Below are 57,671 nucleotides of genomic sequence, written 5' to 3'. Positions count from 1 at the left end.
CACCATCCGCTGCCCCGAGACGGCCAGAAACTCACGATCGGGATCACTCGACGGCGGCAAGGGTAGATCCAGATTCCATGCGGCCGCGAGGGCGAGTGAAGCAGACCGAATGCCTGAGTCGGTCGTTCGTTGAAGCGGATCACGCCAAACCTCCGTGACCGACGACCGTTGTTGCGGACTGACTTGGTCGACCGGAATCAGTTTCAACGCCATCAGGCAACTGCGGACTCTCATCGCGTCTTGCGGGGCTTGGTCATCTCGCGAGTTTTGAATTTGGTCAAACAACCATTCCGGCGGCAACATGAATTCGCCGAATCCTGCGATGACGGCACCCCGTGTCTCTTCGCCCCAATGGCCGGCGAGTGCGTCTTTCACATTCTGGTCTTGCTGCAGTCGCAACTGCGCCAGTGCCAGATTGCAGCGGACCCGGGCGGAGGCAACCTGGGCATCGATCTCCGGCAGCGCGCGCCACCAGACCGACTGAAATCGAAATGTCCGATCGTCGTCAAAGGCGGCCGCATCGAGTGAAACGGGAAAGTAACCCTCGGCCATCAGCTTTCCCGCCGCACGCAGGTGATCGAGTCGACCCTGGTGTTCCAGCAGCTTCGCCTGCACGGGAAGATCATGCCACCAGACCGGAGTGACCGTCCCATCGCGTCGACCGTCGGTGGCCAAGCTGGATCCCGCCACAAGCACTGGCGAAGATCGATTCCATTGGATGATCTGGCGGCACTGGTCGGCCGACTGGTTCCAGGCGTCGGCGTATCGAATCTCGCGAGTCGTTTGCCAGCGAATGGACGTGAATTGCTCGGGCAAATCCGACTGCTGGACCGACAGATTGAAACGCGGCAGTGACAGGCCCCTTTGCAGCATCGGCTGCCATCCGTCGGTCTGGTGATGGCTCCCCGGCACCTCCAGATACAGGTCAGCAGCGGTCACACCGTTGTTTTGCGGCCGACGAATCCAGCTGACGAAATATCGCAGGGTTTTATCCTCGTCGGCGTAGCCGCTGATGCTATCGGGAAGAAAGCCTTCGTCACGATGGTCGCGATTGAGCGCCCGCACCTGATCGGCCGAGAGATCCAACGCATACTTGGACTCCAACGAGTCTCTCGTGAACAGGACAAAGCAATAGCGCTGCGCGTCGTGACGATAGACGGCGAGATGTCCGATTCGATAGCCGCTGATGGCGAGTTCTGTGGCGAGTCCGGCCAGACGATCGCGAGGAACCTGGTGGGCCACGATCGCGTGCGGGCCGATGACCGATTGAAAGGAGTCCAACTGAACCAAGAGGGCGTCGTCGATTACCGGGTCGGGTGTCAAATCGACTCGATCGCGATCACCGACGATCCACCAGGGCGACCCCCAGGGACGTGTGACATCGACCACCGCAGTCTCGGCCTGATTGATCTGATCCCACTGCCGCCGCAGCGCATCGCGTGCCCGATCGGGATCCGCTTCCATCGTTTCCAACAGCAAGTTGAATTCGGAGGCGTGGGCGGAGCGGACCAGGTCGGCGAGCAAGTGGAAATCCGTTTTGGCGAACTGACGCACCAAATTGACGGCGGTCAACGAAGGCTGCTGCCGATCCGGGTCCGACAAATGTTTGGCAAGCCGCGGCAGCAACGTCTCGGCCAGCGGAGCAAACCCCAGCCCCCAGCTCTTCGACCAGACCGGATTTTCGGCCAGCAGCAACTGCACCAAAACCGCTTGATCGTCCGGATCATCAAAGCCACCGATGCTGCCGGGATCGTTGGCGATCAGACAGGCCGCGCGAAGCAATTCCCCGCGCGTCGCGGTCTGGTCCCGCCACAGCTCGACCGCCAACTCGTTGGTGGAGTTCATCAAGGGAACGATGCTCCGCGCGATCTGGACGACCTCGTCGACCGGCGCGGTCAGCGCGTGCCTGGTCAATGTTTCTGCCGCGACGACGTCCCGATCTGCATTGACCAGGGACGCGCGGACACGAACCGATAGCCTGGAGTCCGGGTCCGCAACGAGTGTCGACGCCTGGGCTCGAATCCACGCATCTTCGCGCAGCTCGGTGGCCAACGGGATCGCTTCGGAAAGCTCGGCGTCGACCAAGCGGGTCAGCGCCGCTTGACTGTCCCGCTGTCGAAGCTGGTTGACCACGAACGCATAGCCGCCCCAGCTGACGGCCAACAGCAATCCGACGGCCAGCGACCACGCCCCAAGCCGACCGAGATGGCGCTGGCGGGCGGCGTTCATCATCCGCAACTGTGGTCCGGTATAGGTCGAGGGCGGGACATGTCGACGAACGGCAAGGTATTCGCTGAGTGTCGGTAACGCTTGGGGCAGCGGACGAGCACGGTACAGCTCGGTGAATTCATCCAGCCGCAATCGCGCCTTCCCGGCTTTGGTGGTGCGGTTTCGCAATTCGACCCAGTGACGGATGGGCGCGATCAAAAAATCATGCGTCAGTTGATAGCCGGTCGTGCCGATCTGACTGGTCGACGATTCGCTGCTGAAACTGTCTTCTTCGGTCCGGTCGGTCGGAGTGATCAGATGCAGTTCGCCGTCCAGGACAGCGATCAATCGACGGAATGCGGCTTTGTCGCGGTAGCCGGTCGCTTCCATCAGTTCCTGCTCGCTCCGCACGGCGCCTTTGATGCTGGACCCCGATTCGGGCAACAGGGCGCGGAGCACGTGCTCGGCGCCTTCGGCGAACAACCGGATCCGACGCGGCGAACGCTCATTGTCGAAGGTCTCGTCCAAGAACCGGACCCCAATCCCGGTGCCGCCGTCTTTGAAGAGAGACGAACTGGTTTCCCAGTTGCGATGTTTGAGCATTTCGGTCAGCAGCGCCAACTGGACACAGATCACTCGGCCGTCGCTGGCCAGGTAACGGATCGCGGAATCCAGGAATTGATTTTGGCGTGGGCTGAAATGGGTCTGTGAATCAGGCAAACGCTCGTGCGCGGCGCCGAACAGCGCCAGCACATGACGGGCATGGCGGGTATCAAATAGATCCAACAACGTCGCGTTTTCGTTCTCGGCGATCGGCAGATCGATCGCTTGCATCAATCGTGAAATGCCGAGCCAAAAGTCGTCACGTACCATCAAGATGCATTGCACCTGCACGCCATCGCACTGTCGCAGCGCGGCGGTCAACGATTCACGTTCGATGTCGGGATGGGAGAACAGCCACTGTTCGAACTGATCGATGAAGATCACGACCTTGGGTTGATTGCCGCGGCGGAGAGCGGCAATCAAGTCCGCCAGATCCGTGACCGATCCAAAACGGTGATCGCCGAATTTCGATCGGATCGCACCGGCCAACACCGATTCGGTTGATTCGGGTGTCGCCTGCAGATAAATGCTGGTGCACGGATTGCCCAATCGCGACATGATGCCGGCCCGGACCAGCGACGTTTTCCCACACCCGCTGGGTCCATAGATCAGTCCGACCGGGACGGCTCTGGAAGCATCTGTCGAATCGATCCGCGACAACCAAAACCGGACAATGTCCGGCAAGCCGTCACGGTCATAGGGTCCGGGCAACAATTCCAAATAGTGCTCGGCATCTCGCAAATCAAACGGCCGAAGTCCTTTGGGCAGGGTGCGGCGTTGGCGGTGACTGTCTGCCTGAGCGGCATTAGGACCGAACGCCGACTGAGCCGACGTGGTGGATGTCGACGAATCGCCGTCCATCGTTTCGACAAAGTGCGCCAAGTCATCGACCAGCAGTTCACAACTGGCGTAGCGGTCGTGTACGGACTTCGAAAGCGACTTGAGACAGATCCGCGCGAGTTCCGCCGGCACCTCGGGCTGGATTTCTCGAGGGTCGACCGGGTCGTGATAGATGATCTCTTGGAACAGGCTGTCGCGGTCCTCGCCCTTGAACGGTTTGCTGTCGGTCAGCGATTGATACAACACCGTGCCGAGGGAAAAAATGTCCGAGCGTCCGTCGACCCGGTGGCCTTCCCCCCGCGCCTGTTCCGGACTCATGTAGGCCGGCGTTCCGACGTAGGCGCTGCGGCCTTCACGCTCGACGTCGCGCAGCGCTAAACCGAAATCGACGACATAGGGACAATCCTCTTCATCAATCAGGATGTTGCCCGGTTTGATGTCGCGATGGACGATGCCGCGGGAATGGGCGTAGGCGAGCGCGTCGGCGACGTAGCGAAGGACATCGGCGAGCTGTCGATAGGAAGGGCGTTTTCGCCGAATCCACTGGCCGAAGGGACAACCATGGATCAGTTTGGTGACCAAATAGCAGGCGACCTGTTGCGTCGCGGCGGCCCGGTACACGGGCACGATGTGGGGATGGTCCAAGCTGGCCATCGCACGGGCTTCACGCAGATACGCCGCGGCGAGATCAGATTGATTGACCAGACGTTGATGCGGGACCTTGAGCGCGACTTCACGTTGCAACAAGCCGTCATAGGCGCGATAGACCGTTCCGAAACCGCCCTTGCCCAGGAACCCCAAGACGGAAAACTCTTCGATCTTCGTCAGTTCCGCTTCGGACGCATTCTGCCGGGCCGAATCCAAGGAGTAGTCGCCGGTGGCGACCTGACCATCGAGTCTGGAAGGGGTTTGAGACGGGTGGGTCGGCTGGGTGATGTCGTCTTCGCTCATCGATGCGCCATGGGGTTGCCGTCTCAAGTGCTCTGGCCAGAGCGCTCGCGTCCCTCCGCGGCTGGTGCGGCGCAGGTCCGTCCGATTCACCCCCGGGTCATTCTAGTTGACCCGCCTTCACCCTGCGCGCATGTTCACTCAGGAAGCTTCAAGCGGTGCTTGTTTTGCTCGTAGAACTTGGTGATATCCAGCGACGCCCGACGTTCCTCTTCCATCAGCTGGATCCGGGCCTCCAGTCGCTCGATTCGCCGAGCCATCTGGGGAATCAAATCCTGGGTCTCGTCCGCCGGGGCGGGCTTGGGAACGGCGGGATAGCCGAGGTGCCGCTGCAGGGCGCTGAACAGGTACAGCGGATCTTTGCGTCGATTGGCCAGTGCGATCCGGCCTTCCTTTTCGCCGAACAGGAACGGGCCCTTGCCGTCGGACGGTTTGCCGGCCGCGTTGAGTTTGTTGCGGTAGTCCTCGCTGACCAGGAAAACGAGGTCGGCAAAGTCGATCAGACCGATTTGGGCGCGGAGGCCGAGGATCCACTTGCTCCAGCGGTCGTCATAGATCGGATCGCCGCTCATCGCCGTCAATCCGCGATCGTAGGAGAGTCGATTTCGGCACAGGACCTCAAATTGAAAGAAGAACATTCCGGCCGGGTTGGCTTTTTCGACCCGGTATTCCGCTTCGGCCTGCATGACTTTGAAGGCGGTGTTCATCATGAACCGGCCGGTGTCCGCTTCACTTTGGTCGACCAAATAGGTTTGGAACGGCGTGAAGTAATGGGCCAGTTGTCGCATCGCCGGCCCGAGCAAGCCGGAGTGTTTGACTTCGGTCAGCAGGTACTCCATCGCCATCGGCAACCGTGTGGTCGCCAAGACTTCGTGGCGCAGCTGTTCGAGCAAGTCCTGGATCGGAAACTTGCCCCCGGCCTGTTCGTGCAGCAATTCGAACAGGTGGGCCTGTTCGATGTACTCCTCACGATCGAGGATGTTTCCCCGCTCGGGCGGATTCTTCGCGCTTGGCGGTTTGAGAGGTGGCATGGCAATAGCGTACCAGCCGACGCGGTGTTTTAGGGAGGCGTTGGTGTTTCGCCTTTCGGCGATTCCTGGTCGCTGCGACGCAGCGATAGTGGACGGTCCCTCGAGGGTACGACGTCCTTTCTAGGTCGTCGGTGCGAGCCCTCCGGACGACGGTCCGGAAGGGCCATCGTACTCAAAAAGCCGGTCGTCCTAAGCTGGACGGTCCCTCGAGGGTACGACGTCCTTTCTAGGTCGTCGGTGCGAGCCCTCCGGACGACGGCCCGGAAGGGCGTCGTACTCGAAAAACAGGTCGTCCTAAGCTGGACGGCCACCTAGCCGTCGAACCGACCAACAACGATGCAGGCGTTGTGCCCACCGAATCCGAAGCTGTTGCTCATCGCCACTTTGACGGCGCGCGACTTGGCCTCGTTGGGCGTGTAGTCGAGGTCACAGTCCGGATCGGGCGTTTCCAGATTGATGGTCGGCGGGATGACTTCCGATTCGATGGTTTTGCAAAGAATCACGGCCTCGACCCCACCGCTGGCACCGAGCGAGTGCCCCAGTGCGGACTTGGTGCTGCTGACGCTGGTCTGATAGGCGGCCTCGCCGAAGACGCGTTTGATGGCGGTGGTTTCGGCTTTGTCGCCCAGCGGGGTACTGGTGCCGTGGGCGTTGATGTAGTCCACGTTTGCCGGATCGATCCGGGCGTCGGCGAGCGCGGCGGTCATCGCGGCGGCGGCACCGATCCCGTCGGCGTCGGGGGCGGTGATGTGGCCGGCGTCGCTGGTGGTTCCGTATCCGAGGACTTCGCCGTAGATCTTTGCCCCCCGCTTCTTGGCGTGTTCGAGTTCCTCAAAGACCAACACCCCGGCGCCTTCGCCGAGCACGAACCCGTCGCGATCGGCATCGAAGGGGCGACTGGCCTTGGTCGGTTCCTCGTTTCGCGTCGAGAGGGCCTTCATGTTTTGAAATGCGGCCAGGCCCATCCGGGTCAGCGCCGCTTCGCTGCCACCGGTGATGACCAGATCGGTTTCGTTGAGCCGGATGCTACGGAGCGCATCGCCCATCGCGTTGGTCGCACTGGCACAGGCGGTGGCGACGGCATAGTTGGGGCCTTTGAGCCCGTAGGTGATGGAGATATTTCCGCCGGCGGCATTGACCATCATCTTGGGGACGGTGAAGGGACTGACCCGCGAGGGCCCCTTGGTCAACATGCGTTCGATCTGGTTTTCGATTTCGATCAGCCCGCCGATGCCGCTGCCCAGGATGACACCGCAGCGGGTGCGGTCGACCGATTCGAAATCGATGCCGGAATCCCGGATCGCCTGATGACCGGCGTGGACGGCGAACTGGGTGAAGCGATCGAGTCGTTTTGCTTCGCGCGGATCGGTCACACCCTCGAGCGTGAAATTCCAGACTTCACCGGCGAAATGAACTTTGTACTCGGACGTGTCGAGCAATTCGATGTTGCCGACACCGCTTTCACCGGCGATCAGTCGATCCCACATCCTGGGGACTTCCAGAGCCAGCGGAGTGACGGCGCCGATGCCAGTGATAACCACACGGCGATCACCTCGGAAAATCGGTGGTTGTGACACGGTGTCTGATGAACCCTGGGTCATCGTGATGCCTTGGCGATGCGTTCAAGTGATCGAAGCTGCGAACATGACGAATCAGAGGTTCGAGAGGTCCGGATGAAAAAAATGCCGCCCACAATGATCGGCAAGCGGCTTTGAAAGCCGGATCACCACAAGACCATGAGGCGGCAATGCGATTGAATAAGGTGGTTCGAGCGAGGGACGAATCAGGCGTCTTCGCCTTTGGCATTCTCGATGAAGTCCACCGCCTCGCCGACCTTTTGGATCTTTTCGGCAGCTTCGTCAGGAATGCTAATGTTGAATTCCTCTTCGAGCTCCATCACCAGTTCGACGGTATCCAACGAATCGGCACCCAGGTCGTTGACGAAGGACGTTTCGCGGCTGATCTTGTCTTTTTCGACACCAAGTTGTTCAGCAACGATATCGACCACGCGCTCTTCGACGGTAGCCATAAGCAATCTCCAATGGTTTGATCTGCAAGGGAAGTTATCGAGGGAACGAAACGCCCCTCATCTGTAGGGAGGAACGAGACGGCAGGGGTGGGAGCCCGGAGACGCTTCGTTGATTCGCCGAAAAGATAGGGGAAACAAGCAAAAGGCGTCAATATGCCGGGATTCCCGACTGACCATCTCGCGAAGGTTTTCACTCGGCTTAAGGTTGCCGAAAGTCGCTGCGGGGGCCGCTACGGGGCCGGCAGGCTAGCTATCCGGTGATTCCCCCGTCGACGACGATCGTTTGGCCGGAAATGTACCCGGCGTCACGGGAGGCGAGGAAAAGCACGGCTGCGGCGACATCTTCGGGGTTTCCGATGCGTTTGGCGGGGATCGTTTTGATCACCTCGTCCAAAATTCCCGCCGGAATCGCGTCGGTCATGTCGCTGGCGATGAAGCCCGGGGCGACCGCGTTGACCGTCACACCGCGATTGACCAATTCTTTGCTCATCGTTCGGGTCATGCCGATCATCCCAGCCTTGCTGGCCGAATAGTTGGCTTGGCCTTGGTTGCCCATCAGCCCCGAAATGCTGGCCATGTTGATGATTCGGCCATATTTTTTCTTTCGCATGATCCCGGCGGCGGCCCGACAGCAGACGAAACAGCTGGTCAGATTGGTGGCGATCACGCTGTCCCATTCCTCGTCGCTCATCCCACGCATCGTCTTGTCGCGTGTGATCCCGGCGTTGTTGACCAGAATGTCCAGCCGGCCGTGCTCCTTGGCCACTCCTTCGATCGCCGCGGCGGTCGCCGCCCGGTCGGTCACGTCACAGGCCAGCGCGATGCCTGTGCCGCCGACGGCTTCGATGTCCGCGACGGTCGCCGCCAGTTTCTCCGCGTTGCGGGCCATGCAGGCGACCGTGGCGCCGTTCATCGCCAGCGCCACCGCGACGGCTTTACCCAATCCTTGTGACGCGCCGGTGACAATCGCGACTTGGCCGGATAGATCGGCTTTGAGTGTCAGTTCCATGTTTCTCGCTCGGGGAAAATCTTGGGGTCGGGAAGCCGGGGCAATCGGTCAGACGATGACTCTTTCCTGGCAATGCTCTAGACGGTTCTACTGGTCGCCAAAGCCATCGGTGGGGATTTTTCGCTGGATCCGCTTCAGCGTTCCTCGCAGCACGCGACCGGTGCCGGCTTCGAGAAAACCTTCCACGCCATCGGCAATCATGCGACGAATGCTCGCCTCCCACATCACCGGCTGGGTGACTTGGCGGCTGAGCAGATCGCGGATCTCATCGGCCGATTGATGCGGCGCCGCGTCGACGTTGCTGTACACGGGGATGCGGGTGTCGCAGAGCGGGATCTCTGCCAAGGCTTGTTGCAGCGACTCGACGGCCGGCGCCATCAGCGAGGTGTGAAACGCGCCGGCAACCGAGAGCGGCACGACCTTCATCGCCCCGGCCTCGACCGCAGCGGGTTGCAACCGCTCGATGGCCGTCAGGTGACCGGAGACGGCGATGTTGCCCGGGCACAGCAAATTCGCCGGCCGCAGGACCTCATCGTCTTGACGCACCTCGTCGCACAGCGCTTGCAGTTTTTCCAGTTCCATCCCGATGACGCTGGCCATCCCGCTTCGGACGGCGTCGGAAGCCGACTGCATCGCCTGGCCGCGGCGTTGGACCAATTTCAGCCCGTCGGCAAACTCCAGCCCACCGGCAAAGCAAACCGCGGTGTATTCGCCCAGGCTCAGCCCCGCGCAGGCGCTGATCCGCTGGACCCGCTCGGGATGCTCCGCCGCCAACACCCGGGCCGCGGCGACGCCGACGGTGAACAGGGCGGGCTGGCAAAATTCGGTCGCATCGAGTTTTTCAAGGGGGCCGTTTTGGCACAGATCGGCGAGATCGTAGCCGAGCACTTCACCCGCCTCGGCGAACGTCTCGTTGGCGATCGTGTAGGTTTCGCACAGCCATCGACCCATGCCGACGCCCTGTGCCCCCTGACCCGGAAACAGAATCCCGGCGGAATTTACGTCCATTGATAACAGCCGCTAAAAAAGAAAACCGCCGAGCAACCTCATGCCGGGGTCACAAACGACACCCGGCAACACGGCACGGCGGAATGCGTCGAAAAGAATCGTCCGATCACGCCTGACGATTACTCGTCAACCGGCTCGACCACGGTACGCCCTTGGTAATAGCCGCATTTGGGGCAAATCGTGTGCGTCGGCACCGAACTGCTGCACTGCGGGCAATAGGCGATTTGGCGTTTCTTGACGCGATCGTGGCTGCGGCGTTTGCCGGTTCGACTGTTGCTGTGTTTTCGCTTGGGGACAGCCATGGCTGTTTGGGGGGGTAAGTATGGTGTTGATTTCGAATCAAAATTGGCCCGGCATCGTAGAAATTTTGAGCCGGTTTCGTCAATCCATGATTAAAAAAAACCGCGACTCGAGGGCAAACTAGTGGCCGCGAGCCCGTTTTCAGGCTGTTTTTCATCCGTGGGTACGCTTTGCCATCGGTGGGTTCATTCAAATCGGGCACTGGGGGATTGTCCCTTAGGCTAGTGCTCAGTGCCATCTACTTGGCCATCGACTCGGCCACCATCATCCCCAGCCCGGCTTCGCTGGCGGCCAGATACGTGAACTGAATCCCGCCCAGCCCGGCGGCCTGGAACATGCCCTGGCACTCGCGCAAATCGCGGACCCGGCCCTGCGGGGTCGCCAGATGAATCGACAATCGCCCCAGCGATTCTTTCAACCCGGCCCGCCCGGGGCCGATGTAAAAGTCCGGCACCGCAATCCGGCCGCCCGGCTTCAGGGCTGCCGCCGCTTTTTCCAACAGGCTTGCGGCTTGATCATCCGAATAACCGGATAGCATCTGGGCCAACACGACGAGTTCAAACTGTTGCCGGCCCACGGTGGCCGCCAGCGGATCACTTTCAATGGTTTTAAAACGATCGCCCAGCCCGATCGATTCGGCGGTGCTGCGGGCCGACTGCAGCGCCGCCGGTTCATCAACGGCCACGATGACCGCGTCCGCGTCGCGGTGCGCCATCGCACAGCTCCACACGGCCGACCCGCAACCCAAGTCCAAGATCTTGGGGCCGGGGCAGGCATCTTGGCCGCCGATGTCCAGGATCTCCGCCGCCTGCATCGCCGCGGCGGTGTGAATCCACTGGGTCGCCGCGATTTGCGCGCGATAGTCCGCGCCGTCGACAGACGCCGCGCTCTCCGGGGCCTTGAGTCGACCGACCAGAGACTCCCAGCGGCGGTCGCCCAAATCGTCGTCGTACTGGCAGAGCAGATGCCCGGCTCGGGCCAGCGCAAAATCCTCCCCGTACTGCTCGACCAGCCCGATGGCCACCAGGGCGTCGAGCAACAGCGCGGTGGTCTCGCGCTGCAGCGACAGCGATTCGCAAAGCTCCTCCAGCGTGTGTTGCTTTTCACGCAACCGAGCGGTCAGCCCCGACTGTCGCGCGGAACGCATCAAATGAGCCGCCGCGTTGGTCTGCATCCAGTTCTGGTACTGCTCGATGGTGCGGTCGCCGGCGGCGCGGACGGCGGACTGGCTCGCGGTGACTTGTTCGGGGCTCGGGTTCATGGCGCGATTGATCGTGGGGGAGGCTGGAAGCTTACAAGCTTAGCCGATGGCAAGCTGGAAGCTTACCCCACGGTAGGCGATGGCAAGCTGGAAGCTTACCCCACTAGCGTGCGAACTGGAGGAGCTGGTCGATGTAGATGGTCGGCGTGACGCCGAAGCCGCCGACGAAGGCATCGTTGAACGATTGGTCGTCATCGAGCAATCGGAACGTGGCGTCCAACATCTTGCGGCGGCTGCGGTCCAACATCGACATCGCCAGTGCGGTCCCGAAGGAGTCGGCTTGCTCGGGCGTGAGCTTGTTGTCTAAGAATGCTTTGGCGTTTTTGACCGCCGACACCGCCTCGCCGGCCAACACCCGCAGTTTTTCTTTCTCGCTGCGACTCTTGGCGTTCTGCTGCATCGCGGTGGCCGAGCCGATGCCTTCGGCGAACCAGCGCGGGACATCACTGCCGCGGGAGGCCACCGCCAGGCTGACGATCGGCGCCAGAAGTCGAGACTCGATGGCTTCTTCGTCCTCGGTTTCCGAAGCCACGGTGGCGGCGTAGGCATCGATCCCGTCGTACTGCCAGTGGGCCGACCAATCGTTTGGCACGCTGCGTTGTTCGACCATCTTGGCAAACTCGCTGTAGTCATAGCGGCGTGGCAGCACGAAGATCGTTGCGCGGCCGTGGAAGTAATCTTCGGCGGCTGTCGATGACGCCGGTCGGGCGACCGACTTGGCGATTTTGAGGTGTTTTTCTGCCGCCCGGCCGACCACTTCCAGGGTCTGCTGCGAACCGGAGCCGACGACGCGGAAATGATCGGTTTGGTGTTCGGTCAGCGATGCGGTCGAATTGGCCAGTTTGAAGTTCCGGTCGGCCAGTTCGGCTCGTTTGGCTGAGATCTCGGCACTTGAGGCGCGCGAGGCCCAGGCGAGCTTGCTGATCACCTTGATCGGCTGCGATTGGTTGGCATCGAGCGTCGCGCCTTCATCGATCCATTTGGAAATCAACGCGATCGAATCGTCGCTCAGCGGTGGCCGCCCGCCGGCCGGCATCCGCTCGCCATCGGTCGCGGTCCCGCGCAGTTTCTTGACCAACAAGCTCGCTTCGCCGCGGCCCGGCGTGATGATCGCCCCGCTGTCACCGCCGCGCATCATTTGCACAAACGTATCCATTCTCAATCCGCCGCGGACCTGCATGGCTTCGATGTGACAACCGCCGCAATTGTCGACCAGCAGCGGCGCGATCTCCAATGCAAAGCTCACCGTTTCGTTGCCCGTCGCTTGGGTGATCACCGGCGGTTTGGTTTCCATCGCCGGGGCGGGCGTGCTGCCGGCGGCGAGCATTTGATTGGGATCGTTGCCATCAAATTTCGCGCCTTGGGCGATCCATGTTTTCAGCGTTCCCAGTTCAGCCGCGCTGACCTTGGCACCGCCGCGCGGCATGTCGCCGGTTTCGATCGTTTCGATCAGCCGGCTGCCGATGACGTCACCGGCAAACACGACGACGCCTTCGGGTGGTCCCTGCATCAACGCGGTGTAGCTGGACGTGCTAAATCCGCCGCGGCGTTCGCTGATGTGGCAACGGCCACATTTGCTGCTCAAGATCGGCGCCACGTCGTTGGTGAAGCTGACCAGCGTGCCGGAGGGCGGGGTGCCGGGCGTGTTGGGGTCGGATGAATCGGACGATGCCATCGGGGTCGATGCCGTCCCGGTCGGACGCGGCGGACGTCGGAACGGCGGCAGTGAGATCCCTTCCAATTCCAGCATCGCGTGGGCCCGCGAAATCTTGTCGATGTGGACGACGATCGCGTCGTAGAGCTCGGGGCTTCCCAGATCGACCGCACGATCGACCTGCTCGAGCGCCTTGCGAATCTCGTTGCCCGACGCGTCGTACTTGCCTTCGAAGTAAGCTTTGCCGGCCCGATTGATCGTCGCACCGATGGTCGAGACGATGGCTTTTTGGCGTCGATCCAATTCCACCGCCTGGGCCGTTCCGCCACCGATCACGCCGCCGGCAACCAGATCGACCAGGAACGCGGCAAGCAGCAGGACGCAACGCATGGCGATGGGGATGATTCGTTTCATCTTCATAGAAATTGTCGGCGGGGCGTCGCGTTCTTGCGACGGTTGCGGATCTCAGCTCGACGCGGCTTGCGCATCTACCCAGGCAAACGGAATTCGTGGCCGCGAGAGCCCAAAATTCTAGTGCAAAGCGTCGGAATAGCCGTTCGGGTGGCTCTGATGCCACTTCCAGGCGGTTTCAACGATCCGTTTGACGTCGTTGTACTGGGTTTTCCAACCCAGCAACTCGGCCGCCAACCTCGCATCGGCAACCAGCTCCGGCGGATCGCCTGCCCGCCGCGCTCCCATCACTTCGGGGATCGGATGGCCGGTGACCTCGCGGCAGGCTTGGATGATCTCGCGGACGCTGGTGCCCCGCCCGGTCCCCAGGTTGACACAGATGCCTTTGCCGGGCTGCAGTTTTTCCAACGCGGTCAGGTGAGCGGCGCCGAGGTCGTCGACATGAATGTAGTCGCGGACGCAGGTGCCGTCGGGTGTCGGGTAGTCGTCGCCGAACACGGTGATCGCCTCGCGTTGGCCGAGCGCCACTTGCAAGACGATCGGGATCAGATGCGATTCCGGGGTGTGGTCTTCGCCGATCGATCCGTCCGGTCGCGCGCCGGCGGCGTTGAAGTAGCGGAGTGCCGCATAGCCGAACCCGTACGCCGCGGCGTAATCGGCGAGCGCCTGTTCAAACACCAGCTTGGTAAACCCGTAGGGGTTGATGGGCTGCTGAAGCGTCGTTTCCGCGATGGGAATCGTGTCGGGCTCGCCGTAGGTCGCCGTCGTGCTGCTGAAGACGATTTTTTTGACGTCGGCTTCGCGCATCGCGTCGAGCAATTCGATCGCCGCGACGACGTTGTTGCGGTAGTAGAGTGCGGGATCATTGACCGACTCATTGACCAACGCAAAGGCGGCGAAGTGCATCACCGCGTCGATCTGTTTGTCTTTCAACACGCCGGTCAATTTCGCCCGGTCGGCCAATTCGCCTTCGACCAGCATGCCGTCCGGAACCGCCTGGCGGTGGCCCCGCGAGAGATTGTCGTAGACGGTGACCTGGTGGCCAGCTTCGGTGAGCAAACGAACGGCGTGCGAACCGATGTAACCGGCACCACCGACAACCAAAACATTCATGAAATCCACTTCAAGCATTTAGGGCAACGGATGTGGCGACGTGGTGTGCCGACCAAGAGATTACGGAAACCATACATCAATCTTCTCCCGAAACCGGATGAAATCAATCGGTGGCCAAACGACGAACCAAGTTGCAATTGATGCAGGAGTCGGGGCCGCCCGAGAAACCTTCGCACTCGGCCGACACCATCCGAGAGGAATTTTTGAACTATCTGCGTGGCGAGTGCCACCTGGCTGACAACACGATTGAAGCTTACGGGCGGGATCTCAACCGTTTCATCGGCTGGGTGGGAAAACGACGCCTGGATTCGATTCGCGTCGGCGACCTGACCCAGTTCATGGGCACCCTGTCCGAAGCGGGCCTCGCGCCGGCTTCGGTGTCCCGCGCGGTCGTCGCCATTCGCACCTTCTTCAAATATTTACAGTTGGAAGGGACGGTCAGCGAAAATCCGGCGGAGCTGCTGGCGGCCCAAAAAATGTGGCAGCGGATGCCGGGCGTGCTGTCGCAGCGGCAAGTCGACCAGTTTCTGCGCGCCCCACGCCGATCCGACGCGTTTTGGCTGCGCGACGTCGCGATGTTGGAAGTCTTGTACGCGACCGGATGCCGTGCCAGTGAAGTTTGTTCGCTGCGGGTCCGCGACCTTTCCTTGGACCAAAAACATCTCAAGTGCACCGGCAAAGGCGGCAAGCAACGCATGGTCCCGATCGGCAATCGGGCGATCGCGGCGATCGAACGTTATTGTGAACAGCTGCGTGGGGAACTGGCCGCGAAACCACCGCACCCGCCGGACGAACTATTTCTTTCCCGCAGCGGACGGGCACTCGATCGCATTCAACTTTGGCGTCTGGTCAAGCACTACGCCAAACGGGTCGGCATCGATTCGGGGATCAGCCCCCACTCGTTGCGTCACAGTTTTGCGACGCACTTACTGGCCGGCGGGGCGGACCTTCGACAAGTGCAAGAGATGCTCGGCCACGCCAGCATCCAGACGACGCAAATCTACACCCACGTCGAGCACTCCAGGCTGAAACGGGTGCACCAACAGTACCATCCACGGGCCTGAACGAGGCAACCCCGGTGCCATCCACTTTGACGCCAAGCGGGGTGTTTCTTGTTAGCGGTCGGGCGCGAGCCCTCCGGTCTTTCACGGTGTTTTTGAAGCGCGACCGGACGGCTTGCGGGCTGTCGATTGAGTCGGGATCTGCTGAGTCAATGGTGAGCCGCTGGCCGTAAGGCCTGGGGCAGCGTCGCAGTGCCCGGCCGCTTACGCGTCGCGGCTCACAAAAACGACAGCCCGCTCGCGCCGTTCCGCTAACACCGTCACTCGCCGTTCCAATCGGGGTCGGCGATCTTGCGGTGCATTTCGCCCAGGCGTGCCTGGACACCCAACAGTCGTTGCCAGGAACTCAACTTCAGGGTCACCGATTGACTGGACTCGTCGATCTTGGCCGTCTCCACCAGTTTGCACAGACGGTGTTGCAAGAAATCCAAGATCTCGCACAGTTGTGCTTTTTGCCCCGGGCTCAAGTTGTCCGGAATCGAGGGGATTTCTCGGACCGACGCGATGTCCATTTGGAAGGGCGATTTCTCCTGACTCAATTCGAGTGCGACGGAACTCTCCGACGAAGACATCTCGCGTGACATGGTCGGGTTTTCGCTGCCCAGTGCCGCCAACCGCGCCGCAATCTCTTCTTCGGAACCGACCAACATCAGGCTACGGCCGACGGAGATCAGGTCACCGCTGCGAAGGATTTTCAGCGGATATTCCACCCCGTTGACCTTGGTCCCGTTGGTGCTGTCCAAATCGGTCAGCACCAAACGGTCGTTGTCACGCTGGATCTTGAAGTGGCAACGGCTGACACGCTCGTCGTTGAGTTGGATGTCATTGACTTCTTCTCGCCCCACCGTGAACGGTGGAGTGAGATCGCCGAAGACTTTGCCGCGATCAGCGCCGTGAAGAACTTTCAACGTCACACCCGACATGGGCAGACCCCGAGATGAAAAGGATCGAGAAAGAGGATTGTTGTGCTGCATCAATATATCTGGTTGATTGACGTGCGTCTGCCAGAATTCTAGACCACCTGGGCGATCACGCATTTTAAATAATCACTTTCCGGGCAACCGACGGCCAGCGGGTGATCCGGGGCCGGCCCTCGATTTTCCAAAACGATCAGGTCCCGACGCTGGCGTCGCCCCACATCCACCAGCATGTTCAAGAACTCGCTGCGTGAAACACGACCGCTGCAGCTGCACGTGACCAGAATCCCGCCGGGGGGAAGCAGGTCAACGGCCAAACTGTTCAATCGCCGGTAGGCGCGCAAGGCCTGGTCGACCTGATGACGCGAGCCGGCAAATCGCGGGGGATCCAGAATCACGGCGTCAAATTGTTGCCCCTCATCGCCGAGCCGCTTGAGTGCGTCAAAGCAATCTTCCTGCAAGAACGACATCCGATCGGCGACCCCGTTTCGTTGTGCCGACTCGGTGGCCGCCGCGATCGCCGACGCACTCGAGTCAATTCCCAACACGTTTTCCGCACCCTGTCGCGCCGCCACCAAACCGAACCCGCCGGTGTAACAGCACACATCTAAGACGCGTTTTCCACGCAAATAGCCCGCCGCGGTTTCGTGATTAAGCCGCTGATCCAGGTAGCCGCCGGTTTTTTGGCCGCCGACCAGGTCGACCGTCAAATCGAGTCCGTTCTGGCGGTACTTGACCGGCTCGTTGAGGTCCGCCCCGGGGATCGCCAAGGTGCCCGACTCCGGATCCAGCCCCTCATACTTGGCGGTTTTTTCATCCACGCGGACCACGATCTGACGGCACCCGGTCACCTGCTGCAGGTGATCGAGAATCGTCTGGCGCCAGTTCATCAACGCCCCGGCGGTGAACTGGACACCGAGACAATCGGCGTATCGGTCGACGATCAGGCCGCTGATCAGATCGGATTCGCTGAAAATCAATCGCTCGGCTTCGTCCGGTTCCGCCGCCCGGGAAAGTCGCCGCCGAGCGATCGCCGCGTCGATCCGCCCGGTCCAAAGTGCATCGTCGATCGGCGTGGTGCTTTCGTATGTGTACAAACGCACCCGTAGTCGGCTGTGGGGATTGACCAAGCCGCGGCCCAGGAAATTGCCGTCCATGTCCACCAGCTCGACGATGTCACCGCGTTGCAGGTTGCCGCCGTCGCTGAACCGGTTGCCGTCACTGATCAACGCATGGGCATGGACCCAGGGATGCCGGGCGAGAAAAGGAAACTGTCGTCCCGGTTTGACACGGAGCTGTTGGGGGGTGGGTTGGGACACGGCAGGCCAGGGTGCGGGTCAAAGGTTTTGGTCAGAATCTTTGAAGAATGACCGATCGCTGCCTCGTTGCACAGGTTGGGGTGCAGCCAATCGCTTCTCCGGCCGATATATTGGTCGAAGAGCTGATTCTTGAGTGGTTCCCGTTACGAAAGGTTTTTGAACATGACTCATATCGTCGCCGAACCCTGCGTGGGTTGCAAATACACCGATTGTGTCGTCGTTTGCCCCGTCGAATGCTTCTACGAGGGCGAGCAAATGGTGTACATCCACCCCGAAGAGTGCATCGATTGCGAAGCCTGCGTGCCCGAGTGTCCGGTCGAGGCGATCTTCCACGAAGACAATCTGCCCGAGGAGTGGAAGAGCTACATCGAATTGAACGCTCAAAAGTCTGAAGAGTGCGAGGTGATCACCGAAAAGAAAGAACCTCTGGCAGACGATTGATCGCGATTGGAACGATCCGTGTTTGGAACGATCCGTGTTTGGAACGATCCGTGTTTGGTCACCCGCCAAACAAAAAGCCTCGTCGGTGGTTCACCGACGAGGCTTTTTTTGATGCGGCAGCGATTTCAACCGGCGGCCGGCAGAAACGTCTTCCAGCAGTCGTAACGCGGGTCATTGACCGAATGCGTGACCAGCGGGTTGAACCGTGGCTTGGCCGGCTTGGTTCGCAGCTTCATGCCCGCTTGCTTGGGCGTGCGGCCGCCCTTGCGGCTGTTGCAGCGCAAACAACACGCGACGATGTTTTCCCAGGTCGTCGGCCCTCCCTGGCTCCGCGGCACGACGTGATCCAAGCTCAACTTGTGCGTCGGATAGTCCTTGCCGCAGTACTGGCAGGTGTGTTCGTCGCGGGCAAACAGGTTCTTGCGATTAAAACGAACCGTCTGCATCGGCATCCGGTCGAAACGCGTCAAACGGGCGATGCGTGGAACTTGCATCTCAAACCCGACCGCTTGAATGAAGTCATCGCCGGGTTGCTTTTCGATCGCGTTGAGCTGACTCATCTCGCACCAGCTGTCAAAGTCATAGCTGATGAACTGGCCCGCCTCGTGGCTGATCACCTCGGCACATTGGCGATACAACAGCGTCAACGTTCGACGTACATCGACCACGCGAATGGCCATGTAAAATCGGTTCAAAATCAAAACGTGACTGTCCAGCAAACTCTGACTCATCTCTGCGAAATCCTTGCACTTGTTGCATGGCCTAGCGGCCAGCCGGGGTGACACGATCGGGATGATGTTGCGTGTTGCAATCCGCACTGTCTTCTGATGAACCACATCAGCATTCACATTCTAGTCAACCCGACAGTCCGAATGGGCCCCCAATTGAGCCTCAAAGGCCCTCAGGAACGCCGACTTTTGCGAAACCTTCATCTCCGCCGGCGGCTTTCAGCCTTCAACCGGCCGATCCGCCTGGCAGCGAGACACTTGGTGCCCCCGTCGGGGTTCGCCGTGAACCCGATTGACCCGGTCCCGCGGTTTTTCGTAGGAACTTGAGGGCGACGAATTCCCCGTTCCCGCTGCAGGCGGCCGGTGCCATTGCTAGCGTCACTGGCATCACTTGAGCCGCCGCTTCCGATCGACTCGACCGCCCCCCGTTCATGTCCCAACTTCGCCGCACCACTGACCGTCGGCGGCGCGTGCTGTACCATTCGCACGTGTCCCCCCACACCCCCTCCACGCCGGCGACGCGTCGCGCGGCGGCGGAACTGCGCGCCGCACGGCAGCCGGCCCAGGCATTCGGGTCGCGCGTGCATCAGCATCTTCGCGGACGATGGTTTTCGTTGGTCCCGGTTTCCCGACTGGCGATGGGGATGTCCGCGGCGGTCGTGGTGGCGATTTCGATCGTGCTGACGATGTTCCATCACGCGGCCTTCACCTGGCCCAGTCTTGCCGCTCGCGCCGATCTCGCCCGCCCGTTGCTGATCCATCGGCCAGACAGTCTCGGCGCCTGGTGGACGACGATGCTGCTGTTGCTTTCGGCCGGTGCCACCCGTTTGATCTACGTGCTTCGCCGACACCGACGCGACGACTATCGCGGCCACTATCAGTTGTGGCAATTGACGTTGGTGGTGTTGTTGTTGGCCAGTGTCCATGCGACCGTCGATCTGGTCGGCTGGCTGGGCGCGTCGCTGGATCTTCTGGTCGGCGACCGTGCGGTGCTTTCCGGGGCGAATTGGTTGCGGATCGTGCTGGACGTCGGCGGCATCATCCTGACCATGCGATTGATCGCCGAGGTCCATCGTTGTCGCCCGGCCCTCGTCGCCCTGATCGTCTCGGCCGTCCTGATCGGTTTTTCAGAACTCGCCCATTGGCAGATCGTCGTGGTCGATGGCCCCGCCAAGGCGACGCTGGTGATCGCCGCACCGATGCTGACGTGGTCCTGTTTTTTGGTGGCCGCGACGCTTTACCTGCGTTCCATGTACCGCCAGATCCGCAACATCCCCGCGGCTCCGTCGATCCGCGAACGTCTCGCCCAATGGGTCGCCGAACGCCGCAACCGTGATGACGAAGATTTCCGGTCAGAGTTTTTTGAGCCGCAAGACACGCCGCGACCCGCAGTTGCCGGCGTCCCAACCCGGCGTCCCCGCGCGGTCGCCCCGGCGGCCAAATCCGACGCGGTTTCCAAAGACGACGCTCAGGAAACGGATGTCGATGAAAACCGTTCATCGCGGCCGGACAAGCCGGGTTGGCTGGCCCGCCTGAGACGCCGCGGCGGAAAAAGCGATTCCGATTCTGATTCAAACGACGCGAAGCCCGGCGGCTCGTCCGAGACCGACGCGACCGCTGGCAAGACCGCCGAGGACAATGGCACCGTTGACGATGCGGCCGATCAAACCAAACCCAAACGCCGTTGGTTCGGCCTTCGCGCGGCACGCCCGACCGAGCCAGCCGACGAAGCGGAGGCATCCGAATCGGCAGCTGAACCCGAGCCGAAATCCGACGACCCACCGGACGCCGAACGCCCGGCGAAAAAGAAACGCTGGTTCTCACTGCGGCTGAAACCCCAACCGGTTTCTGACTCCCCGGACCAGGACGAGGACTCGGCCGAGCCGGTGTCTGAGCGTGACGATCAAGCGGAGGCCGAGCCGAAGGAGAAGAGGGGCTGGTTCGGCGGGCTGCGACGACGCAAGCAGGTCAACGCCGAGGAGACGGACGATTCGGAGACCGACGCGACAAGCGATCGCTCCAAGTCGCAACCGTCCGGTCAAACGCCGGCTCGCGGTGCCTCTTCCCCATCACGCGGCTCGGGCCCGCTCAGCTCCGCCGCTCGCCAACCGCGCGGCGCGCAGGCCACAGCACCGCAGCGCGGCAATCCAGCCCCGCCCCTCGACGACGACATCGATCCCGATGACATCGACTGGGAATCGATGAGCAAAGCGGAACGGCGACGGATGCGAAAGCACCTCAAACGCACCGGCCGAGCGGCGTAGGATCGGGTGACTGCCGGGTGCGGGGATGCCGGCGCCGCCCTTCGTTTCAACCGCGGGCGCTGATATTGTTTGTGTCGCCATTCCCGTCCTCCCGTTCCCATCCAATTTCTCATGATTCGAACCCGTTTTGCGCCCAGTCCGACCGGTTACTTGCACATCGGCGGTGTCCGTACGGCCCTCTTCAACTGGCTGTTGGCCAAACAATCCGGCGGGCAGTTTATCCTGCGGATCGATGACACCGACGCGGGACGCAACGTGACCGAAGCCCTGCAACCGATCCTGGATGGTTTCAAGTGGCTCGGCATCGACTGGGATGAAGGCCCGGAAATCGGCGGCCCCAACGGCCCCTACTACCAATCCCAACGCATCGATCTGCACAAAGCCGCGGTCGCCGACTTGCTCGCCAGCGGACACGCCTATCGCGACTACGCGTTGCCGGAAGAATTGAAGGCCGAGCGTGAGGCTGCCGAAAAGCGCGGCGAACGGTTTTTCTACGATCGGCGTTGGATGGCGGCCGACGACGAAGCGGCCAAGGCTTACGAAGCAGAGGGTCGACAGGCGACGATTCGGTTGAAGATGCCGCGTGAAGGCGACTGCGTGATTGAGGACCTGGTCCGCGGCACGGTGACCGTCGCTTGGGAGACCGAACAAGACCATGTGATCGCCCGCACCGACGGCAGCCCGTTGTACCACTTGGCCAGCGTCATCGACGACCATGCCTTCGGAATCACGCACGTCGTCCGCGCCGAAGAACACCTGCCCAACACGCCGCGGCAAATCTTTATCCTCGAATCGCTCGGTTACCCGCGTCCGCAATACGCCCACCTGCCGTACGTCGCCGAGCCGGGCGGGACGGCCAAACTGAGCAAGCGCAAGCTGAACAAGTACCTCAAGAACAAAGACTTCGCGGACCTGCTCGAACACGGCAACCGGATCGCCCAGCGGTGCAATCTGACGACCGATGACCAGACCTTCAATCCGGTCATCGTCGATTTCTACCGCGACATCGGATTCACCGCCGACGCGTTGCTGAACTACCTGCTGTTGCTGGGTTGGTCCCTGGACGGTGAACGGGAAAAGTTTTCCGTCGCCGAGATGATCGAGCTGTTCTCGTTGGCTCGCGTCACCAAGTCACCGGCCTCGTTCGACCCGCAAAAACTGATGGCGTTCCAGGCCGACCATTTCGCCTCGCTCTCGGCCGAGGCTCGATTGCAAGCGGTGGCTCCGTTCGCGACCGCCGCGGGGCTGGTCGAATCCAAGGACGACCCGAAACTCGCCGCCGTCGTCGCCGCCGCCGGGGATCGGCTGAAGGTCGCCGGGGACATCATCGATTTCGATTACTGTTTCATCGATGCGATCGAGTACGATCCCAAAGCCTTCAAAAAGCGGATCACCAAGCCGGCCGACGCCTGCGACCTGTTGTCCGGTTTTCGCGAAGCGGTGTTGGCGGCCGAGTCGCTGGACGCGGCGGCGGCGGAATCGCTGCTCAAAGGCTACTGTGAAACGGCCGAAATCGAGATCGGACAGATCATTCATGCCGTCCGCGTCGCCGTGACCGGGACCGCCGTCGGATTTGGCGTGTTTGATACACTGGCCATTCTCGGTAAAGAGACGGTGGCCGAGCGGATCGAAAACGCGTGCAAAAAAGCCGCAGAAGCTTGATTCTATCCCCGAAATGGCGCAGGTTACAGGATCCGCTCAACCACCGATGCAACCGGATCCCTACGAGCCCTGTATCGCTGCGTCGAGCCGGTGTGGATGGATCATCGCCCGTAGGTTCGCACAAAACGGCTGAGATTTTAGGAAGATCAGCCGGTTTGCTGCGAGCGTCCGGGCCTCCCCCCGTGTTCGTTCTCTGTCGAAATCCCATGAAAAACTACATCCTGTCCGCCCTGGCCCTGTTTCTGTTCGCCGGATGCAGCCAAAAGCCATCCGAATACACGGCGGAATTCGAGCCGAATCTGGTCCACGCGATGAAATACCAGATCAAAGAAGGCATTCCGATGGAGCAGGCCATGCAGGATGCCAGCTGGATCGTCGACGGCATGTTTGGAACCCCGGACGAGCCGACCTTGCCCGAAGCCCTGCAAGACGAAGACTTCGCCGACTTGATCTCGCTGGACCGAATCAAAACCGCAGCCGGCCCGATCGCCGAAGGCAGCGGGCTGTATCGCAAACATTGTGTCAGTTGCCACGGGGTCACGGGCAATGGACGCGGCGAAGCCTCGGCCACCCAGGATCCGTACCCGCGAGACTATCGGCATGGGATTTTTAAGTTCAAGTCAACCAAGCGAGGTTCCAAGCCGATCCGCGAAGACCTCGCCCGCTCGATTCGCAACGGAATTGCAGGCACGGGGATGGTTAAAATTCCCGATTTGAAGGAAAAGGACATCCAAGCGCTCGTCGACTACGTGATCTACCTGTCGATTCGCGGGGAACTGGAACGCACCCTGATCGATGACGCGATCTTTGAATTGGATTTGGAAGGTGGTGACCGGATCATCGATCGCCAACTCGGGGAAACCTTGGCCGCCGGCGGTCGCGAGCAAATTGAGAAACAGATCGAGGCCTGGGAAGAGGCCGGAGAACCCGAGGACGATCCGGCCGCGGAGCTTGCCGACCGGTTGGACAATTTTGACGAGTCGATGGAGATCGCGGTCGAAATGCTCGAGGACATCGGATTTGATTGGCTGGACGCCGAAGAGGACATTGTCGAAGTCCCCGAGCCGCCGGCCGACATCCCCGTGGCCGACAATTACGCCGAGTTCGTCGAACTGTCCCAAGGCGACCAGGCCGAGGCGCTGGCGGCATCGATCAAACGGGGCCGAGAAATTTTCACCGGAAAAGTCGCTTCGTGCAGCAAGTGTCACGGCGAAAAAGGCTACGGCGACGGCCAGAACAAGGATTACGACGACTGGACCAAAGACTGGACGACACGGGCCGGGCTGAAACCCGAAGACACCGAGTCGCTGATCCCCTTGATGGCCCGGGGAGCGATGCCACCGAAGAACGCATTGCCGCGTAATTTCTCCGAAGGCGTGTTTCGCGGCGGAGAAGCCGCCGAAGATCTGTATCGTCGGATCGTGCAGGGCATCGAAGGTAGCCCGATGCCGGCATCCACCTTTGTCCCCGGCGAATACGAAAAAGACGACATCTGGCACCTGATCAACTTCGTCCGCTCGGTCAAAAAGCCCGACCCCGAGACCACCGAGGCGATTTAACGCCCGTCCAGACCGTCGCATCCTGGCGTTGCGTTTTCGACAGATTTGTTGTTTGATCCTGGCAGTCGACGTGCGCACGAACCCGAACGGGACGTGGCACGTCACCTTTCCGTAGAACTGCTTTATCATCCAACGCAAAGCCGACGCCATGACCGACAGCTCCAGCGCGACCAACGCCGAATCGTCACGCCCGACCAAACATTTCATCGAGCAGGCGATCGACGCAGATTTGGCCGCCGGAAAGACGAACGGCGTGGTCACCCGGTTCCCTCCCGAACCGAACGGCTACCTGCACATCGGCCACGCCAAAAGCATCTGTCTGAACTTCGGGCTGGCCAAAACCTACGGCGGCCAATGCAACCTGCGGTTCGACGACACCAACCCGTCCAAAGAAGAAACCGAGTACGTCGAATCGATCATGGACGACGTCCGTTGGCTGGGGTTCCAATGGGACTCGTTGCACTACGCCAGCGACTACTTCGGGCAACTCTATGACTGGGCCGAAAAACTGATTCAAGCGGGACACGCCTACGTCTGCGACTTGAACGCCGAGCAGACGCGGGAATATCGCGGCACGCTGACCGAACCGGGAAAGAACAGTCCCTACCGCGACCGCAGCGCCGAAGAAAACCTGGAACTGTTCCGCAAAATGAAAGCGGGCGAGTTCCCAGACGGGAGCCGAACCCTGCGTGCGAAAATCGACATGGCGTCGCCGAATCTGAATCTGCGTGATCCGGTGATGTATCGCATCATGCGCGCCCACCACCATCGCACCGGCGACGACTGGTGCATCTACCCGATGTATGACTGGGCGCACGGGCAAAGCGATTCGATCGAAGGGATCACGTTTTCGATCTGCACGCTGGAGTTTGAAAACCATCGACCGCTTTACAATTGGTATTGCCAATCACTGGGCATCCATCACCCGCGGCAAATCGAATTCGCGCGGTTGAACATGACGTACACCGTGATGAGCAAACGCAAGCTGCTGCAACTGGTCAAGGAAAACCACGTGGGCGGCTGGGACGATCCCCGCATGCCGACGATCAGTGGACTTCGCCGCCGCGGCTACACCCCCGAGTCGATCCGCAACTTTGCGGCCGACATCGGCGTGGCGAAGTTCAACAGCACGATCGATGTCGTCCGTCTGGAAAACGCCGTCCGAGAACATCTCAATCGTGTCGCACCGCGTCGCATGGTCGTGTTCGATCCGACCAAACTGACGATCACGAATTGGCCCGCAGGCGAGGTCGAAATGGTCGACGCGATCAACAACCCCGAAGACGACGCCGCCGGAACAAGGTCGGTTCCGTTCAGCGGGACGCTTTACATCGGTGCGGATGATTTCCGTGAAGAGGCACCGCGCAAGTTCTTCCGACTCAAGAAAGGCGGCGCGGTCCGGTTGCGAAGCGGCTACATCATCGATTGCCACGACGTCGTCAAAGATGACGACGGAAACGTGATCGAAATTCTGTGCACCTACGATCCGGCAACGAAATCCGGCCAAGACAACTCCGGACGCAAGGTCAAGGGCACGATCCATTGGGTCAGCGCCGATCACGCGATCCCCATCGAAGTCCGCAACTATGACCGCCTGTTCGCGGTCGAAAACCCCGACCAAACCGCCGCCGGACAAACGTTCCTGGATCATTTGAATCCCGACTCGCTGTCGGTGACCGAAGCGTTTGCCGAGCCGGAAATCAACACCGCCGCGGCGGGCGACCGGTTTCAATTCGAACGGCTGGGGTACTACGTCGTCGACGCGGATTCCAGCGACAAGCAACTCGTCTTCAACCGAATCGTGCCGCTCCGCGACAGCTGGGGTAGTATGGTGGCCAAGGGAAAGACCAATTAAACGCGACCCGATGGCTGAAGTTCGAGTCCTTCGAAAAACGTCTCGACCGGGACGCGTCGGTGATTGCGAAAGTGTAGGCCATGATGTGGGATGACTTTGATCAGACGTTAGCCGAGTTGCGTTGCCGCGGGCGGATGCGCCAGTTGCATCCGCGGCGGTTGGACGGTGTTCACTTGGTCGACGCGGCGGGCCGGCGGTTGATCAACTTCGGCTCCAATGACTATCTGGGTTTGGCGTCGTTTGTGGCGTCCAAGTCGATCCGTGTTGATTCGGTCGGTGCGCAGGCCAGCGGGTTGGTTTGCGGCTGGACCGATCGTCATCAGTTGCTTGCCGAAACGATCGCCCGGTTCGAACAGACCGAGGCGGCGCTGGTGTTCCCGACCGGATTCGCCGCCTGTTCGGGCACGGTGTCGGCGATTTGCCGACAGGGCGACTTGATCCTGAGCGACGAATTGAACCATGCCTCGCTGATCGACGGTTGCCGGTTGTCCAAAGCCGAGCGAATCGTTTATCCGCACCGGGACGTCGATGCGGTCGCCCGGTTGTTGGCCGCGCACCGCGACGCGCACCGCCGCGTTTGGATCGTGACCGACTCGGTGTTCAGCATGGACGGACACGTCGCGCCGCTCGGCGACCTGTGCGAGGTGGCCGCCGGGCACGACGCGACCCTGATCGTGGACGAGGCACACGGGACCGGCATTTTGGGCGATCATGGTTCGGGGGCCTGCGAAGCCTGGGGCGTGAAAGCCGACATCCCGATTCGAATCGGAACACTCAGCAAAGCGCTCGGCGGCCAGGGCGGGTTCGTCGCTTGCCCGCAAGTGGTTGCGGACTATCTGGTCAACCATTGCCGTCCGTTGATTTACAGTACCGCGTTGTCGATGCCCGCGGTCGAGTCGGCGCTGGTGGCGCTGGCGGATCCCCAAGAGATCCGCCGCCGCCGTGATCGGGTGTGTGCCCTGGCCCGACGCGTTCGCGCGGAGCTGGGGCTCGCTTGCGCGGCGATCGAGTCCGGGATACCGATCGTTCCGATTCCGATCGGGTCCGACGCCGATGCGGTTTCGGCATCGCAGCGGTTGTATGACTTGGGGATGTTTGTGCCGGCGATCCGACCGCCGACGGTCCCCGAAGGCCAGGCGCGACTGCGTCTATCGCTCTCAGCCGGGCACAGCGACGAGATGGTGGATCGTCTGATCGAGGGTTTGCCGTCTTTCTGATTGACGGACACTTTTCACGGTTTTGCTTGACTCTCTCGCGGAGTGACCAACCCTTCACCAGAACACTCCGGTGCGTTCGCCGTCGTCAACGGCGATCGCTCGGAGCGTTTTTCCCGCGGTGGGTCCATCATGCAATGGGGCTATCGAGGGAGGCGTGCGGCCGGAAATCGGCGCTCGCGAACAGGCAAGCCGGCTGTGAAGCCGTGCACGCAAAGTGACGGATCTCGATGGAGATGGCCGCACTACCGAACGAATCAACCCCACGTCTTTGCCAGCGACCGACCCGTTGCCGGCTTGCCGGAGTCAATTGATGACTGCAACGAAACCGACCGCTGGTGTCGCCGCTCGCTTCGGCGCCTCTTCCGCCCAGTCGGATCAAACGATTTTGGTTGCCGACGACAGTCGCACCGTCTTGCGCCTGCTCGATCGAACGCTTCGCGACGCCGGCTACCAAGTCGCGTTAGCCGAAGACGGACGCAAAGCGGTGGAGGTGGCCAATCAAACCAAACCCGACCTGATCATCCTGGACATCAACATGCCGGTCCTGGACGGCTATGGCGTCTGCCACGAGTTGCTCGCCGATGAATCCTGGGACGGCTCGACGCCCGTGATCTTTTTGACCAGCGCCGATGCACCTCACCTGGAAACGCTCGGCAGCCAACTCGGCGCGTTCCTGTCCAAACCGACCGAACCCGACCTGCTGCTCGACACCGTCCAATCGCTGCTTCGGCGCACCGTGTGACGGCGATCCGATCTGTTTCAACTTGTCTCCCTGTTCCCGTGCGTTCGCGATGACCCAAAGCCCCCCTTTCAGAACCGATGACGATTCCGAGCTGAGCTTGGAAACGCTTGATCAGTGGGAAACCGAACTCGATCAATTCGCCGCCGGGATCATGAAACGTTTGTCGGAGGCGAGCGGAAAAACGATCGACGTCAGTGGTCTGATTCCCCCTTCCCAACAAGCGTCCGCGCGGCAGGCTGCCAGACCGCAGGCTGCCAGACCGCAAATTGCCGGACCACCAACCGATCCGGTTGACACGGACGACGAGAGCGAGGCGATGCAACTGCTGAAGTCCTTGCGTGAAATGACCCAATAACCCGATTCATTCTCAGCCCCAAGAAGTTTCGATGGAAAGCGTGATTTCCCATCAATCGAGAATCGCCAACCTGAGCGACAAACACTGCATCTTCCGATGTGGCGATGTGATGTTTTCGGTCCCGGCGACCACGGTGCGTGAAGTAACGATCATGCCGACGGTGGTGCCGGTGCCCCTGAGCCATCCTTCGTTGGCGGGGATCGGAAATCTGCGGAGCGAGTTTCTGCCGGTGATCGATCTGGAGCCGCTGATCGGAAACCAGGCGCGGCTATCAGCCGACAGCGGACAGCTGTTGGTGATGCAATGCCCGCTGGGATCGTGGGCCATCGCGATCGACAAAGTGATCGCGATCGACGGCATCGAAACACACATCGATGCCGGGCAGCGCAATGAAAACGCCATGTCGGTCTTGATGGGCACGGCGACCTATGACGGAAAAGTCATCAGCGTCCTGGACGTCAACGGGCTACAGCGAATCGCACAACAAACACTGGAGGACCAATGGCATGGGCCCCAGTGCGTCTTTCCTTCTACCGTCTCAACCCCATCGTCCGCGTCAAAGTGGAACGCCGTATGAAAACCAACATCACATTTTTGGCCACGCACTCGTTGGTCGCGGTCGTCGCGACGGCGGCGGCGATGGCCGGATCGTCCCTGTCGAGCGGTTACCAGTGGGTCGTTGTCCTGATCGCCGGGATGACCGCCGCCGGTGCCGCGTCACTGTTGTTGACGCACAAGGTCGGTCTCGGGATCCGACAATTGAAAACGATGCTGGTCGAACGACAGCAGACGATCGTCTCCAGCGGGATCCGCGAGCTCGACGAACTCGGCTCCACCGTCCTGCAGACCTCGCAACGGTACGACGAAATCGAAGTCGCCAGTCGGCAAAGTGCACGCGAACTGCAATCCATGCTGTCGCGACTTTCGCGCCGCGAAGGCTATGACTCGGCCGACATGAGCGAGTTCAAGAACGTGCTCGGCGGCGTCGGCCGATCGCTCAGCGAGCTGATGGGCCAGATCGAAAAGGATGTCGTGGAGATCGGCAGATGCAACACCGACATCCACAGCGGCAAACAGTCCGAAGCGACCTACCGAACCAACGCGCTGTTGCAAAATCTGACCAACGGCGTCGAACGGATTGCCGATCGATGTGCCCAACTGCAACAGCAAATCGGTTCGGCCGAAAAGGCGGTGGCCAAAGCGATCGAAAAAACCAACGTGCTGACCGAGGGGGTGCATCGTATCCGCAGCTGCAGCGAAACGAGCAAAAAGAAACTGCGATCACTGGGAGATCCGACACGCCAAATCGGCAACATCGTCGGGACGATCACCGACATCGCCGCCCGCACGGAAATGCTGGCCCTGAACGCGTCGATCGAATCGATTCGCGCCGGCGAACACGGGCGTGGCTTTGCCGTGGTGGCCGACGAAGTGAGAAAACTGGCCGAACAGACGGCACACTCCGCACGGGAAATCGGTGTGCTCGCCGAGTCCCTGGAAATGCAAACCACCGATTCGCTCTCCGTGCTCAGCCGAGAACAAACCGAAGTCGAATCCGACATCGCCGTCGTCGAAGCCATCCGCGACACCTTGAACGAACTATCGCAAGTCACCGCGGCCGGAATGTTCGTCGTCTCGGACCTGTCCCAACAGGGCGACCAACAACAAAACCTGGTTCAAGGGCTGGCCGGAGGCATCGACTCGATCGCCAGTGCCCATCAGGCCGATCGGAAACGCGCCGACCATGCCTCCTGGGCGATCAAGTCGCTGGCCAAAACAGCGATTGACCTCGATTCCAATATCCATCGTCTCCGGGGCTGCACCAATCCCAATCTGGATCTCAATCCCGGCGAGCGACGGCAGTTGCTCGAATTGGCCAATCAGACCCGCGCCGACGCGACGCCCGATGCTGCCAGCCGACACGAAAACGTCCGCGTTGCGGAGGCAGTGAAATGAGCACCCAAGACGCTTCCTCCGACGCGTTCACCGAACATCTCTTTTCGTGCGCCCCCGCTGCCCCCGCTGCCGCCGGCGCCGAATCGGACGCATCGCGTCGCATGGCCGACTTTGCCAACGCCGTCGAATTACTCCATGAGTTGACCCACGCCGGTCTGGAAGACGTCGATGCGTGTTTGCAGCAGACCGTCGAGAAACTGGGGGAACTGGCCGATACCGTCGATCGTTCGCTCTCGGATTTCAACGATGACGACCCCGATGTGTTGAACCTGGTCGACTTTGTCGTCGAGAGCTGCAACTCGGTCCGCAACGCGGCGCTCGGTGAACCATCGGACGAGGTGGACAGTCAGCAGTTGGAACTGCTCAGGGAAGCGATCGAGCTGAGACTCGACTCGTGCGAAACGTCCGGCGAGTTCGCCGACGACGGGGAAGCGGTTTCCGACACCGAAGGGGAATGGGCCGGCGCCGCAGCAAACGCCGCCCCGGAGCCCGACGTGATTGCGCCCAGTCAAGCCGAGATCGCGGCCTTGCTGAGCAGCCTGAGCGCCCAGACTCGGGGGATCGCTTCGCAAGACGGTGCCTGGCAAGAAGCCCCGGCAACGAACCCGGATGCCGGTGCCGATCAACCGGATCAGCCCAGCGATCGAGACAGCAACTCGATCTCGGCGCCGACGGCGCACGACGCGATCAAAGTCGGCGGCAGCCCAATTGCCATGCCCGCCGTGGACGAGGTGGACATCGACGACGAACTGCGTGAAGCCTTCATGGACGATGCGACGCGCGGATTGGAATCGATGGAGCAAGCGCTGCTCGATCTGGAATCCGGACCGGGCGACGACGGGCCCGTGAAAACCATCAGCCGCGAGCTTCACACCATCAAGGGAGCTTCGGCCAGCATCGGCATGTCCAACTTGGCCGACTACATCCACGAAGTCGAGGAATTGATTCGTCAGACGCAGGACGCCGGCCAGGCGGTCACACCCGAACTCTTGTTGCCGCATGTCGATCTGATTCGCGCTCGCGTCGACGGCGACGAGACGGGGCAGGACGAATCGACGTTCGCCGCGAACGATGCCGCCGCCGCCCCCACGCCGTCGGCCGCTCCGCCGACCGGTACCGCTCCGCCGACCGGAGCCACTCAATCGGCCCCGCGGTCGCCGAAGAAAAACACGCTTGCGGACAGCCACGGCGATGACGAAACCGTGCGGGTCAAGGCGTCCCAGCTGAATCGGCTGATGGACATGCTGAGCGAACTGGTGATGCTGCGAAATCAGCGCGACACCGAAATCTCGGAGCTGAAAGGGATTCACGACGAGCTGATCCACAGCGTCACCCGGATTCGAATGCTCAGTCACGAAGGCGAAGCCCTGTTGGCCGGTGACAGCCTTGCCAACCCCGTCCTGGCCGAAGACGGCGTATCGTTCTCGCACCTCAATGAAGTCGCCAACGATGTGTTGGAATCCGCCCAGCGACTGCGTGACTGTTACCGCCCCGTCGCCGACGGGAACCAAGCGGTTTCGCAATTCATCCGCAACTTTCGACTGGAACTGGTTCAGCTGAGAAGGATGCCGGTTTCCGGGCTGTTCCGCAGACTGCATCGCGCGATCAGCGACGCGGCGCGGACCGAGCACAAACAGGTGCGTGTGGAGTTGGTCGGAGAGAACACCGGGATCGAGCGGTCGCTGCAAGAACGGATTTTTGAACCGTTGCTGCACATCGTTCGCAACTCGGTCAGCCATGGGATCGAATCACCCGAAGACCGACTTGCCGCGGGCAAAACAGCGCAAGGCATCGTCAGACTTCACGCCCACTCGGGGCCAGACCTGTTGGTCATCGAAGTCAGTGACGACGGGCGCGGCTTGGACTTTGATGCGATTCGCCGACGGGGCATCGAGCGGGGCTTGATCGAGGGCGACAAATCGGTCAGTCATGCCGAACTGTCCCGGCTGATTTTCAATCCCGGGTTTTCGACACGGGAATCGGCCAACCAACTCTCCGGGCGCGGTGTCGGAATGGATGTCGTGGCGTCGACGCTGGAACGGATGCGGGGCTGGGTGGAAGTCGAATCGGAACACGGATCGGGATCGACGATCCGTCTGTCCCTGCCGCTGCCTTCGATGATTCAGCACGCGATGGTGTTCCGCAGTGGCGGCCAGTTGTTCGCCTTGCCGGCTCAATCGGTCCGCCGCACCGGAGAATTTGACCCCACTTACTCCCCGATCGATCTGCATGACATCCTGTCCTTGCGGCATCACGATCCGGATGCCCAGGCGGACCACTCACGCCGCGCCATCATCGAACTTGCCAGCGGATCGACGACGGTCGAAGGCGAGCTGGGAGGCGATTTTGCGCTGCTGGTCGACCGAGTCCTCGGGCCCGAAGAAGTCGTGGTTCGACCGATGCCCCCGATGCTCAAGTCACATCCGCTGTGCATCGGTGCGACGCTATCGGGAATGGGCGAGGTGGTGCTGTTGTTGGATCCGCGTGGATTGGCCGAGGCGTCCAAGGGCGCCCATCAAGTCGTTCAGCCGCTGGCCTCCGAAGAACGCGCCTGCGGCAAAGAACTGCCCAAGGTGCTGGTGGTCGACGATTCCAAGAGCGCCAGGCTGCGTGTGACACGGGCACTGGCAAAGTATCCGGTCACCGTCGTCCAGGTCGACGACGGTCAGGCTGCGATCGAAATGCTCTCCAAAGAAAGCTTCGCCATCGTTTTCAGTGACATCGACATGCCGCGGATGAGCGGGTTGGAGTTGTTGGAAACGATCAAGGGTGAACCACGTTTGGCAGCAATCCCTGTCGTCGTGATCAGCAGCCGCAGTCTCGAAACCGCTGGCAAGCAGGCCCGTCGATTGGGCGCCATCGAGTACATCCAAAAACCACTCACGCCCGAACGACTCGACGCGGTCGTCGCTCCATTCGATTGGGCCAAACCTTACCCGGACCACCTTTAACGCTTCCGCCCGCGGCTCGTCGCCCGGATCAAAGCCCTTTTCAAATCACTTCCGTTTCCCGTCACAGAGGAATCAGTTTCATGGCCGAAAAAAAAGTCCTGGTCATTGATGACAGTGCGACCATCCGCAAGCTGGTCGATACACACCTAAGCCCGGCCGGTTACGCCGTCACCCTTGCCCCCACGGCGGAGGACGGCTTGCAACTGGCCGAGGAAATTCGGCCCGATCTGATTCTGTTGGACCACCAGCTGCCGGGAACAACCGGCTTTGAAGTCTGTCAACAACTGGCCGCGTCCTCGACGCTGAAACTGATCCCCGTCGTGGTCAGTTCGACGCTTCGTAAGAAAGCCTACGTGGAATACGCCGATCTGGACAACGTGGTCGACATGTTGCCCAAACCGTACACCGAAAACCTGCTCCGCACGACCGTCGAAAACGCGATCGAAACCGCGGCCATGATTGTCGAATCCCAGACCAAGGGGTCGGCGGTGCCGGAGATCATCGGAGAAACGTCCGAGCCCGACATGGCCGGCCGCTTCGCCGTGTTCGGCATTCGCGAAGTCGTCGATTTTCTCAACAACGGCCACAAGCAGGGCGTGCTCGAGATCGAAGCCGAACGTCTGCGGTTGTGGATCTACCTGGATCGGGGACGTGTCCAAGGCATCAGTGCCACCGGGCTGCAACCCGAAGAGACTCAGATGGTCGTCGAGCGGTTGCCCGAGTCGCTGCAAAGCCTGGCCGAGGTTCTGCGTCTGACCATCGCCGGTCGTGGGACAGCGGAGTTCGATGGGTTCGTGCAGTTGATGGACAAGCGAGTCCTCGACCCGCGATTGACGGCCAAGCTGCTGCGTTTCCAGGCCGCCATGTTGATCGGGCTGGTGATGAGGCGACCGTTGAAAGGCTATCAGTTCCGCGCGACCTCGAACTTCCCATCGCTGCAACGCGATCTGCCCCTGGAGGTCAGTTTGATGGGACTGTTGGTCGAGCACGCGCTGCACTGCGATCTTGCCGAGATCCAAAGCGACGATTCGGCGCTGCGATACGTCCGCCGCGCCATCCGAGGCCAGAACTTGGATCGTGCCGGATTGTCCGCCAAACACATGAAGATCATGAACCTGTTGAGCGAACCTCGCTCGGTCGACGAATTGCAACAACGACTCACTTGGGACCACGAAGAAGTCCGCCGCGTGTTGTCAGGATTCGTCGCGGCCGACATCCTGGAAGTCCGGCGCGACGAAAGCGAAGGGAAATTTGTTGCTTACGAGACCAACGCGATTGCCGCCGCCCAGCTCCGCAGCGGGCTCAAACAAGCGTCTGGCAAATACGTCGGCAAGATCGTTCGCGACACGTTGACGCTGCAGTTGCTGGTCAAACGCACCAAGCCGGACGCGGTGTTCTTCGCCGTTGACACGCCGCAAAGCTGCGACGCGATTCGCGAAGCGTACGCCTCGGCACAAGAGGCGTTCGGAGACTCGCGAAAGATCGTGTTGGCCCCGGCGAAGGTCGTCGATGACCCCAACGTTCCGTGGCACAAGCTGCTCGGATTCACCCCAGACCGATTGCTGCATTCGCCGTACACCTGCGAAACGTTGACCGAAACGATGGACGAACTCGATTCCATCCCGGTCGCGGATCCGCAGCGAGAAGGGGCGCAGCAAGAGACCCCCGCTGCGACGGCCGGCCCGGCGCTGACCTCGAACGGCTCAGATCACTCTGTTGCGGAGACCCTGTCATGATTCGATCAACCGAAGCAACCCTGACCGGATTCAAAATCCGCCTGAAGCGACCGAGCGCTTCGCCGATCGACCACGCCCTTGAAGAGGGACGCAGCATCTTTATCGGCAGCGGCAACTCCTGCGGCATCAAAATCACCGGCGAAGACGTCGCCGGCATCCATTGTCTGATCGATGTCGAGGACGACGTCGTCTCCATCCAAGACTGGGCGTCCAAGGCGGGAACGAAAGTCAATGGAACGACGATCGATGACAAGACGACGATCCAAGTCGGTGATTCCATCGTCGTCGGTTCCGTCAAGCTTGAATTGGTCGGCGGACCGAGCGGACAGAGTCAAGCCGCCAAGCAAACTGCCCTCGACCTGGCCGCCAAAGCCGCCGAGGAAGAACGGGAAGAATCCGTGGGGATGGAAAACTTGGGTTACGAAGAAGCGCAAGATGATGGAACAACCGTCGCCGATCCGACGCCCGCCGCCAGGTTGCCGATCGGCCGACTCAGCGATGCGCTGGCCGAGACCGCTGCGAAACCGCTCGCCGCCGGCGACACGGTGGTCGTCGAAGACACGCCCAGCGCCGGCGAAACCGTCCTCGCCGATGAACCCGCCACCGACACGCTCGACCCGGATGCGTCCGTCATCGAGGAACGCGACGCCGCTGCGGCAGATCAGATCGATCAACCGGAATCCGGCGATCCCCCAATCGCTGACGATTTCGCGTCGAACCCGTTCACCGCCGAAGATCTCGATTGGGATCCGTCCAGCTTTGACGACGATCAAGTGGATGCCGAGATCGTTCAGCTGCTCAAATCGGAAATCGAAGACCTCCGCATCCAGCTCGCCGAACGAGACGAGCAATTGGCCGCGATGGAAGGGCTCGGCGCAGGGGATGGCGAAAACCCGACGCCGACAAAAGCCGGATCGATCGACCAAGATTTCGGCAGCGACGAACTGGTCGGACGAGTCGACGACCTGCTCGCCGAACTGGCCGAACACGACGAACGTGTCTCGATGCTGCAGGAATTGCTGCAGACCGCCGAAATCCAAAACCAGGCCGAACGGGAAGAACGCAGCTGCCTGGAAAACTGGGTCGGTGAAATCGAACAGCGGATCGGCGAGCGAGAATCCGAATGGCAAGCCGAACAGGACGCCCTCCGTGATCGACTCAACGCGGCCAGCCAGGAACGCGATCAGTTTCAGCAACAGCTGCACACCGCCGCCAAACGTTACGGACAAGCGTCGGTCGGTGACGCTGCCCCGGATGAAACCCTGCAAAAACTGCAGAAACAAAACGCCGAGTTGCAAACCGCACTGGAAGAATCGCAGAAGCAATGTGTCAGCCTGAATCGTCAGATTGAGCGATTGCAAACCGAAGAGCCGGAGTCGCTGCAGGAACTGCGCGCCGAATTGGCCCAGGAGAAAGCATCGGTTTCACGCATGCGATTCCAGCTCTCCAAGCAGCTCCAGGAAATCGACGGCGATGCCGCCACCAAAGAGCATCCGGACCGCGAGTTCGCCTACAAGCTGCAAACCCTGCGACAGCATCTGCGGGAGATCCACGAGGAAGAAAAGGTCGAGCGTGAACAGAAAGGAGAGTCTCTGCTGGGCCGAATCTCCAATCTCTGGAAACGCGTCGATGACGAGTACTAAGACGCCCAGGAAGACTTCGTCGTAATCACCTCCACTTTGAATCGCTATGACCGACCGAAACGACATGATTGCTCCGTCGCCCCTGGGCGGCGGAAGTGACTCGCCAGCAGCGGGCGTGCCCCCGGTGACGCCACCGTCGGACCACTCGCAAGCCGAAGCGATCGGTTCCATCGTTTTTGACGTGGAGCATTTCGCGCGAGGTTGGATCGGTCGGATCCGCAGACTCATTCATCGGTCGAGCCAATTGATCGAGCGCGAATCGCTACTGGCCGGTGCGATCGCTCGTTTGGATCAACAGAAGACCGAATGGAGCAAACGGACCGCGGCCAAGGAGGAAGGGCTGCGGGACCAGTCCAAACGGCTGACCGAAGCCTGGTTGGAAGTCGAGTCGGAACGCAGGAAGGCGATTCAAGGTGCCCGCGCCGCGGCGACCGCGGCCAACAAGCCGGGCATCGGTCCGGTCGTCCCCTCGGCGCAGGTTGGTGTTCCCGCCGTCACGCTTCCGGCAGCCCCGGGGCATCCCCAGCCGCCGAGCGCAGGGCCCCCCCAGATCGCCCCGACGGCAGAACCGCCGCGCGATCCGGCCCTGCAATCCCCGACCGCGATGCACGGGCAAATGCCGGCGGCACCCCCGCCGGTCAACGTCAACGTTCCCGTCTGCCGTCCCAACGCATCGCCGCCCGCGGATGCCATCGGGGGCCCACCCGCGATGCCGGTGGGCAATGCGATGCCGGTGGGCAATGCGATGCCGGTGGGCAATGCGCCCATCTTGCCCGGCCAGCCCGCGTCCGGCTGTCCGGGAAACCACACCCAAGCACCAGACCCGCAAGCCGCGCTGGAGCATGCCGAAGCCGCCCGGCAACAGAAGATTGAAGAATTCAAACGCATGCAACGTGCGATCCGATCAAACCGCAGCCATTCGAACTAACCGTTGGAGCCTATCGTGCCTTTTGCCACCTTTTTCAGCCGGCCGCTGAGTGCGTTTCGCGCGTCGTTTTCGGCCGCCAAGCCTGATGCCGCCGCCGCCGGGCCACCGATCTTGGATTTCCCCGGCGCGCCACCCGACATCCGCCAGCTGGTGCGTGAGCGACAGTATGCTCACATCGTCCGCCCGGCCGACGGGATCGCGTTTGATCCCGACTCGTTGCGGTACGCTTGGAAAGCGATCGATCACGACATGGCATACGTGCCCGGCGGCAACGTCACACTCTGTGGGGAATACGCCACGACATCCGAGGAAGGATTCGTGCTCGTCCCACAGGTCGTCGGCACCAGCCAAACCGATTCGATCTACCTGGATCGGTGGTGCGTGACCAATGCCGACTTTCAACGCTTCGTCCAAGCCGGCGGGTACGAGAATGTCTCGCTGTGGCCCGAGCAGATCCTTGCATCGGTGCTCCAATTCGTCGACAAGACCGGGCAACCCGGGCCCGCGTTTTGGGAAAACGGGCAACCCGCCAAAACGACCGCGGCGCATCCCGTCGTTGGGGTCTCCTGGTACGAAGCAAACGCCTACGCCCAATGGGTCGGAAAACGGTTGCCGACCAGCGCCGAATGGCAGCGGGCCGGAACGTGGGGAGCGACCGGCAGCGATTCGCTGAAGGAGTCGAAGTATCCCTGGGGCAATTCCTTCGATCCGCAATTTGCCAACACCTGGGCGTCGGGCCGGCACCAAACGGTCTCGGTCCACGAGTGCCAGGGCGGCAACACACCCAACGGCATTCGCCAATTGATCGGGAACGTCTGGGAATGGATGAACACCCAGTATCTATTGGCCGCGACCGAAGAGATCACCGTCCACATGACCGACCCCATGGCCGAGGTCCGCGGCGGTGCGTTTGACAGCTACTTCCATTCACACACGACTTGCCAAAGTCGCAGCGCCCAGACGCTCCTGGCCCGCAAAAACAACGTCGGCTTTCGATGTTGCTTTTCTGCCGAAGGGCTCGATCCGCACGGTGACGAGGAGATGCAAGCGGCCGACGCCTGACCCGGATTTGCCCCACCTGGCCGCAGAAACACTGGCCCCTGAAAAACCGTCCCCTGAAACACGCCTCGATGATAAAAGAAAACAATGAGTAAGGCAGAAGGCTACAACACGGCGTTGTGTTACCAAGACGCGCCTCCTTGCGTCTGTTGCGACGCCCAAATGACCAGCTTGGATGACTATTGCGAAGAGTGCCAGACGCCGGCCGAAATCACGCGATCGGTGTCCCAGCGACACGCCAAGCCGCATTTCATTTCGGTGGTCGGGCCGAGCAACGCCGGCAAGACGGTCTATCTGGGGCTGCTGTTGGATATGCTTTGTGGAGGTGCCAAGAATCTCAAAGGCGTTCCCAACGGTGCCTTTTCAATCAAGCTCCAGGAGCAGGTCGTCTCGGCGCTTGAGGAACGACGCTTTCCCGAAAAGACGCCGAACGAATCCGACCTCTGGAAATGGTTGCACTGCGTCGTCACCGATTCGTCTCAGCGGAAAGAGAAACAGGTGGACTTTGTCGCGCCGGATTTTGCCGGTGAAGCCATCGCGACCGAATTGGAACAACCGGGGACCTACGCCGCCGTCAGCCATATCGTTCAGCGCACCTCGGCGTTCTTGTTGTTGTGCGATTCGGCCGAGGTTCGCGACAACGGCGCCCGCGAGGACCTGTTCGCGATGAAGCTGGGCTCGTACATCTCACAGCAACAAGCGCTTTCCGAGTTGGGCAAATCGCGTGATCTGACGCCGGCGGTCGCCATCGTGTTTACCAAATCGGACACCTGTCCCGAAGCGGCGGCGGACCCGCGCCGGTTCATGACCAACAACATGCCCCGCTTCATGGATTATTGCCAACACAACTTCCCGCGCCACGCGGTCTTCAGTGCCAGCGTCGTCGGTTCGTCGGCGTTGCTCAGCAATGATGTCGGTGGCGTGGCACGGGTGCCGTTTCACATCCAGCCCCGCGGCGTGATTGAACCCTTGCACTGGGCCATCCAGAACAGCTAATCGAAATGCAAGTCGAACAGATCAGCTACGGTTCGCTCAAGCGTCGTCGCATGAAGGGGTACCAGATCATCGGGAAGTCTCCCGGTGTGGATGCCACGGCGTCGAGCGAGTTTTGCAAGTGGGCGCCGTCCCACAACTCGCTCGAAGTCGACTCCGACGGTGTCGCCCAAGACGCCTGGGGCCTGAGCTTTTTCCCCCTGTCGGATTATTTCTATGCCGTCGCACGCAGCGTGCATGGCGGTCCGGAATACAGCGGACGGGGCGGGCTGGCGGTGGTGACCACCGCGCTGGTGATGAGCCGCAAGCAGCTTGTCGCTTACGAATTCCACGCCGTCGACGCCGCCCGCACGGCGCTCGCGTTGGGAAACCTGATCTTGCAAATCGATCGAGATGAAACGCTGCCCACGGTTACCTTGACCCGACGCCCCTTGTCGTTGCAACCACCGACCAGTGACTTCACCGATTCCAAACCCCCGCGATTGCCGGGACACGCGGTCAACTGGATCGCCCGCGAGACGGTCAGCCTGCTTCGGGACAACCGCAAGATCATGATCGTCGGCAAGTGCGATCCGCTCCCGATCTTGACCCTGATGCTGGACCAATTGACTCCCACCGAACGCAGCGAAACGAGTTTTGCCTGCGGCCTGAAACCCTCCAGCCGACGTGACTTTCGCGTTCAGATCACGCAGGATCCGATGACGCCGAAGCTGCAGAAAGAACTGGACCGATCCGGCATCGCCCCGATCGACGTTGCCCGCGTGCTGGTCGAGACCAAGTGAGCGCTCCCGGGCTTAAAACGGCATGGTTTTCATAAACCGCAACCCGAACTGGCCGTAGTCCTCTCCGTCCACGTCGCCGTCGCCGTCCCTGTCAAACCAGGGGTCGAATGTCCCGCTTGTCGGATCCTGAAGAAAGGCTTGTCCGAACCGGCCATAGTCTTGGCCATCGACCTTGCGGTTGCCGTCGCGGTCGCCGAACAACCGGAAGAACGCGTCGGCCACTTGGTCCCCAAACAGCACATCGGCGGGCATCGGATCACCGCCCGCGGTGGCGGTGACGGCCGACGCGATGATCCGCAGTTCGTAGTTGCCGTCGAGCAACGAGTGCAGCCCGGAAGCCGGACGCTGGAGCACGAACGGGCCGGGCCGGAAACTCAGATCTGCCACGGTACCGGTCGCCGTGGTGGACGACGTGACGTCCAACGCGATGGATTGTTGTGTCCCGCGAGGGGTCAGCAAAAACGAGGAGGCGGAAACGTCGACAATCGAATCAAACGCGACCTGCACCGAGGTGACGAGCGAACGACTGGGGTCACCGTGGTTGATCTGTACACTTTGCACCCCAGGGGGCGCCTGCACTTCGACGGTCCAGCCGATCGTTTGCTCCAGCGTTGATCGTTGGCCGCGAACCCAATCGGTCGGGTCATAGACACGCGCCGAAACGTCGTAGACGCCGGGGCCGAATCCGGCGTCGCGAAGATTAAAGGTCCCCGCCGTTGCCCCCGGCACCTCGACCCCATCGACGGACCACTGAACCTTTTGGACCTGCCAGTCGATCGCCTGCACCCACAATTCGGGCGCAGTGTCTCGGATCGTCTGAGCGTTGTCGGACCAATCATCGATCGGGTCCACCAGGTCATAAATGTCCAAAATGATCTTTTCACGGCTGACCGCATCAAAGGGCCGCCCCAGGCTACGCATCTTGGAATTGTTCGAGGGACGATACAGACCTTGATTGAAGTAGCGCGCCCCTTCATAAGCGCCGATCGTGCCGATGACGGGCTGGTCATATCCGACCCACCGTTGCCACTTCGCACCTTGCGGATCGGTGGTAACGTTGACTTCCCGAGGTTCGCCTCCGGTGTAGAGTGGACTTCCACCGTACTCATCTGCCAGGTCGTTGAACGAGTGTGCGACTTCGTGCAAGGCGAGTTCGTTTGCCGATCCGTTGGCTCCGGCAAAGACCGCGTAGCTGCCTCCGCTGCCACCGTATTTGGAATCGTTCACGGAAACGAATTGCATCTCGGCGCTGAATCCCGCGCCGGCCAGCGCCTCATTCTTTGCCGCGTTGGCCTTGGTGTTGTTGATGCAGATCAACCGTTCCGTCCCGCCGCAAAAATAGTAGGCATCCAATGCCGTGTCGACGAAGATCCCGTTGGGCGGTTCATCGGCACCGGACTGATTGGAAATGACGTTGATGCGATGGGCATTGAAGAAGTTGGCGTAACGCGGGTAGGGATCTTGCCCCGCATTAAACAGGTATTCCAACATTCCGTTGACGTGACTGAGATAAACGTTGTCGATCTGCGCTGCGGTGTATCCGTCACCGAGGATCACGATGTCTACCCGGTTGTCGGATGGACCATTGCTGAGCACCGTTTCGAAACCTGCGGTCTGTTGCGCCGGCGCGTCCAGACCACTCGACGTCAATTGCACCTGCTGCTCAAACGGCCCCATCCTCCATTGGTCCACGCCGGTCACGCCCGATTCAAGCGGGGGTGCCGTGGCCGGATCAATCCAATCGCCCTGATCCAGATCGGCGGCCAGCAGTCGTCGTGATTCGAGTGTTTCAAAACGGAATCGTTTTCGTCGTCGGCGGAGCATCAAGATGGTGGGACAGGAGGTGTTTTGCCTTTGCGTCGTGAATCGCACGAATCACCGCAAGGTGATAGATTAATACGAAATCGCCCGCTAGGGCGTTTCGGTGACCCGTTCTTATCGAACTGTGACATTCGCGACAGCGCGCGTTAGAATTTGGCTCTCGGTTTGCCAATGACTCCTCTTCGCCAGGCTGGACTCCCCCATGCTCGAAGCCTTCACAAATCGCGTCCTCTCGGTCATCCAGCGCGAATTTCCGACGCGCGGTTTTCGTCTCGGCGAGGAGTTGGGCGTCATCACGGACGGATCGGCAAAATTTGGGATGAGCAACTTGTGGGCGCAATTTCAACAATCCCCGATGCCCGACGAAGCGTTTGATCAGGTGATCATCGAGAAATTCGCCGGTGCGTTGAAACTGATCGATGGCGCCGCCGAAGCGATCCCGCAGGCCTGGGAAGACGTCAAACCGAGGCTGAGAGTTCAATTGGTCAGCGCGAAAGTCACCGATGTCGGTCGCGCGATCACGTTTCCGTTCGCCGATGACGTGCACTCCAGCCTGGTCAGTGATTGTGACACCGGCTATGCCTACATCAGCAACGAAGACTTGGAACGCTGGGGCCAATCGGCAGTCGATGCGATCGAACTCGGCAAGCTAAACATCGTGACGTCCAGCCCGACGTTACCGATGACCGTCATGCCCGGGCCGGCTCCACTGGTGGCGATCCAAACCGGCGACGGCTATGACGCGGCCAGGATCCTGATCCCCGAGATCCGCGCCAAGATCATCTCCGAGTTGACCGGCGACGAAGACGGCGAAGTCTACGTCGGGGTGCCCAACCGCGACTTCCTGATCGCCTGGCCGATGACGGTCGACGACGACTTGCACCAACAACTCAGTCAGACCGTCGCGATGGATGCCCGCCGCCAGTCGCACCCGCTTAGCGAACGCGTCCTCCGCGTGACCAAAGATAAAATTGCGATCGCCTAACCCGCGTTTTCAGCACACCCGGTCGCGGTTTCGAACAGATCAAAATAGGTCGGCCAGACGAACGGTCACAGTACAGGTTTCGCATAGCGTGATCGCGAACTGATCCACGACGGACTCTTGGCTCCATTTGCCATCGTTGCTGCGCCGGTAGATCTGGACCGTCTTGAGCGTTGGATCCAGGATCGCGTAGACCGGGACGCCTTGTTCTTCATACAGATCGCGTTTGAAGGTCCGGTCGCGCTCGGCCGTCGAAGCGGACAAGACTTCGGCGACAAATCCGGGTGTCGTTTCAATGTGTTTCTCAGGAACACCACCGCACAGCACCACGACGTCGGGTCGGACCACGGTGTCGCGTGAAACGATCCAGTCGATTACGCCGAGCACGACCGCATCACAATCCTGGGCCAGCAACTGCGTTCGGAGTTCTGCCGCGAGATTAAACAGCACCAGTTGATGGACTCCAAAGGGGCTGGGGCTCATCGACACGGCGATCCCCTCCCAAAGCTCCCAGTCGCCTTCCCAGGTCGCGTAGTCATCAACGGTGTATCGCGGAATGTATTTTGGGACAGCAGACATTGAATCAACGGGGCGAGCAGGTGCTTGATAGATGCCATCACCAGTATATCACGGAGGAACAAATTGCGAATGGAATGGTCAGATGCCTCGAACACTGCGCCATGAAGTTCCGTCACGGAGTAGAATGAGACGCTTTCGTCCGGCCGGGGACCAGCACGGTCATGATGGCCCCTTTCCCCGACCTTTCCTCGCGTCGATTGAGATCACGAATGCTACGTTTGCTTGTTCTGTTTGCCGTTCTAGGCGGCGGTCTCTTCTCTTCCTGGACCCAAGCCGAACAGCCCGACATCATCTTGGTCATGGCTGACGACGTCGGCATCGAGGGACTGGGGTGCTACGGGGGCGTGTCGTACCGAACTCCGAATCTGGACGAAATGGCGGCCAACGGGGTTCGCTTCACACACGCCTACTCGCAACCGCTGTGCACGCCGACGCGGGTGGAGTTGATGACCGGCAAGGACAATCATCGCAACTGGACTTATTTCGGAATCCTTGATCCTCGCGAACGAACGTTCGGTCACGCGATGACCGATGCCGGATACGCGACCGGGATTTTCGGCAAGTGGCAACTGCAATCCTATGACCCGCCCGACCTGCCGGGCGCCGAGGCCCGACGCGGCAAGGGCATGCATCCCAAAGATGCCGGATTCGATCAATACGCGTTGTTCCATGCCCTGCACACCGAAGACAAGGGATCTCGCTACGCCAACCCGACGATGCTGGAAGGCAATCGCGGCAGCGAAGGGACACTCAAGAAGTACGACGGCCGCTACGGCGAAGATGTTTGGGTCGAAAAGATCCTCGCCTTCCTCGACCGGCCAACCGACAAGCCGAAGTTCGTCTACTACCCGATGGCACTGCCGCACTGGCCCTTCGTACCGACGCCCCACTCGGCCGACTGGGATCCCAGCAAACCGCAGGAAGAACATCTGCGTTACGGAAGCGACATGATCGAGTACATGGACACGACGATGGGAAACCTAATGCGTGGCTTGCGCCAGCGGAATCTCGCTCGCGAAACGATCGTGATCTTTTACAGCGACAACGGCACGCACCTGAAAGTCACCTCGAAAATGAAAGACGGCCGTTCGATCCCGGGAGGAAAAGCGCTGCCGACCCAAACCGGCATCCACGTGCCGCTAATCGTGCATTGCCCGGACCGTTACAAGCCCGCCGTTGTCGATGGAATCGTCGAAGCCTCGGACTTTTATCCGACCCTGTTGAATTTGGCCGGAGTCGAAAAGCAACCGGGAAAGCACTTGGACGGGGTCAGTTTTGTGCCCCAGTTGGTCGGCCAGCCCACGCCACGACGCGACGCCGCGTTCTTTTGGTATGACCCGCGTCCAGGCTGGGACAAAGAAAAATTCAGCCGCCACGTATTCGCACTCAACAAGACCCACAAGCTGTTCCGCGACGGACGGTTGTTTCGCATCGGGGAACTGCCACTGAAGGAGACCTTGGTCCAACAGGACGACGAAAAGGATCGTGTGGCCAGAGCCGAGTTGCAAGCCGTGATCGATCGAGCGATGGCGGGTGTCGACGAACCGCCGCTGGTCGATGCCTATGGCAAGGTCTTGGATAGGTGACGCTTTGCCCAGGTGCTTTGCGATGCACCAAAAGCGGGGTGAGCTTCCAGCTTGCCGTCTCGTTTCACTCGTCAAACGCAAGCTGGAAGCTTACGCCACTCTCCTGGCGTTTTCCGTACGGGTTACAATGAACCAGCCCGATAGCTTTCCAACGCCACGCGAGGATTTCGATGCATCAATCTATCTCCTGTGCCGCCATGTCGATCGCCCTACTGTTCGGGTCCCTACTCACCGGGGCCGACCACTGCGGCGCTCAGGTGTTGGAGTCTGCACCCACGTCGGAGGAAGCGACCGCCACAACGTCTGTCGTGGATGCGGTGGAGAAGGACTACCGCGAGCTGATCTGCGCCCGCGCGGCCGACGCATCGGACGCCTACCAGGATCAGGCGATCGACCTGGCACTGCGGCAAGGCTATGTCGATGCCCGGTTTGACGCGATCGTCCGTCAGTCGATGCAAAACGCATCGTACCCGGAGCAGTGGAACGTGGAGGAGCTCTCTCGCGCCATCAAGCTGCTTCCCTTGTGCACGCTGGCACCACGGGAACAGGCCGAGCTTGTTTTTGAGTGTTACCTTGAGTGTGAAGATTCCAAAACCGATTCCAGGCTGCGAAGCCAGTTGAAGCAGGTTCTGCGACGGTATCCCGATCCAACCAGTCGGCTGGTCAACGAGCGCCTGCGGCAAACCGATGATCCAAAAAGTGTGCTACCACTGGTGGACATTGTCGGATCATCCACCGAAGCCACGTTGCCACGGTTGATGGAACTCGCCAAGAGTGGTGATCCCGAAGTCGCAGTCTATGTGATGGGTTGGATTCCAAATTTGATGGAACAGGTACGCAAGTTGAATCAACGATCGCGCAAGCTGGCCGAGCAAAAAAAGCTGGGCGTGGAGGGCCTGGACTCGAGAATGGTGGCGTACGCCAAACGAATCATCGGCCGCTACGACACCGATGGGGATCAAGAACTGACGCCGGAGGAATATGAGAAAATGCTGCAATCGCCCGCAGTCGCCGATGCCGACGAAAACGGACGCATCAGCATTGGCGAATACGCGGCGTGGCTGCAGTCCCGTTCCAGACGCCAGGAATGATGGGTTCGCTCATCAAGAGTGAAGTGAGCGTGGCGATTGACCGTTCGACCTCCCCTCGCTGCGCTCGACCCTCCTGCCAGGAGGGTGACTTTACAAACGCTCCACGCCATCTCGCACGGCACGCCGCACATTTTGCTAGCAATCAAGCGTGTCGATTGTTTCACGGAATTGCCCTCGGAGTGCGGGAAACTGGATTGGTGATTTTTTCGTCGTTTCGCTAAACTCGCAGGACCGCGCGGCCGACAGAGCCTGGTTTGTTTCACGAATCGGGCGGTGGAAAGGGGCGAACACGTTGTTCGTTCTTGCCGCGGACGAGGGATTGGTGATGGAGCATCAACGAAGGCTACGAGAGTCTTCCGCCCCATCGATCAATGAAGCGAACACGCTCCATGCGTTAACGGAGGGAACCGATGCCGGGCGAATCTTTTCGATTCATCCACGCCAGTGATTTTCACTTGGAAAGTCCACTCGGTGATTTGGATGAGCTGCCTCCACCGCTGCGCGATCAAATGGCCACTGCGCCCCACGAAGCCGTCAAGGCCGTGTTCGCCGCTGCGCTGTCCAACAACATTGATTTTGTCGTGTTATCGGGCGACCTGCTCAATCCCCAGGCCGCCGGGCCGTACGGAATGAACCTGTTGTTGGAGCAGTTCGAAAAACTGGCCGCTGCCGACACACCGGTCTATTGGGCGGCGGGCAACGTGGACGATCCTCAAAAGTGGCCCGAGGCGGTGGTGATCCCGCCGAACGTGACATTGTTTCCCAAGGACCATGCGACGGACATCAAAGTGGTTCGCGGCGGGCGGACGATCTGTCGTCTGATCGGCCGCGGCAGTGACGGCCGAGCGTCGCTGCACGTGCCGGGCTTTGAATGCGAAGCCGGCGAAGAATTCGCGATCGGGGTCGGCCACGGCGATGCATCGTTGGAGATGCTGGAGGAGGCTCGATTCGATTTTTGGTGTCTGGGCGGCAAACACAATCGTCTGGAGCTAAAGTCCGATGACGAGATCCGAGCGGTTTATAGCGGTTCACCGCAAGGCCGATCATTGAGCGAACCCGGTTCGCACGGGTTCTCCATCATCGACGTCGACGCCGAGCGAAATGTTCGGGTCAGCGAGATGCCCGCCGATCAATTCCGTTACTGCAACGTCCGCTTGAGGGCGGACGAAATCGCTGCGGTCGGCAGCATCGAAAACTTGCTCGGCGAACGGATCGTGCGATTGCAGCACGACGCCGGCGGCCGGCACCTGATCATCGGCTGGGACATCACCGCCGACAGCGGCGAGTCGTTGATCGCGATCGGTGACGGCGAAGCGTTGTTGGAGTGGGTGCGTCGCGAGTACGGACACGGGGCGCCGGCCGCTTGGTCGACGTCCCTGCGGATCCATCCGCCCCAGAAGTACCCCAAGTCGTGGCACGAAGAAGACACGATCTTGGGTGACTATCTGCGGATCGCCGCCGAGCATCGTAAGGGCGACAGCACGGCGGCCAATCTGTTGCCGATGACCGAAGAACATCCGGGACTGCCGGCCAGCACGACGACGTTGCTGGCCGAAATTCCACAGACGCGTCGAATCGAAACGTTGGACCAAGCGACGCTGTTGGGCGTCGAACTGCTCCGTGGCGGCAAGCCGAATTGGGTGAATCAATCATGAAAGTCAAAGACCTGAATATCGATGGCTTCGGCGTTTGGACGGGGCTGAGCATCGATTCACTACCGGACGGCATGACGTTGTTTTACGGGCCGAACGAGGCCGGCAAGACAACGGTGATGCAATTCCTGCGGTCGATGCTGTACGGATTCACGGCCGAACGTCGCGACAAGTACCTGCCGCCGATTTACGGCGGAACGCCCGGTGGAGCGATTCGTGTCACCGGCCCGGGTGGCGGCTATCAAATCCGACGTCACGCCAAGATGACCGACGAAAACGTGGTCGGCCAGCTGGCGGTCACCGGGCAGGACGGCCTGGCGCAAGGCCAGCACCGATTGAGCATGCTGCTCGGTCAGATCGACGAACCGATCTTCACCAACGTGTTCGCGATCGGGATGCGCGAATTGCAAGAACTCAACACGCTCGATGACACCGCCGCGGCGGACGAGTTGTACAAACTTTCCAGCGGGCTGGATCGCGTCTCATTGGTCGACGTGATCCGATCCTTGCGCGACGGCCGCAAATCCCTGGTCGGTCATGGCTCCCAAAACTCCAAAGCCGATGCGGATAAACTGGAAGCCTTGATTCGACGTCGGGAAGGCTTGCGAGACGAGGTCCAACGATTGACCGGCCAGAGTCGGCGTTGGAGTGAACTGGCCAGCTTGCGGCAAACCCAGCAAAAGGAAATCAACGATCTGGCGGCTCGGATCACGGCCTGGGAACGCGAGTCGCGACACGTCGAAGCGGCGATCAGCGTGTTTGATCAATGGACCGATCGAACACGCATCGTCGGCGAAATCGCGGCGATCGAAGCCGAAACACATCTGCCGGACGAGGCACCGGGCCAACTGGTGCAAATCGAAGCGATGATCCAAGATCGTCGCGGCAAGTTGGAAGAAGTGAAGGCGAAACGCCGATCGCTTCGCGAGAAGGCCGCGCAGTTGCCCGTCAGCGCCGGCATGCTCGATTTGCAAGGCCGCATCGAAGCGGCGACCGAACAGGCGACTTGGGTCGAAGCCTTAGAAGAGCAAATCGAAAAGGTCGACACGCAAATCACCAAAGCCCGCAATCAGTTACTCGCGGACGCCGAGCAACTGGGGCTCAGCGACGAGGACCGCGACGCGCTGATCAACGGCGACGCGTCGCAGATGCCTGATCTGTCACGCCAAACCCTGGCCGCCCTGGCCGGACCTGCCAAACGCGTCAAAGAGCATTTGTTTCTGCTCAAACAGGCGCGGGGCGAAGGCGTCGAACACAAAAAACGCATGGAGCACTTCGACGAGGAACTCGGCGAAGTCCTGCAACGCACGCGGGCCACGGATTTGCAGCAGGCGATCCGCCAGGAAAACGAGCACCTGGCTTCGCTTCGCCGCGCGCTGCAGCTGGGCGAACACATCGAAAAACTGAAACGCCACTATCGATCACTTGAGAACGAATCGGTCGACCTGTCGACCGCCGAAGTCTTGCCGATCGACAGTCTGCTGTTGATGGGGCTGCCCTTTGTCGTCGGCGGCTGTTGTTTGATCGTGGCGTTTTCCCATTTCTTGGGGATCAACTGGTTCTTGGCGGGTGAGCCGACGCCGACCGCCGGCATGGTCTGGATGCTGTTCGGATTGATGTCCATCACGCTGTATTTCTTCAGCAAACAAAACAACCATCGCTCCACGGCCGTCGACCGTGAAGATTGCGACCGTCAAATCGACATGCTGAGAAAGCAGATCCGCGAGCTGGAGGCGGAACAGGACGATGTCGAATCGGAGCTGCCCGGCAGCAGCCAACCGATCGAATTCCGCGTCCGCCAGGCCGAACTGCTGCTCAACGATCTGGAAGCCAGCATGCCGTCCTACCATTCCCACGCCGCGGCCAAACAGGCCTATGAAACGTCGCGGGCCAAAGCGGTCAAGGCAGCCGATAGCTTGAAAGCCGCCCGCCGTGAGTGGTCGGCCACGCTCCGAAAACTCGGGCTCGCCGAATCGATGTCACCCCGCAGTGTCCGCAAGCTGAGCGAAGGATACGAAACCCTGCAGGGCAGTCTGCGGCGGCTGGAAGAATTGCAGGACGAAAAAGACCAACGCCAGCGGGAACGCCAAGGCATCGCCAAACGGATCGAATCGCTTTATCTGGAATCGCTCCAGATCAGCGAAAAAGATCAGCAGCAAGCCAGCGTCGAAACCGTCCCCGAAGACGCACCGCGGGACAAGGCTGTGGATTCGGAATCTCCGCTGCGCCGCGCCAGTCGCGTCGGTCCGCTGGAACAGTTGAACCACCTTCAAGAAGAGATCCAGCGACAACGGCATTGGATCAAACGTCGCCGAGACCTCAAGGAACAGGATGCACAGCTTAAACGACAACACGCTTCCTATTCCCGAGCGATCGAACGCGGCGAACAGCAACGTCGCGCCCTGTGGGCCAAATGCGGCGTCGCCACGCCCGAACAGTTCTATCAAATGGTCGACAGCAAGGCCAGTTTGGCGCAACTGAAGGACCAGCACGCGGCGGTCGATAAACAGATCCGGTCGATGATCACCGGCAATCTTTCTTATGACGCGGTGAAACAGGAAATCGATGGCACGACCCAAGCCGACCTGGAACGCAAATGGGAAACGCTGACTTCGCGAACCGCGGAAACGCAGCAACGAATCGCGACCCTGCAGACCCAGATCGGCGAATGCGCTGCCGACATGAAACATTTGGCCGACGATAATCGTTTGATGGTCGCCCAACTGGAACTCGGCTGCGTCAATCGCAAGATCCAGACGCTGGCGCAGCGTTGGCAAACGCTGGCCACCGCGAGTTGCCTGGTCGAAGAGGTGTGCGGCAAATTTGAACGCGAACGCCAACCCGAAACGTTACGGGAAGCGTCCTCGTTCTTGGCCCAATTGACCGACGGAAAATACACGCGGATTTGGACCCCCTTGGGCACCAATCAGCTCAACATCGACGCCGCCGACGGCAACCCGATTTCGTTAGAAGTGCTCAGCCGGGGAACACGCGAGGCCGTCTTCATCGCGCTGCGGTTGTCGCTGGCCGCGGCCTACGCGCGACGCGGTGTGATGTTGCCCCTGATCCTCGACGACGTGCTGGTCAACTTCGACGGCGATCGCGCCTTGCACGCCGCCGAAACGCTCAAGACGTTCGCCGAACTCGGACATCAAGTCATGATGTTCACCTGCCACGACCACATCGTGGACATCTTCCATTCGATCGATGTCGAAGTCCGCCAACTGCCGCCCCAAGGAGTCCCGGGCCGGGCCACGATCCTGATCCCGGAAGAGGACGAACACTACGAGGAAGACGAAGACATCGAAGACGAAGACGTCTACGCCGAGGCTGAGGCCGAAGAGCCGGAAGCGGAACAGCCGGTCGCCGCTGAACCCGAACCCGAACCGGTTGTTGAGCCCGAACCTGAACCCGAACCGGTCGCCGAACCCGAACCGGTCGCGGCGGTCGAGCCGCCAGCGAAGCCCCAGCCGGCAGCCAGGCCCCAACCGGCAGCCAAAGTCGTCGAGAAACCTCGTCCGCCGGCCGAGCGCAAGCCCAAACCCGTGGTCAAGAAGGTTTACATCGAGGACGAGCCCGACGAGTTCGAGGACGAGGACGGCCAGGTCGACGACCAGCCGGTTGCTCCATCGCCCTCCATCGGCTGGGCTTGGTTCCAGCGCGAACCGGCCGACGGACGCATCAGCACCGAGGAGCGCGCCGCCGAAACGCTGCGGGCCGCCCACCGCGCCGTCAACGACGAGCTGTATGAAGGCGAAGCGGCTCAGGAAGACATCCCCGAGGAAGTCTGGAACCGCAACGACGCCTGGTGGGACGGCAGCCGCGTGACCACGTAGCAGCGCACGGAAAATAAGTGTCGGATCTGAAAAGTGGGATAGGCTTACAGCCTGTCATTCCAGAGCCGACAGGCTGGAAGCCTATCCCACTTATTTTCCGTTCGATCCTTGGGTCGGAGCATCACACCGATCGTTTGCAACGATCGATCGGATCGTGACAATCATCCGGGGGAGGCCCTGGGGAAACAAAGCGGAGTTGCGGGACAAGAAGAGGGTCGGTGGCGCCCGTCGTTGACGTAGGTTTTTCTGTCCGACGGATTGCCGATCCGGTCACCGATCGGTCGATCCCGCTTTCGTCCCCGCCTGCCCTTCGGTTTTGATGCATCGCTCTCGACGTGGAATGACGTTCGTTGAACTGACCGTGGTCGTCACGATCATGGGGTTGTTGGCCGTCGTTGGCGTGCCGCGTTTCGCCCGGGCACTGCACGCGCGCAAGGCGCGTCACGCGGCGATCCAGTTGGCCAGTTATGTCGACTACGTCCGCAACACCGCGATCAATGAAGGCCGATCGGTAACGCTTTCGGTCGACGCGACCGGCGATCGGTTTTGGAGTCCCGATGTGGATTTCCCCGACCAGGTCGGTGTGCCGCTGTCGGTGTTGATCAAGGATCGGTTCGATGACGGCTTGGAGATCAAGGCGTCGTTCGATTCGGCGACCTCGGTCACCTTTGATTTGGAAGGCACGCCCCACGTCGGTGGAACTCCGCTCGGCGACGGTGTCATCGTCATCGGCACACGCGCGGTCGCCTACGAGATACGCTTCGGTGCGGGGCCGGGAAATGCAGCCATCACGGAGGTCAACAATCCGGACGAAGATGCGTTTTCGAGCCCCGAGGAGTAACCGACAGGTGAGTCATCCACCAGAGTCTTGGCGAGCCCCGGCGCGGGCTTGCGCACGTGTTTCCTCGCGATGGCGAAACTCAACCGGATCGAGCCAGTCGGTTCACGCTCGGGGCGGATACACGCTGATTGAAATGCTTGCCGCGATGACGGCGGCAAGTCTACTGATGCTCGGCTTGGCAGCCTCGGTCGTGATTTCAACCTCGCTGATCGAGCCCACCGATGAAGACGGCCAGCGGACCCGCGACCGCGTGATCCTGGATCGCCTGCAACACGACCTACGTTACGCGACGAGCATCGACAGCATGAGCGGGTACGATGTGTCCATCGAGCGACCGGATTTGTCCAACCAACCCCAGTCGCTGCAATACGAGGCGTACATGGACGGGTTGATGCGCAACGTCAGCGGGGGCACGAGCACCGAGCTCGATCCGCAGGCACCGACGGTCAATCACTACGTCGACGGGTACACCGCGGCGACTTCCAATCTGAATCTGCGGCGCCCGCGGATTCGCGACGTGGTGACGGCCACGACCACCGGAGGCTCGGCTTCGTCGTTGACGATCGAAATTCCCGACGGCGCGCGTCCCGGTGATTTACTGCTGCTGGTCGTGGCGTCTCGGAATGCGTTCTTCGTCAACCCCGCGCCGAGTGGTTGGCAGCAATTGGATTACTCCTTCAACGCAGGGATCCTGCTGGATCTGCACGGCCAATGGATGAGCACGTCGACTCCGGACGCCTACCTACTGAATTTCTTTTGGGGCGGTGACGTGGTGGCGGCGGTGCTGGCCATCGAACATGCCAACGGGTCTTGGCCGTTCGGATGGTCCGGGTCCAGCTTCGGCACCTCCATCAACGGAAACACGTCGACCTATCCCCGCCCGCTGGAAAACACGGACACGATCGGTGAGCGGACGTTGAACTTACAGCTGATTGCTTCGACCGGAGCGCCGTCACCCCAAACGTCCTTGGGCATCGCGTCATTCAGCGAGTGTGTCAACGAAGTCGGTTCGCCGGGCACGAGCGGTGAGTGCACGCTGGGCATCGCCTTTCGCACCGGCCCCATGCCGCCGATGACGACCACCCCGCACGTGCTGCATCAGCAATCGGCCAACTGGACCACCATCGCGGTCGAAGTGGAGGGGCAAAGTGAATAAGCAACGACCGGATTACCAATGTCATCGCGCCAACGCAGCGGCGGCCAATCGCCGCTCGGCAACGATTCGCCGAATCGGTCTGTCGATCCTGGAAGTCATCGTCTCGCTGACGCTGGTCGCGACGATCATGTTGGTTTCGCTCAACGCATCGGCCAACATGATGCGGAACCGAATCGCCGCCGGACAAGCCGTCCAAGGCCAGCGGTTGGCAGGCTATTATCTGGACGAGATCTCGACCCTGGATTTCCGCGAGGCGTCTGACGAAGCCGTGTTCGGTCCCGAGCCGGGTGAATCGGCAGCGAACCGAGCTTCGTTTGATGACGTCGACGACTTCGACGGGTTTCACCAAGACACGCCGACGTTTCGCGATGGCGGGGCGATCCCTGATTTTGACGCCTGGGCGGTCGATGTCAGCGTGACCCCGCTCAGCCGTTTCGGCAGCGGTTTTCAAACCGACTCCGACGCGAATTCGCAGTTTCGCAGGGTGGCCGTGACCGTGACCGGCCCGGATGCATCGCCGCAAACGTTCCGCATGATCGTGTCGATCACGCCGTCGGACCGATCGACGTCGCAATCCTTTGAACGGTTGCGACGCGTCGAACTTCGTTTCTCCGGTGATCGGCGGCTGAACGTCGTCGTGCCGCTTCGCAACACCCCGGCGCCGATTTACTAGCCATGCGCACCAAATTAACAAGTCACCCTCCCAGAGGGAGGGTGACTCTAACTTCGTTGATGAACGGATCGCTTGACTTGATGCCTAGAGGGTCAAACGAAGCGAGGGGAGGTCGAACCGTGAATCGCCACGTGCCCTTGAGTGATCTTCAACCCTGCCGAACGATCGCGCGTCGTACGCGGCTGACTCGACGCAAGGCGCGGGGTGGCTACTTGTACGTCGCCGTGTTGTTCACCGCGTTGATCGTGGCCGGTGCAGTGGCGACCGCGCTCTCGTTGGACACCGCCCGGATCAAGACACAGGGTGCGGCGACCGATCGGGAATCGGCGATTCGATTGGCCGAATCGGAACTGCATCGCGTCTCCGTCCAGCTCTCCATGGATCCCGATTGGAGAGTGGATTTGACCCATGGGGCCACGTCGGCGTGGATCGACTACGGTGCCATGGCGGGAGCCGCCAACGCGGCGGCACGCTACAACGTCCGCGACGAAGATGCGGATCTTGCCGACGAGCGATTCGATGATCTGCAGGTGATCGCGCACGCGCGGTTCGGCTCCGCCCAGGCCGCGGTTTCGGTGGAGTTGGAGACGGGGTTCGCACCTCTGGATTTGCTGCGCTACGGCGTGACCACGTTCGATGATCTGGAGTGCAACGATGGCGCGACGTTGGTGAGTGAACGACCGGTTCAGGTCTTCGATGATTGCCGAACCAATTCGATCGGCTACCTGACCACCGCAACCTTGGAATGCTCGGGATCGATCCAGTTCCCGATCCGCGGCGACATCGCCGCCAGCTCCGTAGACGCTCCGGTGTTCGACGTTGTCGCTCGCTATCAGCAGGCCGGAACCGAGATCCCCTTGGACGCCCTGTCGACCTATGACGGTGTCCGGGCGATCGCGCTGTCCGTCCTCTCATCGGCCACCAATCCCTACGGCGAGACCGATCCCGACGGGATCTATTGGATCGATGCGCAGGGACACGACATTCGAATCGTCAATGCGCGAATCGTCGCCACGCTGGCGATCCACGATGCCCGTCGCGTCTTTTTAAACGGCGCGTTGGCTTGGGAAGCCCCCGGCGATTCGGGAGCCATCCTGGTCACCGACGCGGAGGTTCAATTCGATGCGATCGAGCCGACGTTGGATGAAACCACGCTGGGAGCAAACTTTAATCCGCCGGCGACGCCCTACCGGGGATTCGACGCCAATGTCACGTTGACCGATCGATTTCCCACCGAGTTTCGCGGCATCGTGTACACCACCGACAATCTGCTGGTCAGACCCACCGCCGACGGCGCGCCCCTCGCGCTGACCGGTTTGATCCTCTGTCACGACCTGAAACTCTACCACAGCCTGTTCGTTCGGTCGTACGACGAAGTGCTGACCGATGTGCCATTCGGATTCGCCGATCCCCAACCGCTGCGATTCAAATCCGGAACCTTCCGCCGCGTCGACACGCTGTGAGGGTGCTGCGGAAAAGGGGTCAGGTACCAAAAATGCGAAGCACCCTACGGCCATTTGGTTTTTGGTACCTGACCCCTTTTCCGCTCGACCAACGCAGGCTCGAAAATTGAAAGCTCGCAAGCTCTAGCGGACCGGATCCAGGCCCAGGGCGCGGCGCACCAGGCCGATCTGGCCGGCGTGGATGTGTTCGTGAAGCGGGCAAAACAGAATCGCGCCCAACTTGATCGGATAGCCGGCGTAGGGCATGTCGATCGGCTCCAACAACACCTCCGGCGAAACCGACTCCAACACCTGCAGTCCCGATTCGTAGACACGGCCGAGTCGCTCCAACAGTTCCTCGGCGCTCGGCTGGCCCGCCGGATCCGCTTTGGGCGTCGACCCGCGTCCGTACGCTTTGCGGAATCGACCCGGAATCAAATCGAGGTCTTCGCTCTGGCGGCCACGGATCCGGAACATCAACAAACCATATTGGCTGACCGTCAGATGCCCGACTTGCCAGGCAATGTTGGTCGGCAAGCCGGCGGGAATCGTCAACCACTGGTCTTGCGGCGTCGCGTCGAGCAACTCGAGCGTGTAGTGGCGTGCAAAGCGAATCTGCTCGATCGCTCCGGTCAGCATTTCGCGGGCGGATTCAGGCGACGGCAGAGAAACGCTCGACGCCGACGCGGATTGGTTTTCGGTTTGGCTCATGCAGCGATCATAACCATTTGTACGACCGCTTGGTCTACCCCTTTCTTTTCGGGGTCGCTGGGAAGCATTTTTAGCGGCAGGGCGCGAGCGGGCTGTCGATTGAGTCGGGATCTGCTGAGTCAATACTTCACCGCGTTGCATTTCAGGACAGCGGAACACGCCCAGCGCTTTAACCCGCCTTCTTCTCCCCTCGCGGTTTGCGGGCCGGTTTGGCGACCAACCGGATTTCGGGCATCAACACCCGGCCGCCGTGAAATGTGCGACGCCCGTCGATCGTGTGGTCGAACACAAACACACCGGCCGCCGCCCCCGCTCGCGGCGAGACCCGCAGAATCGCCGGATGGCCGCAGTGCGTGCAACGCACCCGCAAGCCGTGGGCGTCGAGCATCTCTTGGATCGATCGAGCCAATTCGCGATTGGCTTCCATGCTGCCCAGCGTCCGTCCGCTCATTTTCGCCAGTTGAACCTGGATGGCGAGGCGGATCTCTCGTTGCAGACGATTCATTTCCCGCTTCAGGTCGCCCAGCATCGCCGCCGCCAGGACGGCCTCGCTGCCCTTCTCGTGGGCTGGTTGGTTTTCCCCCGGGTCGGCGGTCGCGGCTTCCTCGCCCTGGTTCGGCGGTGACGGATGCGGGGGATCGGCGTTCGGTGGTCTTTGCGGTGCATTCATATCAGTGGACAATCATATACAAACTGTATATGATGTCGAGTCGAATCG

44 protein-coding genes and 1 riboswitch (1 of these 45 cut by a window edge) are annotated in these 57,671 nt (G+C 60.8%); of the genes, 27 read left to right on the top strand and 17 right to left on the bottom strand.

What is annotated here, in order from left to right:
• From Enr13x_RS37110 to galE, 10 genes are all read right to left on the bottom strand, one after another.
• A protein-coding gene (locus Enr13x_RS37110; protein WP_145391944.1) for a protein kinase domain-containing protein crosses the window boundary here: on the bottom strand, positions 1 to 4,602 show its 5' portion. 783 nt of this gene lie to the left of the window's left edge; only the first 4,602 of its 5,385 coding nucleotides appear in the window; the start codon lies at positions 4,600 to 4,602; its stop codon lies off the left edge, out of view.
• A 134-nt stretch (positions 4,603 to 4,736) separates the two neighbouring features.
• Entirely contained in the window at positions 4,737 to 5,630 is an 894-nt protein-coding gene (locus Enr13x_RS37105; protein WP_315856981.1) for a hypothetical protein, read from the bottom strand.
• A 311-nt stretch (positions 5,631 to 5,941) separates the two neighbouring features.
• A complete protein-coding gene (gene fabF, locus Enr13x_RS37100; protein ID WP_145391943.1) occupies positions 5,942 to 7,231 on the bottom strand; it encodes a beta-ketoacyl-ACP synthase II in 1,290 nt (429 codons plus the stop codon).
• 182 nt (positions 7,232 to 7,413) lie between these two features.
• Positions 7,414 to 7,659 carry an acyl carrier protein gene (locus tag Enr13x_RS37095; RefSeq protein WP_095739641.1) on the bottom strand — a complete coding sequence of 82 codons (246 nt, stop codon included), beginning with the start codon at positions 7,657 to 7,659 and terminating at the stop codon, positions 7,414 to 7,416.
• A gap of 250 nt (positions 7,660 to 7,909) precedes the next feature.
• Entirely contained in the window at positions 7,910 to 8,668 is a 759-nt protein-coding gene (gene fabG, locus Enr13x_RS37090; RefSeq protein ID WP_145391942.1) for a 3-oxoacyl-[acyl-carrier-protein] reductase, read from the bottom strand.
• A gap of 87 nt (positions 8,669 to 8,755) precedes the next feature.
• The gene (fabD, locus tag Enr13x_RS37085; RefSeq protein WP_145391941.1) at positions 8,756 to 9,676 is read right to left on the bottom strand and encodes an ACP S-malonyltransferase; all 921 of its coding nucleotides are present in this window, start codon (positions 9,674 to 9,676) and stop codon (positions 8,756 to 8,758) included.
• Between the two features lie 119 nt (positions 9,677 to 9,795).
• Complete coding sequence (gene rpmF, locus Enr13x_RS37080; protein ID WP_095739644.1) at positions 9,796 to 9,978, bottom strand: 50S ribosomal protein L32; 183 nt, start codon at positions 9,976 to 9,978, stop codon at positions 9,796 to 9,798.
• A gap of 236 nt (positions 9,979 to 10,214) precedes the next feature.
• The gene (locus tag Enr13x_RS37075) at positions 10,215 to 11,237 is read right to left on the bottom strand and encodes a methyltransferase domain-containing protein (RefSeq protein ID WP_145391940.1); all 1,023 of its coding nucleotides are present in this window, start codon (positions 11,235 to 11,237) and stop codon (positions 10,215 to 10,217) included.
• 103 nt (positions 11,238 to 11,340) lie between these two features.
• Positions 11,341 to 13,305, bottom strand: a complete 1,965-nt coding sequence (locus Enr13x_RS37070; protein ID WP_197455654.1) for a c-type cytochrome domain-containing protein — start codon at positions 13,303 to 13,305, stop codon at positions 11,341 to 11,343.
• Between the two features lie 117 nt (positions 13,306 to 13,422).
• Positions 13,423 to 14,415 carry a UDP-glucose 4-epimerase GalE gene (galE, locus tag Enr13x_RS37065; protein WP_145391938.1) on the bottom strand — a complete coding sequence of 331 codons (993 nt, stop codon included), beginning with the start codon at positions 14,413 to 14,415 and terminating at the stop codon, positions 13,423 to 13,425.
• 110 nt (positions 14,416 to 14,525) lie between these two features.
• On the opposite strand from galE, the gene xerD reads away from it, so the two are divergent.
• A complete protein-coding gene (gene xerD, locus Enr13x_RS37060) occupies positions 14,526 to 15,479 on the top strand; it encodes a site-specific tyrosine recombinase XerD (RefSeq protein WP_145391937.1) in 954 nt (317 codons plus the stop codon).
• Positions 15,480 to 15,736: 257 nt separating this feature from the next.
• Here the strand turns inward: xerD and Enr13x_RS37055 are convergent, their stop codons facing one another.
• Positions 15,737 to 16,390, bottom strand: coding sequence for an FHA domain-containing protein (locus Enr13x_RS37055; RefSeq protein WP_231744481.1), 654 nt, complete (start codon positions 16,388 to 16,390; stop codon positions 15,737 to 15,739).
• A gap of 98 nt (positions 16,391 to 16,488) precedes the next feature.
• A complete protein-coding gene (locus tag Enr13x_RS37050) occupies positions 16,489 to 17,712 on the bottom strand; it encodes a class I SAM-dependent rRNA methyltransferase (RefSeq protein WP_145391935.1) in 1,224 nt (407 codons plus the stop codon).
• A gap of 162 nt (positions 17,713 to 17,874) precedes the next feature.
• Here Enr13x_RS37050 and Enr13x_RS37045 point away from each other — a divergent pair, with 162 nt between their 5' ends.
• Complete coding sequence (locus tag Enr13x_RS37045; protein WP_095739652.1) at positions 17,875 to 18,153, top strand: ferredoxin family protein; 279 nt, start codon at positions 17,875 to 17,877, stop codon at positions 18,151 to 18,153.
• 125 nt (positions 18,154 to 18,278) lie between these two features.
• Here Enr13x_RS37045 and Enr13x_RS37040 read toward each other — a convergent pair whose 3' ends face one another.
• Positions 18,279 to 18,884, bottom strand: a complete 606-nt coding sequence (locus Enr13x_RS37040; RefSeq protein WP_145221089.1) for an HNH endonuclease — start codon at positions 18,882 to 18,884, stop codon at positions 18,279 to 18,281.
• Between the two features lie 428 nt (positions 18,885 to 19,312).
• Here Enr13x_RS37040 and Enr13x_RS37035 point away from each other — a divergent pair, with 428 nt between their 5' ends.
• The 16 genes from Enr13x_RS37035 (at position 19,313) to Enr13x_RS36960 (ending at position 40,583) form a co-directional block, all read left to right on the top strand.
• A complete protein-coding gene (locus Enr13x_RS37035; protein ID WP_145391934.1) occupies positions 19,313 to 21,145 on the top strand; it encodes a hypothetical protein in 1,833 nt (610 codons plus the stop codon).
• A gap of 111 nt (positions 21,146 to 21,256) precedes the next feature.
• Positions 21,257 to 22,807: a glutamate--tRNA ligase gene (gene gltX / locus Enr13x_RS37030; RefSeq protein WP_145391933.1), complete on the top strand. Its 1,551-nt coding sequence runs from the start codon at positions 21,257 to 21,259 to the stop codon at positions 22,805 to 22,807.
• A gap of 206 nt (positions 22,808 to 23,013) precedes the next feature.
• Positions 23,014 to 24,366, top strand: a complete 1,353-nt coding sequence (locus Enr13x_RS37025; protein WP_145391932.1) for a c-type cytochrome — start codon at positions 23,014 to 23,016, stop codon at positions 24,364 to 24,366.
• A gap of 148 nt (positions 24,367 to 24,514) precedes the next feature.
• Entirely contained in the window at positions 24,515 to 26,221 is a 1,707-nt protein-coding gene (locus Enr13x_RS37020) for a glutamine--tRNA ligase/YqeY domain fusion protein (RefSeq protein ID WP_145391931.1), read from the top strand.
• Positions 26,222 to 26,301: 80 nt separating this feature from the next.
• Complete coding sequence (locus tag Enr13x_RS37015) at positions 26,302 to 27,438, top strand: aminotransferase class I/II-fold pyridoxal phosphate-dependent enzyme (protein WP_145391930.1); 1,137 nt, start codon at positions 26,302 to 26,304, stop codon at positions 27,436 to 27,438.
• Positions 27,439 to 27,611: 173 nt separating this feature from the next.
• Positions 27,612 to 27,688: riboswitch (cyclic di-GMP riboswitch) on the top strand.
• Between the two features lie 60 nt (positions 27,689 to 27,748).
• On the top strand, positions 27,749 to 28,180 hold the full coding sequence (locus Enr13x_RS37010) for a response regulator transcription factor (protein WP_145391929.1): 432 nt from the start codon (positions 27,749 to 27,751) through the stop codon (positions 28,178 to 28,180).
• A 49-nt stretch (positions 28,181 to 28,229) separates the two neighbouring features.
• A complete protein-coding gene (locus Enr13x_RS37005; RefSeq protein ID WP_145391928.1) occupies positions 28,230 to 28,535 on the top strand; it encodes a hypothetical protein in 306 nt (101 codons plus the stop codon).
• Positions 28,536 to 28,566: 31 nt separating this feature from the next.
• Positions 28,567 to 29,112: a chemotaxis protein CheW gene (locus Enr13x_RS37000; protein ID WP_145391927.1), complete on the top strand. Its 546-nt coding sequence runs from the start codon at positions 28,567 to 28,569 to the stop codon at positions 29,110 to 29,112.
• Complete coding sequence (locus Enr13x_RS36995; protein ID WP_197455653.1) at positions 29,109 to 30,491, top strand: methyl-accepting chemotaxis protein; 1,383 nt, start codon at positions 29,109 to 29,111, stop codon at positions 30,489 to 30,491. Before Enr13x_RS37000 ends, Enr13x_RS36995 begins: the two co-directional genes overlap by 4 nt.
• On the top strand, positions 30,488 to 33,442 hold the full coding sequence (locus Enr13x_RS36990; protein WP_145391925.1) for a hybrid sensor histidine kinase/response regulator: 2,955 nt from the start codon (positions 30,488 to 30,490) through the stop codon (positions 33,440 to 33,442). The genes Enr13x_RS36995 and Enr13x_RS36990 overlap by 4 nt, the downstream gene beginning before the upstream one ends.
• An 80-nt stretch (positions 33,443 to 33,522) precedes the next feature.
• Positions 33,523 to 35,178: a response regulator gene (locus tag Enr13x_RS36985; protein ID WP_145391924.1), complete on the top strand. Its 1,656-nt coding sequence runs from the start codon at positions 33,523 to 33,525 to the stop codon at positions 35,176 to 35,178.
• Positions 35,175 to 36,821: an FHA domain-containing protein gene (locus Enr13x_RS36980; protein ID WP_145391923.1), complete on the top strand. Its 1,647-nt coding sequence runs from the start codon at positions 35,175 to 35,177 to the stop codon at positions 36,819 to 36,821. The genes Enr13x_RS36985 and Enr13x_RS36980 overlap by 4 nt, the downstream gene beginning before the upstream one ends.
• Before the next feature lie 46 nt (positions 36,822 to 36,867).
• Positions 36,868 to 37,749, top strand: a complete 882-nt coding sequence (locus Enr13x_RS36975) for a hypothetical protein (RefSeq protein ID WP_145391922.1) — start codon at positions 36,868 to 36,870, stop codon at positions 37,747 to 37,749.
• A 15-nt stretch (positions 37,750 to 37,764) separates the two neighbouring features.
• Entirely contained in the window at positions 37,765 to 38,811 is a 1,047-nt protein-coding gene (locus Enr13x_RS36970) for a formylglycine-generating enzyme family protein (protein ID WP_145391921.1), read from the top strand.
• Positions 38,812 to 38,895: 84 nt separating this feature from the next.
• On the top strand, positions 38,896 to 39,804 hold the full coding sequence (locus Enr13x_RS36965; protein ID WP_145391920.1) for a TRAFAC clade GTPase domain-containing protein: 909 nt from the start codon (positions 38,896 to 38,898) through the stop codon (positions 39,802 to 39,804).
• A 5-nt stretch (positions 39,805 to 39,809) separates the two neighbouring features.
• The gene (locus Enr13x_RS36960) at positions 39,810 to 40,583 is read left to right on the top strand and encodes a GAP1-N2 domain-containing protein (RefSeq protein WP_145391919.1); all 774 of its coding nucleotides are present in this window, start codon (positions 39,810 to 39,812) and stop codon (positions 40,581 to 40,583) included.
• A gap of 12 nt (positions 40,584 to 40,595) precedes the next feature.
• On the opposite strand, the gene Enr13x_RS36955 is transcribed toward Enr13x_RS36960, so the two are convergent.
• Entirely contained in the window at positions 40,596 to 42,407 is a 1,812-nt protein-coding gene (locus Enr13x_RS36955; RefSeq protein ID WP_145391918.1) for a M64 family metallopeptidase, read from the bottom strand.
• A 199-nt stretch (positions 42,408 to 42,606) separates the two neighbouring features.
• Here Enr13x_RS36955 and Enr13x_RS36950 point away from each other — a divergent pair, with 199 nt between their 5' ends.
• On the top strand, positions 42,607 to 43,389 hold the full coding sequence (locus tag Enr13x_RS36950; RefSeq protein ID WP_145391917.1) for a hypothetical protein: 783 nt from the start codon (positions 42,607 to 42,609) through the stop codon (positions 43,387 to 43,389).
• 39 nt (positions 43,390 to 43,428) lie between these two features.
• Here Enr13x_RS36950 and Enr13x_RS36945 read toward each other — a convergent pair whose 3' ends face one another.
• Positions 43,429 to 43,965, bottom strand: a complete 537-nt coding sequence (locus tag Enr13x_RS36945; RefSeq protein ID WP_145391916.1) for a Uma2 family endonuclease — start codon at positions 43,963 to 43,965, stop codon at positions 43,429 to 43,431.
• 209 nt (positions 43,966 to 44,174) lie between these two features.
• On the opposite strand from Enr13x_RS36945, the gene Enr13x_RS36940 reads away from it, so the two are divergent.
• The 8 genes from Enr13x_RS36940 (at position 44,175) to Enr13x_RS36905 (ending at position 56,263) form a co-directional block, all read left to right on the top strand.
• Positions 44,175 to 45,551 carry a sulfatase-like hydrolase/transferase gene (locus Enr13x_RS36940; protein WP_145391915.1) on the top strand — a complete coding sequence of 459 codons (1,377 nt, stop codon included), beginning with the start codon at positions 44,175 to 44,177 and terminating at the stop codon, positions 45,549 to 45,551.
• A gap of 170 nt (positions 45,552 to 45,721) precedes the next feature.
• Positions 45,722 to 46,642, top strand: coding sequence for an EF-hand domain-containing protein (locus Enr13x_RS36935; RefSeq protein WP_145391914.1), 921 nt, complete (start codon positions 45,722 to 45,724; stop codon positions 46,640 to 46,642).
• Between the two features lie 410 nt (positions 46,643 to 47,052).
• Entirely contained in the window at positions 47,053 to 48,297 is a 1,245-nt protein-coding gene (locus Enr13x_RS36930; RefSeq protein ID WP_145391913.1) for a metallophosphoesterase family protein, read from the top strand.
• On the top strand, positions 48,294 to 52,130 hold the full coding sequence (locus tag Enr13x_RS36925; RefSeq protein ID WP_145391912.1) for an AAA family ATPase: 3,837 nt from the start codon (positions 48,294 to 48,296) through the stop codon (positions 52,128 to 52,130). The genes Enr13x_RS36930 and Enr13x_RS36925 overlap by 4 nt, the downstream gene beginning before the upstream one ends.
• A gap of 319 nt (positions 52,131 to 52,449) precedes the next feature.
• Positions 52,450 to 52,971 (top strand): GspH/FimT family pseudopilin, encoded by a 522-nt coding sequence (locus tag Enr13x_RS36920; RefSeq protein ID WP_145391911.1) that lies wholly within the window; start codon positions 52,450 to 52,452, stop codon positions 52,969 to 52,971.
• Between the two features lie 7 nt (positions 52,972 to 52,978).
• Positions 52,979 to 54,127, top strand: a complete 1,149-nt coding sequence (locus Enr13x_RS36915; RefSeq protein ID WP_197455651.1) for a PulJ/GspJ family protein — start codon at positions 52,979 to 52,981, stop codon at positions 54,125 to 54,127.
• On the top strand, positions 54,120 to 54,800 hold the full coding sequence (locus Enr13x_RS36910; RefSeq protein ID WP_145391909.1) for a type IV pilus modification PilV family protein: 681 nt from the start codon (positions 54,120 to 54,122) through the stop codon (positions 54,798 to 54,800). The genes Enr13x_RS36915 and Enr13x_RS36910 overlap by 8 nt, the downstream gene beginning before the upstream one ends.
• 119 nt (positions 54,801 to 54,919) lie before the next feature.
• A complete protein-coding gene (locus tag Enr13x_RS36905; RefSeq protein WP_145391908.1) occupies positions 54,920 to 56,263 on the top strand; it encodes a hypothetical protein in 1,344 nt (447 codons plus the stop codon).
• Between the two features lie 123 nt (positions 56,264 to 56,386).
• On the opposite strand, the gene Enr13x_RS36900 is transcribed toward Enr13x_RS36905, so the two are convergent.
• Together Enr13x_RS36900 and Enr13x_RS36895 are read right to left on the bottom strand one after the other, a co-directional pair.
• Positions 56,387 to 56,953, bottom strand: a complete 567-nt coding sequence (locus Enr13x_RS36900) for a DinB family protein (RefSeq protein WP_231744010.1) — start codon at positions 56,951 to 56,953, stop codon at positions 56,387 to 56,389.
• 169 nt (positions 56,954 to 57,122) lie between these two features.
• Positions 57,123 to 57,623 carry a hypothetical protein gene (locus Enr13x_RS36895; protein ID WP_231744009.1) on the bottom strand — a complete coding sequence of 167 codons (501 nt, stop codon included), beginning with the start codon at positions 57,621 to 57,623 and terminating at the stop codon, positions 57,123 to 57,125.
• Positions 57,624 to 57,671 lie beyond the last annotated feature (48 nt).

This window comes from Stieleria neptunia, from assembly GCF_007754155.1.
GTDB classification, from domain to species: domain Bacteria; phylum Planctomycetota; class Planctomycetia; order Pirellulales; family Pirellulaceae; genus Stieleria; species Stieleria neptunia.
Note: the sequence above shows the minus strand (reverse complement) of the source record. Positions and strands in the feature narration are given on the sequence as shown.

What these genes read in the sequence shown, in the direction of transcription:
- Enr13x_RS37105 (WP_315856981.1), bottom strand. Translation starts at nt 5,630, where the DNA reads ATGCCACCTCTCAAACCGCCAAGCGCGAAGAATCCGCCCGAGCGGGGA.
- fabF (WP_145391943.1), bottom strand. Translation starts at nt 7,231, where the DNA reads ATGACCCAGGGTTCATCAGACACCGTGTCACAACCACCGATTTTCCGA.
- Enr13x_RS37095 (WP_095739641.1), bottom strand. Translation starts at nt 7,659, where the DNA reads ATGGCTACCGTCGAAGAGCGCGTGGTCGATATCGTTGCTGAACAACTT.
- fabG (WP_145391942.1), bottom strand. Translation starts at nt 8,668, where the DNA reads ATGGAACTGACACTCAAAGCCGATCTATCCGGCCAAGTCGCGATTGTC.
- fabD (WP_145391941.1), bottom strand. Translation starts at nt 9,676, where the DNA reads ATGGACGTAAATTCCGCCGGGATTCTGTTTCCGGGTCAGGGGGCACAG.
- rpmF (WP_095739644.1), bottom strand. Translation starts at nt 9,978, where the DNA reads ATGGCTGTCCCCAAGCGAAAACACAGCAACAGTCGAACCGGCAAACGC.
- Enr13x_RS37075 (WP_145391940.1), bottom strand. Translation starts at nt 11,237, where the DNA reads ATGAACCCGAGCCCCGAACAAGTCACCGCGAGCCAGTCCGCCGTCCGC.
- Enr13x_RS37070 (WP_197455654.1), bottom strand. Translation starts at nt 13,305, where the DNA reads ATGAAACGAATCATCCCCATCGCCATGCGTTGCGTCCTGCTGCTTGCC.
- galE (WP_145391938.1), bottom strand. Translation starts at nt 14,415, where the DNA reads ATGAATGTTTTGGTTGTCGGTGGTGCCGGTTACATCGGTTCGCACGCC.
- Enr13x_RS37045 (WP_095739652.1), top strand. Translation starts at nt 17,875, where the DNA reads ATGACTCATATCGTCGCCGAACCCTGCGTGGGTTGCAAATACACCGAT.
- Enr13x_RS37040 (WP_145221089.1), bottom strand. Translation starts at nt 18,884, where the DNA reads ATGAGTCAGAGTTTGCTGGACAGTCACGTTTTGATTTTGAACCGATTT.
- Enr13x_RS37035 (WP_145391934.1), top strand. Translation starts at nt 19,313, where the DNA reads ATGTCCCAACTTCGCCGCACCACTGACCGTCGGCGGCGCGTGCTGTAC.
- gltX (WP_145391933.1), top strand. Translation starts at nt 21,257, where the DNA reads ATGATTCGAACCCGTTTTGCGCCCAGTCCGACCGGTTACTTGCACATC.
- Enr13x_RS37025 (WP_145391932.1), top strand. Translation starts at nt 23,014, where the DNA reads ATGAAAAACTACATCCTGTCCGCCCTGGCCCTGTTTCTGTTCGCCGGA.
- Enr13x_RS37020 (WP_145391931.1), top strand. Translation starts at nt 24,515, where the DNA reads ATGACCGACAGCTCCAGCGCGACCAACGCCGAATCGTCACGCCCGACC.
- Enr13x_RS37015 (WP_145391930.1), top strand. Translation starts at nt 26,302, where the DNA reads ATGATGTGGGATGACTTTGATCAGACGTTAGCCGAGTTGCGTTGCCGC.
- Enr13x_RS37010 (WP_145391929.1), top strand. Translation starts at nt 27,749, where the DNA reads ATGACTGCAACGAAACCGACCGCTGGTGTCGCCGCTCGCTTCGGCGCC.
- Enr13x_RS37005 (WP_145391928.1), top strand. Translation starts at nt 28,230, where the DNA reads ATGACCCAAAGCCCCCCTTTCAGAACCGATGACGATTCCGAGCTGAGC.
- Enr13x_RS37000 (WP_145391927.1), top strand. Translation starts at nt 28,567, where the DNA reads ATGGAAAGCGTGATTTCCCATCAATCGAGAATCGCCAACCTGAGCGAC.
- Enr13x_RS36995 (WP_197455653.1), top strand. Translation starts at nt 29,109, where the DNA reads ATGAAAACCAACATCACATTTTTGGCCACGCACTCGTTGGTCGCGGTC.
- Enr13x_RS36990 (WP_145391925.1), top strand. Translation starts at nt 30,488, where the DNA reads ATGAGCACCCAAGACGCTTCCTCCGACGCGTTCACCGAACATCTCTTT.
- Enr13x_RS36985 (WP_145391924.1), top strand. Translation starts at nt 33,523, where the DNA reads ATGGCCGAAAAAAAAGTCCTGGTCATTGATGACAGTGCGACCATCCGC.
- Enr13x_RS36980 (WP_145391923.1), top strand. Translation starts at nt 35,175, where the DNA reads ATGATTCGATCAACCGAAGCAACCCTGACCGGATTCAAAATCCGCCTG.
- Enr13x_RS36975 (WP_145391922.1), top strand. Translation starts at nt 36,868, where the DNA reads ATGACCGACCGAAACGACATGATTGCTCCGTCGCCCCTGGGCGGCGGA.
- Enr13x_RS36965 (WP_145391920.1), top strand. Translation starts at nt 38,896, where the DNA reads ATGAGTAAGGCAGAAGGCTACAACACGGCGTTGTGTTACCAAGACGCG.
- Enr13x_RS36960 (WP_145391919.1), top strand. Translation starts at nt 39,810, where the DNA reads ATGCAAGTCGAACAGATCAGCTACGGTTCGCTCAAGCGTCGTCGCATG.
- Enr13x_RS36955 (WP_145391918.1), bottom strand. Translation starts at nt 42,407, where the DNA reads ATGCTCCGCCGACGACGAAAACGATTCCGTTTTGAAACACTCGAATCA.
- Enr13x_RS36950 (WP_145391917.1), top strand. Translation starts at nt 42,607, where the DNA reads ATGCTCGAAGCCTTCACAAATCGCGTCCTCTCGGTCATCCAGCGCGAA.
- Enr13x_RS36945 (WP_145391916.1), bottom strand. Translation starts at nt 43,965, where the DNA reads ATGTCTGCTGTCCCAAAATACATTCCGCGATACACCGTTGATGACTAC.
- Enr13x_RS36940 (WP_145391915.1), top strand. Translation starts at nt 44,175, where the DNA reads ATGCTACGTTTGCTTGTTCTGTTTGCCGTTCTAGGCGGCGGTCTCTTC.
- Enr13x_RS36935 (WP_145391914.1), top strand. Translation starts at nt 45,722, where the DNA reads ATGCATCAATCTATCTCCTGTGCCGCCATGTCGATCGCCCTACTGTTC.
- Enr13x_RS36930 (WP_145391913.1), top strand. Translation starts at nt 47,053, where the DNA reads ATGCCGGGCGAATCTTTTCGATTCATCCACGCCAGTGATTTTCACTTG.
- Enr13x_RS36925 (WP_145391912.1), top strand. Translation starts at nt 48,294, where the DNA reads ATGAAAGTCAAAGACCTGAATATCGATGGCTTCGGCGTTTGGACGGGG.
- Enr13x_RS36920 (WP_145391911.1), top strand. Translation starts at nt 52,450, where the DNA reads ATGCATCGCTCTCGACGTGGAATGACGTTCGTTGAACTGACCGTGGTC.
- Enr13x_RS36900 (WP_231744010.1), bottom strand. Translation starts at nt 56,953, where the DNA reads ATGAGCCAAACCGAAAACCAATCCGCGTCGGCGTCGAGCGTTTCTCTG.
- Enr13x_RS36895 (WP_231744009.1), bottom strand. Translation starts at nt 57,623, where the DNA reads ATGAATGCACCGCAAAGACCACCGAACGCCGATCCCCCGCATCCGTCA.